Below are 56,096 nucleotides of genomic sequence, written 5' to 3'. Positions count from 1 at the left end.
CGAGCTGATCAGTGTCGACTCGGCGCTGGTCTACCGTGGCCTGGACATTGGTTCGGCCAAACCTTCCAAAGAGATTCTGGCGGCCTACCCGCACCGGCTCATCGATATCCGCGACCCGGCTGAAAGCTACTCGGCCGCGCAATTTCGCGCTGACGCCCTGGAAGCGATGGCCGATATCACCGCGCGCGGCAAGATTCCGCTGCTGGTCGGCGGCACCATGCTTTATTACAAGGCGCTGATCGAAGGCTTGGCGGACATGCCGGCGGCCGATGCCGCCGTGCGCGCAGAGCTCGAAGCCCAGGCCGAGGCGCTGGGCCTGGCCGAGTTGCACCGGCAACTGGCAGAGGTTGACCCGGAGTCGGCAGCGCGCATTCACCCCAACGACCCGCAGCGGCTGATCCGGGCGCTGGAAGTTTACCGGGTGAGCGGCGAGAGCATGACAGCCCATCGCCAGCGTCAATTCGCGGAAAGTAGCGGCGCAGACGCAGGCGCTGGCGGGCATTTGCCCTATACTGTCGCGAGTTTGGCGATTGCGCCTGCAGATCGTCACATTTTGCATAAGCGAATTGCGTTACGATTTTCACAGATGCTGGAACAGGGCTTCGTCGACGAGGTCCGATCGCTGCGAGCCAGAAGTGACTTGCACGCCGGGCTGCCGTCTATACGGGCAGTGGGTTATCGACAGGTCTGGGACTACCTCGACGGCAAGCTGACTGAGAATGAGATGCGCGAACGCGGTATCATTGCCACTCGACAGCTGGCCAAGCGGCAGTTCACCTGGTTGCGTGGCTGGCCCGATGTGCACTGGCTTGACAGCCTGGCCTGCGACAATCTGTCCCGCACCTTGAAATACCTTGGGGCCGTCTCCATATTGAGCTGAGTCCCTGCTGATAGCCGTCTATTCTTGCGAAGGGGCGGCCTGACTTATCAATTTTTCTGATTTTCTATTTATTTATCCTTACAGGAGTGCGGCATATGTCAAAAGGGCATTCGCTACAAGACCCTTACTTGAATCAACTGAGAAAGGAAAAGGTCCCGGTATCGATCTATCTGGTCAACGGGATCAAGCTGCAGGGCTCGATCGAATCCTTCGACCAGTTCGTGGTACTGCTGAAGAACACCGTCAGCCAGATGGTCTACAAGCACGCCATTTCGACCGTGGTTCCGGCCCGTCCGGTCCGCCTGCCAAGCCCGACCGACGGCGAGCACGGCGACAGCGAGCCAGGCAACGCCTGATAGGAGCCTGCATTGTTCTTTGAGCGCCACGGTGGTGGTGAGCGGGCGCTGCTCGTTCACTTGGAAGGTCAGAACCCTGAGGCGCGCGAAGACCCGCAGGAGTTTCAGGAACTGGCACTGTCGGCCGGAGCCGACATCGTCTCGTTGGCCACGGTAGCCAGGCATCAGCCTACGGCCAAATACCTGATTGGCAGCGGCAAGGTCGAGGAATTGCGCGACCTGGTCAAAGCCGAGCAGGTAGACCTGGTGATTTTCAATCACACCCTCACGCCCAGTCAGGAACGCAACCTCGAGCGCGTCTTCGAGTGTCGCGTGCTCGACCGTACCGGGCTGATCCTCGACATCTTCGCCCAGCGGGCGCGTACCCATGAAGGCAAGCTGCAGGTCGAACTGGCCCAGCTCGACCACATGAGCACGCGGCTGGTGCGCGGCTGGACCCACCTTGAGCGGCAGAAGGGTGGCATCGGCTTGCGTGGCCCGGGTGAAACCCAGCTGGAAACCGACCGCCGTCTGCTGCGGGTACGCATTCGCCAGATCAAGGGGCGCCTGGAGAAGGTGCGCAGCCAGCGCGAGCAGGCCCGTCGTGGCCGCAAGCGCGCGGATATCCCCTCGGTTTCGTTGGTGGGCTACACCAACGCCGGCAAGTCCACACTGTTCAATGCCCTGACCGAATCCGAGGTGTACGCGGCCGACCAGCTGTTCGCCACGCTCGACCCGACCTTGCGCCGGCTCGAACTGGCCGACCTGGGGCCGATCGTGCTGGCAGACACCGTGGGCTTCATTCGCCACCTGCCGCACAAGCTGGTCGAGGCATTTCGGGCTACGCTCGAAGAATCGAGCAACTCGGACCTGCTGCTGCATGTGATCGACGCCCATGAGCCAGAGCGTATGGAGCAGATCGAGCAAGTGCTGGCCGTGTTGGGCGAGATCGGTGCCGAAGGCTTGCCGATCCTCGAGGTCTATAACAAACTCGACCTGCTCGAAGATGTCGAGCCGCAGATTCAGCGCGATGCCGATGGCAAGCCGCAGCGGGTCTGGGTGTCGGCACGAGATGGACGTGGCCTGGAGCTGGTCGGCCAGGCGATTGCCGAGTTGCTGGGGGATGATCTGTTTGTCGGTACCCTGTGTCTGGAGCAGCGTTTTGCACGCTTGCGCGCGCAATTCTTTGCCCTGGGTGCCGTGCAGAGTGAAGAGCATGACGAAGAAGGGCGCAGCCTGCTGAGTGTTCGCCTGCCCAGGGTCGAGTTGAATCGCCTGGTCAGTCGTGAAGGCATGGAGCCGCAAGTGTTTGTCGAGCAACACACTTTGCAATAAATGCCCGGTGAGGTCGCCGGGCAGCAGTGGCAGGCATTCTGTAGCATTGGACGGCGCGCCGTGGGCGCGTCTTTGCTTTATCAGATGGAGAGCGCTATGGCTTGGAACGAGCCGGGTGGCAACTCGAACAATCAGGATCCCTGGGGCGGCCGTCGCGGTGGCGGCGGTGGCGGCGGTGGTGGCGACAAGAAGGGTCCGCCGGATCTGGACGAGGCCTTCCGCAAGCTGCAGGACAGCCTGAACGGCATGTTCGGCAGTGGCAAGAAACGTGGCGGCGGTGACCGCAATGTCGGCAAGGGTGGCGGCTATGGTCTGCTGGGCATCGGCCTGGCGGTGCTTGCTGCAATCTGGCTGTACAGCGCCGTGTACGTGGTCGACGAGCAGGAGCAGGCCGTGGTGCTGCGCTTCGGCAAGTACTATGAGACGGTCGGTCCCGGCCTGAACATCTACTTCCCGCCAATCGATCGCAAGTACATGGAAAACGTCACGCGCGAGCGTGCCTACACCAAGCAGGGGCAGATGCTCACCGAAGACGAGAACATCGTCGAGGTGCCGCTGACCGTCCAGTACAAGATCAGTAACCTGCAGGACTTCGTGCTCAACGTCGACCAGCCTGAGGTCAGCCTGCAGCATGCGACCGACAGCGCCCTGCGCCACGTGGTGGGTTCCACCTCGATGGACCAGGTGCTGACCGAGGGCCGTGAGCAGATGGCCGTGGATATCCGCGAGCGCCTGCAGCGCTTCCTCGACAACTACCGCACCGGTATCACCGTCACCCAGGTCAACGTACAGAGCGCGGCAGCCCCGCGTGAAGTGCAGGAAGCCTTCGACGACGTGATCCGCGCCCGCGAAGACGAGCAGCGTGCCCGCAACCAGGCCGAGTCCTACGCCAACGGCGTGGTGCCGGAAGCCCGCGGTCAGGCCCAGCGCATCATCGAGGACGCCAACGGTTACCGCGACGAAGTCATCGCCCGCGCCAAGGGTGAGGCCGACCGCTTCACCAAACTGGTCGGCGAGTACCGCAAGGCCCCTGACGTGACCCGTCAGCGCCTGTACCTGGAGACCATGCAAGAGGTCTACAGCAATACCAGCAAGGTCCTGGTCACGGCCAAGGACGGGCAGAACAACCTGCTCTACCTGCCGCTGGACAAGATGGTCGAAGGCAGCCGCAACGCTTCCGCGCCAAGCACCAGCGTCAGCCCGTCGGTCAACGATGCGGCCACGCGTGCCGCGCAGGATCTGCAACAGCAACAGCAGCCACTGCGCACTAGGGAGAGCCGCTGATGAGCAACCGATCGCTGATCGCCCTGATCGCCGCCGTGGTTCTGGCCATTGTGGCCTGGAACAGCTTCTACATCGTGTCCCAGACCGAGCGTGCGGTACTGCTGCGCTTCGGTAAGGTGGTCCAGGCGGATGTCCAGCCGGGCCTGCACGTGAAGATTCCGTACGTGAACCAGGTACGCAAGTTCGACGCACGCCTGATGACCCTCGACGCCCCGACCCAGCGGTTCCTGACCCTGGAGAAGAAGGCGGTGATGGTCGACGCCTACGCCAAGTGGCGCGTCAAGGACGCCGAGCGCTTCTACACCGCCACTTCCGGCATGAAACAGATCGCCGACGAGCGTCTGTCGCGTCGTCTGGAAAGCGGCCTGCGTGACCAGTTCGGTAAACGTACCCTGCACGAGGTGGTTTCCGGTGAACGTGACGCGCTGATGGCTGACATCACCGCATCGCTGAACCGCATGGCCAGCAAGGAGCTGGGTATCGAGGTCGTCGACGTGCGCGTCAAGGCCATCGACCTGCCGAAGGAAGTCAACCGCAGCGTGTTCGACCGCATGAGCACCGAGCGTGAGCGTGAAGCCCGCGAGCACCGCGCCAAAGGTAACGAGTTGGCCGAAGGTATTCGCGCCGATGCCGACCGCCAGCGCCGTGTACTGCTGGCCGAAGCCTACCGCGAAGCGGAAGAAACCCGTGGTGACGGCGACGCTCAGGCGGCCGCCATCTACGCCAAGGCCTACACCCAGGACGCCGATTTCTACGCGTTCTACCGTAGCCTGCAGGCGTACCGCGACAGCTTCTCGAGCAAGAGCGACGTGCTGGTGCTGGACGCGAAGAACGAGTTCTTCCGCTTCCTGGACAAGAGCAAGCCGTGATGCTCAGGCCCTGATTTTCATGCAGCGGCGCCCCGCCTGGCAGCTAAAACACCAGGCGGGGTGCATCCTGAATGAAAAGGGGTGTATGATGAGGCAGCCGGGAAATTTCCCGGCTTTTTTGCGTCTGCAAGGTTGATTGGCAAAGCGCCAGTTGACGGTTTGGTCAGGTCGCAAGGCAATTCGAGGGTATCGGGTACGGTGGCTGCGCTGGGATCAGTGCTGCCCGCTGCTGTGCGCGATACCGGCTTTACTGACGGCTCGCCAGCTGGCAAGCCGCCCGGACCAGAGGGGAAATGGCGTAATGGCAACGGTAGACCGCTGGCTGCTGCCAGATGGCATCGAGGAAGTACTGCCACCTGAGGCTGCGCGCATCGAGATCGCGCGCCGCCAGGTGTTGGACCTGTTCCAGAGTTGGGGCTACGAGCTGGTCGTCACCCCGCATATCGAGTACCTGGAGTCGCTGCTCACCGGCGCCGGCCAGGACCTGGATCAGCGCACCTTCAAGGTGGTCGACCCGCAGTCGGGCCGCCTGATGGGCTTCCGCGCCGACTTCACCCCGCAGGTGGCGCGCATCGACGCCCACACCCTGCGCCGTGAAGGCCCGAGCCGCCTGTGCTATGCCGGCAGCGTGCTGCACGCCCAGCCGCGCGCCCTGTCCACCTCGCGCAGCCCGATTCAGCTGGGTGCCGAGCTGTACGGCGACGCCAGCCCGACCAGCGATGTCGAAGTCATCAGCCTGATGCTCGCCACGCTGCAGCTGACCGACGTTGCCGATGTGCACATGGACCTCGGCCACGTCGGTATCTACCGCGGCCTGGCCCGTGCCGCCGGCCTGTCGGGTGCGGTCGAACAGCAGCTGTTCGACGCCCTGCAGCGCAAATCGGTCGATGAAGTACAGGCACTGACCGCCGACCTGCCGAAGGACCTGGGCAACATGCTGCGCGCCCTGGTCGAACTGTGCGGTGGCCGTGAAGTGCTGGCCGAGGCCCGCGTGCGCCTGGGTCGCGCCCCGGCCAGCGTCCTGGCGGCGCTCGACGATCTGCTGGCGATCGCTGATCGCCTGGCGTCGCGCTACCCGGACCTGCCGCTGTACTTCGACCTCGGCGAGCTGCGCGGTTACAACTATCACACCGGCGTGGTGTTCGCCGTGTTCGTCCCGGGCGAAGGTCAATCGATCGCCCAGGGCGGCCGCTATGACGACATCGGCGCCGACTTTGGCCGGGCCCGCCCGGCCACCGGTTTCTCCACGGATTTGAAGACCCTGGTCACACTGGGGCGAGCGGAGGTCGTATTGCCAACTGGCGGCATCTGGATGCCGGACAGTGGCGACGCGGCCCTCTGGCAGCAGGTCTGCCAGTTGCGCAACGAGGGCCAGCGTGTGGTCCAGGCTCTGCCTGGCCAGCCGTTGAGTGCTGCTCTCGAGGCGGATTGTGATCGGCAATTGATTCAGCAAGACGGGCGCTGGCAGGTTCTGCCGCTGGCCCAGTGAGTTTCTGCGTCGGCAAAGGCCGGCAACCAAGTTTGCGTGAATGAGGACCAATGTAATGGGTAAGAATGTCGTCGTCCTGGGCACCCAGTGGGGTGATGAGGGCAAAGGCAAGATCGTCGATCTGCTGACCGAACATGCTGCCGCCGTAGTGCGCTACCAAGGTGGCCACAACGCGGGCCACACCCTGGTGATCAACGGTGAAAAAACCGTTCTGCACCTGATTCCCTCGGGCATCCTGCGTGAAGGCGTACAGTGCCTGATCGGCAACGGCGTGGTCGTTGCCCCGGACGCCCTGATGCGTGAAATCACCAAGCTGGAAGAGAAGGGCGTACCGGTGCGCGAGCGCCTGCGCATCTCCCCGGCTGCGCCGCTGATCCTGTCGTACCACGTGGCCCTGGACCAGGCCCGTGAGAAAGCCCGTGGCGAAGCCAAGATCGGCACCACCGGCCGTGGCATCGGCCCAGCCTACGAAGACAAGGTTGCACGCCGCGGCCTGCGCGTGGGCGACCTGTTCCACCGCGAGCGTTTCGCTGCCAAGCTGGGTGAGCTGCTGGACTACCACAACTTCCAGCTGGTGAACTACTACAAAGAGCCGGCCATCGACTTCCAGCAGACCCTGGACGAGTGCATGGCCTACGCCGAACAGCTCAAGCCGATGATGCTCGACGTCACCGCTGAGCTGCACAACCTGCGTCGCGCTGGCAAGGACATCATGTTCGAAGGCGCCCAGGGCTCGCTGCTGGACATCGACCACGGTACCTACCCGTACGTCACCAGCTCCAACACCACCGCTGGCGGCATCTCCACCGGTTCCGGCGTTGGCCCGATGTACCTGGACTACATCCTCGGCATCACCAAGGCCTACACCACTCGCGTTGGTTCCGGTCCGTTCCCGACCGAACTGTTCGACGAGACCGGTGCCACCCTGGCCAAGCGTGGCCACGAGTTCGGTTCGACCACTGGCCGTGCCCGCCGTTGCGGCTGGTTCGATGCCGTCATCCTGCGTCGCGCCATCGACGTCAACAGCATCTCGGGCATCTGCCTGACCAAGCTGGACGTGCTGGACGGCCTGGAAACCATCAACATCTGCGTTGGCTACAAGAACGAGAACGGTGCCGTCATCGACGCGCCTTCCGATGCCGACAGCTACATCGGCCTGGAGCCGGTGTACGAAGAGATGCCAGGCTGGAGCGAATCGACCCTGGGCGTGAAAACCCTGGAAGAGCTGCCGCAAGCTGCGCGTGACTACATCAAGCGCATCGAAGAGCTGGTAGGCGCGCCGATCGACATCATTTCGACCGGCCCGGACCGCAACGAGACCATCGTCCTGCGTCATCCGTTCGCCTGATCTGCCCTCCAGGCTGATCTGACGCCGCGGTCCTGAAAAGGATCGCGGCGTTTTCATTTGTGGCGCAGGCCTGGCGACATTGCTAGACCTTGGCGTTTATCCCTGCTGTATACGGCACAACCCTTGCTGTAAGAAGTTTCTGTAGATGCCATCAAAATAGTGGCGCCAGAAAACACGAGGGTTACACCGTGTCTGCCATCCTTTCGCTGTTACGAAGCCGCCTCTTGCGGCCTGTGTTTGTTGCCCTTGGTATCGCTCTTTTGGTGCAGGTGCTGGTTGCCGTTGCGCTGACCCGCAGCACCGTGACGGCCCTGGAGGCCGACCTGGGCGAGCGCCTGGGCAAAGACAGCCGCCAGCTTGCTGGCGAGCTGGAACAGGCCGGGCAGGACGTGCGCGGGGGGCTTGAGAGCCTTTCCAGCAGCACCCGCCAGCGCTTGAGTGCGGGCCTTTCCACGCGGCTGCAGGACGAACAGCAGCAGCTGCGCGCCACCCTGGAGAAAAACCTCAAGGACTCGGCCAACGACATGGCCGAGCTGCTGGCCTCGGTCGCCCCGCGGGCGATCTGGGATAACGATGTGCCGATGCTCTCCGACTTCGCCCGTCGTGCCCAGCGCAACCCCAACGTGCTGTTTGTGATCTATGACGATGCCCAGGGCCAGCACCTGACCCGCTACTTGAACCGGCAGAACCCGATCAACCAGGCTTTGATCGAGAAGGGCCAGGGCGAGCGAGCGCTGGACAAGGTGCTCGACGCCGCGCGTCGCGATCCTTCGGTGTATTTCGTCGAGGCGCCGATCAACCCCAATGGTGCCGAGATCGGCAAAGTCCTCATGGGTGTTTCCACGGCCGGCGTTGATCAGGAACTCAAGGCCCTCGACCAGCGCTTCAGTGCCCTGATCGCCAGTGGCGAGCAACTGGTTGGCGATAGCCTGGGTGCTGCGGCCGCCGACAGTGGCAAGGCCCTGCGCGAGCGCCTGGAAACCGCACAGGCCAGCGCCACCGCGATGCAGGCCAACACTGCACAGACCGTGCGTGATGCGGCCGCCGAGCTGCGTTGGCGGATTGGCCTGGGCCTGGTAGTGGTGGGCCTGGGTGTCCTTCTGGTGGTGGCTTTGGTGCTGGGTCGCCGCGTGCTCAGCAAGCTGCGACTGCTGATTACCGCGCTCAACGACCTGGCCGCCGGCGAAGGTGACCTGACCAAACGCGTGACCCTCGACAGCCGCGACGAGATCGGCGACATGGCGTCGGCGGTCAACCGCTTTGTCGACAAGCTGCAGCCCATCGTCCGCGAGGCCGGCGAGGTGGCCCAGCGTACCGGCGTCGAGATCGGCACCATGGCCCAGCGCAACGCCGGTGCCGATGCCGCAGCGGCGTTGCAGCGTGACGAAGTGGCCGCCAGCCTGCGCGACCTGTCGAGCATGGCTGACGAGGCCCAGGCCGAAAGCCACGCCATGCAGGCGGCGTTGCAGCAGGTAGTGGACATTCGCCAGGCAACCGACGAGAACAGCCGTTCCTCGACGCAGCTGGCGAGCCTGATCGAGAACCTGGCCGGCCAGGTCGAGACAGGCTCACAGGTGATCGAGCGATTGGCCAAGCAGAGCGAACAGATTGAAGTGGTGCTGACCGTCATCCATGGCATTGCCGAGCAGACCAACCTGCTGGCCCTTAATGCTGCAATCGAAGCTGCGCGCGCTGGTGAGACGGGTCGCGGGTTTGCCGTAGTGGCCGATGAGGTACGCGCGCTGGCGAGCAAGACGCAAAGCTCCACCGGCGACATTCAAGCGCACATCGCCGCCCTGCAGAAAGGTGCCAAGGAGGCGGTGGCGACCATCAGCCAGGCCGGGCTCAAGGCCAGTGAAGGGCTGTTGGTGCTGCGTGATAACGAGCGTCGCCAGCAGTCGGTGCAGGCCGCCGTGGAGCAGGTGCACGCGGCCATCGGCCTGGCGACCCGCGCTGCCGAGCAGCAAGCCCATGGCGCACAAGCGGTGCGGGGGCGGGTGGAGAACATCCATGCCCAGGCCGAGCGCTCTGCCGAAGTGGTGATGCAGACCACGGCCAGCAGCAAGGTGCTGGATGACCTCGCGGCGCAGCTACGCGCCAGCTTGGGCCAGTTCCGGGCGTAAGTTGGGGCAACGGCCTTGTCCATTTGCTGAGCCCTGGCGCGGACTCTGTGGGAGCGGGCTTGCCCGCGAACACGGGCGAAGCCCGTGCCATCCAACTTGCGCTGTTGTTATGCTGTGAGCGACACATGACAAATGGAGTTGCTCATGTCCGCCCAATTGGTCGCTGCCCAGGCCGACCTCGATTTTCTCCACAGTGCCAGCATACAGCTCACTGCCCCGATGACCGCCCTGCAAGCCTACTGCGCCATGATCTCGGATGTCCCAGGCTGGCTGGCCAGGGCCTTCCGCATTCGTGACTTCATCTCGCGTCGTTTCAATGTCGCCGATATCCACGGCTTCTCTCCCCGCGATCCAGCGCATGTACCAGCTGTCGGCGAACACCTGGACTTCTTCACCGTCGAGGCCATCAGCGACCAGCAACTGGTGCTGACTTCGCGTGATACGCACCTGGCGGTGATGGTCTGCATGGATGTGGAAGGGCAGCGCTTGAAAGTGACCACGTCGGTGCGGTGTTTCAACGCCTTTGGCCGGCTGTACATGCTGCCGGTAGGGCTGGCCCATGGGCCTATCGTGAAGCGCATGCTGCGCAATATCGAAAGCAGTGGCCCAGGCCGCCAGGCGGCCTGAGCCTTGGACTCATGCCTTGTTCAGGTACATCCGCGTAGTCAGCAGATATACAGGCAAACCCGACACCACAATCAGCAGCGCCGCATAAGGCGCCGCCGCCGCAAACTCGACGTTGGCGGTATGCGCCCAGACCTCGGTGGCCAGAGTGGTCATGCCTGTCGGGCTGAGCAGCAGGGTAGCGGTCAGCTCCTTCATGGCATCAAGGAACACCAGCGCAAACGCCGCCGCCAGCGCCGGGAATATGATCGGCAAGGTCACCCGGCAGAACGCCGCAAAACTGCTGGCGCCCAAGGTGCGGGCTGCTTCTTCGAGTGTCGGCGAGGCCTTGTTCAGTGCGGTACGCACCGGCGCCTGGGCCAGAGGCAGGAACAGCAGCGCATAGGCCAGCAACAACAGCGCGGTAGTCTGGTAAAGCGCCGGCACATAGTGCAGCGAGAACACTACCAGGGTCAGCGCGATCACCAGGCCGGGCAGGGCGTGCAACAGGTACGGCAGGCGCTCGGCCCAGATCGCCAGGCGGCCTTTGTAGCGCACCACCAGGAAGCTGACCGGCAGGGCCAGCAGCACGCAGAAGCCTGCGCCACCCAGCGACACCGACAGCGAAGTCAGCAGTGCTTTACTGATCGCCGCCACCGGGAAGGCCGCCGACGAACCCACGCTCAGCCAGTAACCCAGCATCGCCAGTGGAATGCCGCTGCCGAGAATCGCCAGGCCCAGGCAGAACAGCTGCGCCAACGGCATCCAGCCACGCAGGCGCACCGGCTGCCCGCGACGTGCCACGCCCTGGCCGATGCGCACGTGACGGGCCTTGCCGCGCACGCGCAGTTCCAGCCATAGCATCAGCAGGCACAGCGCGAGCAGCACCGCCGAGAGCATCGCCGCATTGGCGTTGCTGAACTCCAGTTCGAATTGCTGGTAGATCGCCGTGGTGAAGGTCTGCAGTCCAAGGATCGACAGTGCGCCGAACTCGACCAGCATGTGCAGGGCGATCAGCAGCGCGCCGCCCAGCATCGACGGCCACAGCAGAGGCAGAGTGATCTTGCGGAACACGCCCCAGCGGCTGTAACCCAGGGTGCGTGCCGACTCTTCAAGCGACGTGTCGAGGTTGCGCAGGGTCGCCGCAACCGGCAGGAACACCAGTGGGTACTTGGACAGTGCCATCACCAGGATCGCCCCGCCGAGGCCTTCGAAATCCGAACTCAGCGACACCCAGGTGAAGCTGCTGACGAATGACGGCACCGCAAATGGCAGGCATAGCACCACGCCCCACGGCCGGCGGCCGGGCAGGTTGCTGCGCTCAAGCAGCCAGGCCAGGGCCAGGCCGACCACCATGCACGCCAGCGTCACCCCGGCCATCAGCATCAGGGTGTTGCGCATCAGCCCCCAGACGAACGGGCGCCAGAGCAGGTGCAGCGCTTCGCGCCAGCCGGCCTCCCAGGCTTTCATGGCGACGTACAGTAACGGCAGCAAGCTCATCGCCACCAGGAACAGCACAGGCAGCAGCACCCAGATCGAGGGGCGCTTGCGGCGCGGTACGAAACGTACCTGCGCCGGCTCGGACAGGGCGGCGGTCATCAGAGCAGGCCGACCTCGCGTTCAAGCTCCAGCGCTTCCTCGGCATTGCCCAGGTCGGCTGGCGAGATCTTCGGCGGGCGCAGCTCTTCGAACGGTTTCAGGCCACGGTCGGAGACCATGCCCTTGTGCAGCGGGTACTCGGCGGTGGTCTGGGTGATCACGCGCTGGCCTTCTTCGCTGGCCATCCAGTTAAGCAGGGCCTGGGCCTCCTTCGGGTGCTTGCTGGCCTTGACCGCAGCAGCGCCAGAGATGGTGACCAGGTTGCCGGCGTCGCCGTCGGCCAGGTAATACAGCTTGGAATCGAGTTTGCCGCGCTCGCGCTCCAGGGCATACCAGTAATAGTTGTTGACCAGTACGGCGGCGACTTCGCCTTTTTCCACAGCCTTGAGGGCGACCATGTTGTTGGTATAGGTCTTGCCGAAGGCTTTCAGGCCGGTCAGCCATTCTTCGGTGGCTTCACGCCCGTGCATCTTCAGGATGGCCACGGCCTGTTCCTGGAAGGCGCCGCTGGTGGGCACGTAGCCAACGCGGCCTTCCCACTCGGGGTCGGCGAAGTCCATCACGGTGGTCGGCAGGTCTTTCTCATCGACCTTCTTCGGGTTGTACACCACCACGCGTGTACGGGCGGTCACGCCCATCCAGGTGCCGTTGGCGCCGACGTATTCCTTGGGCAGCATGTTCAGCGTGGTGTCATCGATCTTCGCCAGCAGGCCCAGCTCGCCGAGGTTGTTCAGCGGCGGGGACTCTTCGGTATAGATGATGTCGGCCGGCGAGCGGTCGCCTTCTTCGATGATCTGGCTGGCCAGCTGGTTGCTGCTGCCCTTGCGGATATTGATGTGGATACCGGTCTTGGCCTCGTAGGCCTTGGCGATGGCTTCGCCGATTTCCTTGTGCTGGCCGTTGTACATGGTCAGCGTGACCGGTTCGTCTGCCAGGGCGGCCGGAGCGCCGATCACCAGGCTCAGAACTGCGGCGGCCAGGGTGCGCATCAGCGGTTGCGGGCGAATCGTCATGCGGGTACTTCCTCGCTTACGGCTACATATTCGGAAACAATGGTAAACGAAATCGTTTCTCAAGTGGCCGGGTGACGAGAAATTCATCGGCAGACAAACGTGTAATGCCGGGGCTGCGAGGGGAGAAGGGAGGGGGGATGCAAAAATCGCAGGCAAGAAAAAACCCACTAGCAAGCTAGTGGGTTTTTGTATGGTGCCCAGGAGAAGACTCGAACTTCCACGACCTTGCGGTCACTGATACCTGAAACCAGCGCGTCTACCAATTCCGCCACCTGGGCACACATTCGAGATAAAAGATGCTTTACAGCGCCGCTCATCTCTACTACAACTTCGGGCTTGTCCGTCGTTGTGGTGCGCACTATACGGACGGTCCGGGGGGCTGTAAACCCCCCAAGCGAAAAAAATTTCAAAAAATTCAACTTGTTGATTCCGAAGGCCTATTGCCCCTCTCTATACACGGCAGCGGGGGCTGTCCAAGGCTGACATTTCCGGTTTCAATACGCACATGCCAGAATTCCTATCTATATACCCCAAGGTGAACCCCTTCTGATGGCCGATTGGCAATCCCTCGATCCCGAGGCCGCTCGCGAAGCGGAAAAATACGACAACCCCATTCCCAGCCGTGAGCTGATCCTGCAGCGCCTCGCCGACCGTGGCGAACCGGCCGCGCGCGAGGAGCTGGCGGCAGAGTTCGGTCTTTATGAAGAAGACCAGATCGAAGCCCTGCGCCGCCGCCTGCGCGCCATGGAGCGTGACGGCCAGCTTATCTATACCCGGCGCGGCACTTATGCCCCGGTAGACAAGCTGGACCTGATCTGTGGCCGTGTCTCCGGCCACCGCGACGGCTTCGGCTTCCTTATCCCGGATGACGGCAGCGAAGACCTGTTCCTCAGCCCGTCGCAGATGCGCCTGGTATTCGACGGCGACCGCGGCCTGGCCCGGGTCTCGGGTGTCGACCGCCGTGGCCGCCGCGAGGGCGTGCTGGTCGAAGTCATCTCCCGCGCCCATGAAAGCGTGGTCGGCCGCTACTTCGAAGAAGGCGGTATCGGCTACGTGACCCCGGACAACCCGAAGATCCAGCAGGAAGTGCTGGTGACTGCCGGGCGTAACGGTGGCGCCAAGATCGGCCAGTTCGTCGAGATCAAGATCACCCACTGGCCTACCCCGCGCTTCCAGCCGCAGGGTGATGTGGTCGAGGTGATCGGCAACTACATGGCGCCGGGCATGGAAATCGACGTTGCCCTGCGCAGCTACGACATTCCGCACGTCTGGCCCAACGATGTGGTCAAGGAAGCGCGCAAGTTCCGCTCCGAAGTCGAAGAGAAGGACAAAGAGAAGCGCATCGACCTGCGCCACCTGCCGTTCGTCACCATCGACGGCGAAGACGCCCGCGACTTCGATGACGCCGTCTACTGCGAACCACTGGGCAAGCTGCGCATGTTCTCTGGCGGCTGGCGCCTGTATGTGGCAATCGCCGACGTCTCCAGCTACGTACGCCTGGGCTCGGCCCTGGACAACGAAGCCCAGCAACGCGGCAACTCGGTGTACTTCCCCGAGCGCGTGGTGCCGATGCTCCCCGAAGAGCTGTCCAACGGCCTGTGCTCGCTGAACCCGCATGTCGATCGCCTGGCCATGGTCTGTGAAATGACCATGAACAAAGCCGGCCAGATGGTCGACTATCAGTTCTACGAAGGCGTTATCCACTCCCATGCCCGCCTGACCTACAACAAGGTCAGCAGCATGCTCGAGCATGCCCGTACCCGTGAGGGCAAGGCGCTGCGCGAGGAGTACAAGGAGGTCGTGCCGGACCTGAAGAACCTGTACAACCTGTACAAGGTGCTGGTGGATGCCCGTCACACCCGCGGTGCCATCGACTTCGAGACCCAGGAAACCCGCATCATCTTCGGTGACGAGCGCAAGATCGCGGAAATCCGCCCGACCGTGCGCAACGATGCCCACAAGCTGATCGAAGAGTGCATGCTGGCGGCCAACGTCGCCACCGCTGCGTTCCTGCAGAAGCACGAAGTGCCAGCCCTTTACCGCGTGCACGACGGCCCGCCGCCGGAGCGCCTGGAAAAGCTGCGCGCCTTCCTCGGCGAGCTGGGCCTGACCCTGCACAAGGGCAAGGACCCGTCGCCCAAGGACTACCAGGCCCTGCTGGCGAGCATCGCCGGGCGCCCGGACTTCCACCTGATCCAGACGGTGATGCTGCGCTCGCTGAGCCAGGCGGTGTACAGCACCGACAACAACGGCCACTTCGGCCTGAACTACGAGGCGTACACCCACTTCACCTCGCCGATCCGCCGTTACCCGGACCTGCTGGTGCACCGCGCCATCCGCAGCATCATCCGTTCCAAGGTCGACACCCCGCACGTCAAGCGTGCTGGCGCCATGAGCATCCCCAAGGCCCGTATCTACCCGTACGACGTGAATGCCCTCGACCAGCTCGGCGAGCAGTGCTCGATGACCGAGCGCCGTGCCGACGAAGCCACTCGTGACGTGGTCAACTGGCTCAAGTGCGAGTTCATGAAGGATCGCGTGGGCGAGACCTTCCCGGGTGTGATCACTGCGGTCACCGGTTTCGGCCTGTTCGTCGAGCTGACCGACATCTACGTGGAAGGCCTGGTGCACGTCAGTGCGCTGCCGGGCGACTACTACCACTTCGACCCGGTGCACCACCGCCTGTCGGGCGAGCGTACCGGGCGCAGCTTCCGCCTGGGCGACACCATCGAGGTCAAGGTCATGCGCGTCGACCTCGACGAGCGCAAGATCGACTTCGAAGTCTCCGAGCAGCAGCTCAATGCGCCGATTGGCCGCAAGGGGCGTGGTGCTGCTGCGCCAGCCGCCGAAAAGTCCGGGAAGTCCGAGCCAGCGGTCGAAGCCAAGGCCACGCCTAAGCCGCGCAGCCGCAAGAGCGAGACTGCTGAAGCGTACTTCCCGAAAGACGCGGTGCAGCGCAACGCCGAAGTGCGCAAGAGCCGTGAAATGAAAAAGGCGCTGATGAGCGAGGCGCGCACCAGCGGCCACGCCAGCAGCAAGTCGGACAAGGGCGGCAAGCCATCCGGCAAGCCGACCAAGCACCGTAAAGGCCCGCCGAAGTCCGGCGCACCACGCAAGAGCAAGAGCAAGTCATGAGTCAGCTGGAAAAGATCTACGGCGTGCACGCCGTGCAGGCACTGCTGCAGCACCATCCGAAGCGGGTCAAGCAGATCTGGCTGTCGGAAGGGCGCAGCGAGCCGCGCATCCAGACGTTGCTGGAACTGGCCGCGGAAAACCGCGTGCCGGTCGGCCAGGCCGAGCGCCGTGAGCTGGATGCCTGGGTCGAGGGCGTGCACCAGGGCGTGGTCGCCGAGGTGAGCCCGAGCCAGGTGTGGGGCGAGTTGATGCTCGAGGAGCTGCTCGAGCGCAGCGAAACCCCGCCGCTGATCCTGGTGCTGGACGGCGTGACCGACCCGCACAACCTTGGCGCTTGCCTGCGCACCGCCGATGCGGCTGGTGCCACGGCGGTGATCGTGCCCAAGGACAAGTCGGCCACCTTGACACCGGTAGTGCGCAAGGTGGCCTGCGGCGCGGCGGAGGTGATTCCGCTGGTGGCCGTGACCAACCTGGCGCGCACGCTGGAGAAACTGCAGCAGCGTGGCCTGTGGGTGGTGGGTACCGCTGGCGAGGCTGAACAGGAGATCTACCAGCAGGACCTGACCGGCCCGCTGGTGATGATCATGGGCGCGGAAGGCAAGGGCATGCGCCGGCTGACCCGCGAGCATTGCGACTTCCTGGTGAAGTTGCCGATGAGCGGTAGCGTGAGCAGCCTGAACGTGTCGGTGGCGACGGGCGTGTGCCTGTTCGAGGCTGTGCGCCAGCGTCAGGCCAAGCGCTGATCGCGTAAACCTGTTCTGGCCTCTTCGCGGGCATGCCCGCTCCCACTGGATTACCTCCTGCCCTGAGGGCAGCCGGGTACCTGTGGGTGCGGGCGCGCCCGCGAAGGGGACGGCGCAGGAATAAAGTATTTCAGGCTGTTCAAATATTCACCAATCACCTTGCTTGTGCGCCCCGCCTTCTCTACAATTGCGCCCCTTGCCGAGCTGGCAGGCGCCTATGTGCCTCCCCTCCGTGCAAGACATACAGTGTCATTCACTCCTTGTCTGACCAGATACGCTGGCAGACTACTAACCCGTAAGGAGCATTCATGCGTCATTACGAAATCATCTTCCTGGTTCACCCGGACCAGAGCGAGCAAGTCGGCGGCATGGTTGAGCGTTACACCAAGCTGATCGAAGAAGATGGCGGCAAGATCCACCGCCTGGAAGACTGGGGCCGTCGTCAACTGGCCTACGCAATCAACAATGTTCACAAGGCTCACTACGTGATGCTGAACGTTGAGTGCACCGGCAAGGCCCTGGCCGAGCTGGAAGACAACTTCCGCTACAACGATGCCGTTATCCGTAACCTCGTCATCCGTCGCGACGAAGCCGTAACCGGCCAGTCCGAGATGCTGAAGGCTGAAGAAAACCGCAGCGAGCGCCGTGAGCGTCGTGAGCGTCCTGAGCATGCTGAATCCGCCGACGGCGACGACAGCAATGACAGCGACTCCAGCGATAACGCTGACGAGTAATCCACGGACCTTTAGAGGAGCCTATTAAATGGCACGTTTCTTCCGTCGTCGTAAATTCTGCCGCTTCACTGCTGAAGACGTGAAAGAGATCGACTTCAAAGATCTCAACACCCTGAAAGCTTACGTATCCGAAACCGGCAAGATCGTTCCAAGCCGTATCACCGGTACCAAAGCTCGTTATCAGCGTCAGCTGGCTACCGCTATCAAGCGCGCCCGCTTCCTGGCCCTGCTGCCCTACACCGACAGCCACGGCCGCTGAGACCGGGTCGTCGACAAGCAGTAAGGGATTAGCATGCGAGCGTTAGCAAGTTTCATCATGCGCGGTCGTGTGCAGGCCACCCTGGTGGTGGTCATCAGCGCGGTACTGCCGCTGCTGTTCTGGTTGAGTGCCGCTGCCGGCAGCCTTGTGCTGCTGCGGCGTGGGTTCAAGGATGCTTCAACGGTCATCGCCGGCGGCCTGCTGGCCGGGCTGGCCGTGTGGTTCATGGGCGATCCGATCACCTTCCTGGTGATTGCCGGTGCCCTGGGCCTGGCCGCGCTGTTGCGCGCCGAGCATCCCTGGAGCCGTGTGCTGGTCGCCAGTGCCGTGTTCGCCGTGGTTTTCAGCCTCGTGCTCGACATGGCCCTGGCGCAGACCTTCGATGTGCTGGCCAAGGCGTTTGCCGAAGCCATGCCGAAAATCGAAGGCGAGCCGGTGCTCTCCGGTGAGCTGATCCGCCCTGTGCTGGTCGCTTCCACAGCAGTGACGGTGCAATTGTTCAGCGTGTTGGCCCTGGTGCTGGCGCGTTATTGGCAGGCAGCGTTGTACAACCCTGGAGGCTTCGGTCGCGAATTTCGCGAACTGAAGTTGCCGAAACAGACCATGGCGGTCTTGGTGGCAGTGATGGTGGTGGCTCCGTTTATCGGGTCGCAGTTCATCATCCTGGCATCGGCGTCGAGCCTGGTACTGGTGCTGGCTGGCATCGCCTTGATGCACGGCCTCGTGGCACAGGGGCGACTGGCCGGTTTCTGGCTGGTGGGCATGTACGTGACGTTGCCGCTGATCATGCAGCTGATCTACCCGTTGCTGATGGTCCTGGCCATTGTCGACAGCCTGATTGATTTTCGCGGTCGCAAGTCCCCTCCGGGGAAAGACTCCGCGAACGGTGAAGGTTAAAAGTTAAGAGGTTTTACCAAATGGAACTGATCCTGCTGGAAAAAGTCGCTAACCTGGGCAACCTGGGCGACAAAGTTAAAGTTAAGGCTGGTTACGGCCGTAACTTCCTGCTGCCATTCGGCAAGGCCACCGTTGCCAACGCCGCCAACCTGGCTGCGTTCGAAGAGCGTCGCGCCGAGCTGGAAAAAGCAGCTGCTGACCGTAAAGCTTCGGCTGAAAGCCGTGCTGCCCAACTGGCCGAGCTGGAAGTGACCATCACTGCCACCGCTGGCGACGAAGGCAAGCTGTTCGGTTCGATCGGCACCCACGACATCGCTGACGCCCTGACCGCCTCCGGCGTTGAAGTGGCCAAAGCTGAAGTTCGTCTGCCGAACGGCACCATCCGTCAGGTTGGCGAATACGACGTAGCCGTGCACCTGCACAGCGACGTTGAAGCCACCGTACGTGTGGTCGTCGTAGCTGCCTAAGCTGCGCTGACTGGTGGTCCCTCACGGGATAGCCGGTTAACATCGGGCACGGTCCTGTTCATTCAGGCCGTGCCCTTTGTCTTTTTCATCCTCCAGAATTCTTTCGTGGCCATGAACGAGATCACCAACTCCGAACAGCTCGACCTGCAAACCGCTGCCCTGAAGGTGCCGCCGCATTCCATCGAGGCCGAACAGGCCGTGCTCGGTGGCCTGATGCTGGACAACAACGCCTGGGAGCGGGTGCTGGACCAGGTGTCGGATGGCGATTTCTACCGGCATGACCACCGCCTGATCTTCCGTGCCGTGCACAAGTTGGCCGACGCCAACCAGCCATTCGACGTGGTGACCCTGCACGAGCAGCTGGACAAGGAAGGCGTCTCTTCGCAGGTCGGCGGCCTGGCTTACCTGGCCGAATTGGCCAAGAACACCCCGTCGGTGGCCAACATCAAGGCCTACGCCGCGATCATTCGCGAACGGGCCACGCTGCGCCAACTGATCAGCATCAGCACCGACATCGCCGACAACGCCTTCAACCCGCAAGGGCGTGGCGCTGCAGAAATCCTCGACGATGCCGAACGGCAGATCTTCCAGATTGCCGAGGCGCGGCCGAAAACTGGCGGCCCGGTGGGCGTCAACGAACTGTTGACCATGGCCATCGACCGCATCGACACGCTGTTCAACTCCGACAGCGACATCACCGGTGTGTCCACCGGCTTCACCGACCTGGACGAGAAGACCAGCGGCCTGCAGGCAGCCGACCTGATCATCGTCGCCGGCCGTCCGTCGATGGGTAAGACCACCTTCGCCATGAATCTGGTGGAAAACGCCGTGCTGCGCAGCGAAAAGGCGGTGCTGGTGTTCTCCCTCGAGATGCCAGGTGAATCGCTGATCATGCGTATGCTTTCGTCGCTGGGTCGCATCGACCAGACCAAGGTGCGTTCCGGTCAGCTGGACGACGATGACTGGCCGCGCCTGACCTCGGCAGTCAACCTGCTCAACGACCGCAAGCTGTTCATCGACGATACCGCCGGCATCAGCCCTTCGGAAATGCGTGCGCGTACCCGCCGTCTGGCCCGTGAGCACGGTGAAATCGGCATGATCATGGTCGACTACCTGCAGCTGATGCAGATTCCAGGGTCGGCCGGTGACAACCGGACCAACGAGATTTCCGAGATCTCCCGATCCCTCAAGGCCCTGGCCAAGGAATTCAACTGCCCGGTAATCGCCCTGTCGCAGCTGAACCGTTCCCTGGAGCAGCGACCGAACAAACGCCCGGTGAACTCCGACTTGCGTGAATCCGGTGCAATCGAGCAGGACGCCGACGTGATCATGTTCGTGTACCGCGACGAGGTGTACCACCCCGAGACCGAGCACAAGGGCGTAGCCGAAATCATCATCGGTAAACAGCGTAACGGCCCCATCGGCTTCGTGCGCCTGGCGTTCATCGGCAAATACACCCGCTTCGAGAACCTCGCGCCGGGCATGTACAACTTCGACGACGACGAATAAGCCACTGGCCTCACATGAATCCGACAACCACCGTCGGATTTGATCAAAATTTGTGCTATATTCCGCGCCCGCGATTTCCCTGCACACCAGAACCGGTCACTGACATGCAAGCAGCCAAACCACTCTACGACTATCCCAAGTACTGGGCCGAATGCTTCGGGCCAGCACCATTCCTGCCGATGAGCAGGGAGGAGATGGATCAGCTCGGCTGGGATTCCTGCGACATCATCATCGTGACCGGGGATGCCTACGTCGACCACGCGTCGTTCGGCATGGCCATCATCGGCCGCCTGCTGGAAGCTCAGGGCTTCCGCGTGGGCATCATCGCCCAGCCGAACTGGCAGTCCAAAGACGACTTCATGAAGCTCGGCGAGCCGAACCTGTTCTTTGGCGTCGCGGCCGGCAACATGGACTCGATGATCAACCGCTACACCGCGGACAAGAAGATCCGTTCCGACGACGCCTACACCCCGGGTGGCCTGGCGGGCAAGCGCCCGGACCGTGCCAGCCTGGTGTACAGCCAGCGCTGCAAGGAAGCCTACAAGCATGTACCGATCGTGCTGGGCGGCATCGAGGCCTCGCTGCGCCGCATTGCCCACTATGACTACTGGCAGGACAAGGTCCGCCATTCGATCCTGATCGACGCCAGCGCCGACATCTTGCTGTACGGCAACGCCGAACGGGCCATCGTTGAAGTGGCCCAGCGCCTGTCGCAGGGTGAAAGCATCGAGCAGATCACCGACGTGCGCGGCACTGCCTTCGTGCGCCGTGACACGCCGCAGGGCTGGTACGAGATCGACTCTACCCGTATCGACCGCCCGGGCCGCGTCGACAAGATCATCAACCCGTACGTGAACACCCAGGACACCCAGGCCTGCGCCATCGAGCAGGCCAAGGGCGACCAGGAAGACCCGAACGAAGCCAAGGTGGTGCAGATCCTCGACAGCCCGAGCGTGACTCGGGAAAAGTCGGTGATCCGCCTGCCGTCGTTCGAGAAAGTGCGTAACGACCCGGTGCTCTATGCCCACGCCAACCGCGTGCTGCACCTGGAGACCAACCCGGGCAACGCCCGTGCCCTGGTGCAGAAACACGGTGAAGTGGATGTGTGGTTCAACCCGCCACCCATTCCCATGACCACCGAGGAAATGGACTACGTGTTCGGCATGCCCTACGCGCGTATTCCGCACCCGGCCTATGGCAAGGAGCGCATCCCGGCCTACGAGATGATCCGTTTCTCGGTGAACATCATGCGTGGCTGCTTCGGTGGCTGCACCTTCTGCTCGATCACCGAGCATGAAGGCCGCATCATCCAGAACCGCTCCCACGAGTCGATCCTGCACGAAATCGAAGAGATGCGTGACAAGGTGCCGGGCTTCACCGGCGTGGTCTCCGACCTTGGCGGACCGACCGCCAACATGTACCGCATCGCCTGCAAGAGCCATGACATCGAGAAGCACTGCCGCAAACCGTCGTGCGTGTTCCCGGGCATCTGCGAAAACCTCAACACCGACCACAGCTCGCTGATCGAGCTGTACCGCAAGGCCCGTGCCTTGCCGGGCGTGAAGAAGATCCTGATCGCCTCGGGCCTGCGCTACGACCTGGCGGTGGAATCGCCGGAGTACGTCAAGGAGCTGGTCACCCACCACGTTGGCGGCTACCTGAAGATTGCCCCGGAGCACACCGAGCGTGGCCCACTGGACAAGATGATGAAGCCGGGCATCGGTACCTACGACCGCTTCAAGCGCATGTTCGAGAAGTTCTCGAAAGAGGCGGGCAAGGAGCAGTACCTGATCCCGTACTTCATCGCCGCGCACCCGGGCACCACCGACGAAGACATGATGAACCTGGCCCTGTGGCTCAAGGGCAACGGCTTCCGCGCCGACCAGGTGCAGGCGTTCTACCCGTCGCCAATGGCGTCGGCGACGGCCATGTACCACTCGGGCAAGAACCCGCTGCGCAAGGTCACGTACAAGAGCGAAGGGGTGGAGATCGTCAAGAGCGAGGAGCAGCGCCGCCTGCACAAGGCGTTCCTGCGTTATCACGATCCGAAGGGCTGGCCGATGCTGCGTGAAGCGCTGCAGCGCATGGGCCGTGCCGACCTGATCGGGCCGGGCAAGCACCAACTGATCCCGCTGCACCAGCCGCAGACCGACACGTACCAGAGCGCGCGCCGCAAGAACTCGACCCCGGCCGGCAGCCACAAGGTGGGCAAGGACCAGAAGATCCTTACCCAGCACACCGGCCTGCCGCCGCGTGGCAGCGATGGCAGCAAGCCGTGGGACAAGCGCGAGAAGGCCAAGGCCGAGGCGTTCGCCCGCAACCAGCAGGCGGCCAAGGAACGCAAGGAAGCAGCCAAGGGTGGTGGCGGCAAGGGCAAGAAGCCGCGCCAGCCAGTAATCCCGCGCTGACCTTGAAAGCTGCATAGAACCCTGTGGGAGCGGGCGTGCCCGCGAATGCGATGGTGGATTCACTGCCGCATTCGCGGGCACGCCCGCTCCCACAGGTTAGGTGTTCGGCCTACAGATCGAGATCAGTCAGGCTTCTTGTCGACCCACTTCGGCAACACTGGCGACTCGAACCGCTCCATCCCGTCCAGCAGCTCATCTGCCTGCTGCGCCAGCAGCAACATGGCCCGATGCTGCGGCCGCACGAAGCCTTCTTCGACGATATGGTCGAGGAACCCGCCCAGCTTCTCGTAGAAACCATTCACATCGAGCAGCCCCAGCGGCTTGGCGTGATAGCCCAGTTGCCCCCAGGTCCACACCTCGAACAGCTCTTCCAGCGTGCCCAGGCCACCCGGCAGGGCAATGAAGGCATCGCTCAGCTCGGCCATGCGCGCCTTGCGCGCATGCATGCCGTCGACCACTTCCAGCCGGCTCAGGCCTTTATGGCCGATCTCGGCATTCATCAGGCTTTCGGGAATAATCCCGATCACTTCACCGCCGGCCGCCATGGCCGCATCGGCGACGGTGCCCATCAGGCCCACCGCACCTCCGCCATAAACCAGGGTCAGGCCGCGACGGGCAATGGCCTGGCCAAGCGCAACGGCCGCTTCACGGTAGGCGGGGTTGGCGCCGATACTGGCGCCACAGAACACACAAACGGAACGTACAGACATCGTGCTTCTCCAGTCATATCGCTGACAGGGTAAAGCGAATAGTCTGACGTCTCCAATGTCGGTTTCACTCAGGACGGGAGAATTCGCAGCTGGCACCCGTGGCCCCCTGGGCGTAGGCGGCGAGCAGGCTGTTCATGAAACTTGAAAGGGACATTGCGATTGCTCCTAAATGAGAGGTTGTCCCATCGTCTATTAAAAGGGCATGATGTGCCCTTAGATTGGTTGTATACAATCCATTGAACAATTCAACTGTCTGGCCACTTGACACCCCCTTGACCCATATCAGCAGGGGGCTGAACGGTTTCAGGCAGTCTCGCGATTGATAAAACCCTGCCAAGGAGATTCATGATGTTTGCGAAAGCTGTAGCGGTATCCCTGCTGACCCTCGCCAGCGCCTCTGTCTTCGCAGCCGAGTGCTCGGTGACCGTCGACTCGACCGACCAGATGTCGTTCAACACCAAGGACATCGTCGTTGACAAGAGCTGCAAGGAATTCACCGTCAACCTGACCCACTCCGGCAACCTGCCGAAGAACGTCATGGGCCACAACGTGGTCATCAGCAAGGAAGCTGACATGCAGCCGATCGCTAACGACGGCCTGGCCGCAGGGATCGAGAAGAACTACCTGAAGGCCGGTGATGAGCGCATCATCGCCCACACCAAGATCATTGGTGCCGGCGAGACAGACAAGTTGACGTTCGATGTATCCAAGCTGGCAGCTGATCAGAAGTACGGTTTCTTCTGCTCGTTCCCTGGCCACATCTCGATGATGAAAGGCACTGTCACGCTCAAGTAAGCATGCAGTGAAAACCGGGGCCGCTTAGCGGCCCCGGTCGTTTTCACGGGGCGAACGGCAGTTCGCGCTTGTGCTGGGTCTTGCGGTAGGTGGCGACGATGATGTCGAACGCTTCCCTGTCCACTGGCAACCCATGCAGGAAGGCATCGATCTGCTGGTAAGTCACGCCATGCGAGGCCTCGTCAGGCTTACCGGGTTCCAGGTCTTCCAGGTCCGCCGTCGGCACCTTCTCCACCAGCGATTCCGGCGCACCAAAGCTGCGCGCAATCGCCCGCACCTGGTTCTTCACCAGTCCGCTCAGCGGCGCCAGGTCGCAGGCACCATCCCCGAACTTGGTAAAGAAGCCCATCACCGCCTCGGCGGCGTGGTCGGTGCCGATCACCAGGCCCGCGCGGGCACCGGCGATGGTGTACTGGGCAACCATGCGGGTGCGTGCCTTGACGTTGCCGACGACGAAGTCCACCAAGGTCGGCGAGCCATTCTTCAGCTCCACCACTTCCGCTGCCAGTGCGCGCACGGCCGGAGCGATGTCGACGGTGTGCACCTCATCGGCCTTGATCACCTCCAGGCAAGCCTGGGCGTCGTGCTCGTCATGCTGAACCTGGTACGGCAGGCGCACGGCGATGAAGGTGTAGGCCTGGTCGCCGGTGTCGGCGCGCAGCTCGTTGACAGCGCGCTGGGCGAGCAGGGCGGCGGTCAGCGAATCGACGCCGCCGCTGATGCCCAGTACCAGGGTCTTGAGCCGGGCATTGGCCAGGCAGTCCTTGATGAACGCCACGCGCCGGGCGACTTCGGCCTCGAGCGCAGCGGCGTCGGCGAACGGCGGCTGTACCTTCAGCGCCTGGGCAATCTCTTGCTGAACCGCTTGCATGGGTTACTCCTTGCTGGGGACTTTGAATACGTGACGCATGTAGGCGACGAAGTTCTCGTCGCGGCACTGGGTCTTGGCGGCTTCGTCGGAGATCTTCGCCACTGGCGAGCCGTTGCAGTCGGTCATTTTAAGCACGATGTTCATCGGCGCCACACCAGGGATGTCGCAGGTGAGGTTGGTGCCGATGCCAAAACTGACGTTGATGCGACCGCGCAGGGCACGGAAGATCTCCAGCGAGCGGGTCAGGTTGAGGCCATCGGAGAACACCAGGGTCTTGGTCATCGGGTCGATTCCCAGCTTCTGGTAATGGGCGATGGCCTTTTCCGCCCAGGCCACCGGCTCGCCCGAGTCATGGCGCAGGCCGTCGAACAGCTTGGCGAAGTACAAGTCGAAATCGTTGAGGAAGGCATCCATGGTGATGCAGTCGGTCAGGGCGATGCCGAGCAGGCCGCGGTACTCGCGAACCCAGCAGTCCAGTGCGGCGATCTGGCTGTCGATCAGGCGCGGGCCGAGCTGCTGGTGGGCCATGATCCATTCGTGGGCCATGGTGCCCAGTGGCTTGATATCCAGTTTCCATGCCAGGTCGACGTTGCTGGTGCCGACGAAACGGCCCGGGAAGTCGTCGCGCAGTACCCGCACCACGTCTTCTTGCACGCGGCTGGAAAAGCGCCGGCGGGTACCGAAATCGGCGACCTGGAGGTCGGCCAGTTCGTCGTCGCTGGCGTGGGCGCGCAGCCAGTCGAACTTGCGGTACAGCTGATCACGGGCCTCGGCCAGGCGCATGCGCGGGTGCAGGTGGCGGTTGCGCACTTCGCTGATGATGGCCAGCAGCGGCACTTCGAACAGGATCACGTGCAGCCAGGGACCTTTCAGGCGCAGGAACAGCTGGTCGTTCTCGATGCCGATGCGCACATAGCGCAGGTTGAAGCGGAACAGGCGCAGAAAGCGCAGAAAGTCGGGCTTGAGAAAGCTGATGCGTTCGAGAAAGGCCGGCTGGCCATCATCCAGGGTCAGGTCGCTGAGCAGTTCGAGCTGATGGCGAATCTCGCCAAGGTAGGGGCGCAGGTCCTCGCCGTTGCGGCAGCGGAATTCCCATTCGACGTCGGCGTCTGGGTAGTTGTGTAGCACGCCCTGCATCATGGTGAGCTTGTAGAAGTCGGTGTCGAGCAGGTTGTGCACGATGCGCTCGGCGAATGCGCTCTCGCTCATCAAAAGGGGCTCCAGAAGCGGCGAATGGAGGACATTGTGCCAGTCTTTTCGGTCTTGTTGTGTCTGGGCCGGCCTCTTCGCGGGCAGGCCCACGCCCACAGAGGCCGCGTAATGGCCAAATCAGGTGTTTTTCCGTGCACCAGCTAGCCTTGAAACAGTGCTGCCTGTAGCAGTCGCGCACCAGCGGTGTGCACTTCGGTGACGTCCACTGTTACAGGGCGGTTGCACGTAAACACTTGCCAGGGTTGCAATGATGGCACTCGACGGTTGCTCCTTGTCTGTACGTGTGGTGGCGCCTGCCGCGTGGCAGACGGTTGCACGCTCAATAAAGAAAAGGCCGTCGGTCGCCAGGGGGCGACCTTTGCAGTGTGTTTTCCCGGAAGACAAAACCGATGGCACGGCCCTTGCTCTGAGCACAGGGCTGAGAAGTTGTAGTGCCACACTAAAAAAACTCTAGGAGCACCACCTCATGTCGCAGACGTTTTACAAGAAAGGTTTCCTGGCTCTTGCCGTAGCTACGGCACTGGGTGTTTCTTCGTATGTTCAGGCCGACGTCAAGATCGGCGTCGCGGGTCCCATGACCGGGGCCAACGCAGCGTTTGGCGAGCAGTACATGAAAGGTGCGCAGGCAGCGGCCGACAAGATCAACGCCGCTGGCGGCGTGAATGGCGAGAAGATCGTCCTGGTGAAAGGCGATGACGCCTGCGAACCGAAGCAGGCCGTGGCCGTGGCCAACCGCCTGGTCGACCAGGACAAGGTGATCGGCGTGGTCGGTCACTTCTGTTCCTCCAACACCATCCCGGCCTCCGAGGTGTATGACGAAGCCGGCGTGATCGCCATTACCCCGGGCTCCACCAACCCGCAGGTCACCGAGCGCGGCCTGAACGCCATGTTCCGCATGTGCGGCCGTGACGACCAGCAGGGCATCGTCGCAGGCAACTACATCGTCGACGTGCTCAAGGGCAAGAAGGTCGCGGTGCTGCACGACAAGGACACCTACGGCCAGGGCCTGGCCGATGCGACCAAGGCGCAGCTGGAGAAGCGTGGCGTCAAGCCGGTGCTGTACGAAGGCCTGACCCGTGGCGAGAAGGACTTCAGCGCCGTGGTCACCAAGATCCGTGCCGCCGGTGCCGACGTGGTCTACTTCGGTGGCCTGCACCCGGAAGCCGGCCCGCTGGTGCGCCAGCTGCGCGAGCAGGGCCTGAAGGACGTCAAGTTCATGTCCGATGACGGCATCGTCACCGACGAACTAGTGGCCACCGCCGGCGGCGCGCAGTACGTCGATGGCGTGTACATGACCTTCGGCGCCGACCCGCGCCTGCTGCCGGAAAGCAAGGCGGTGGTCGAGGAGTTCCGCAAGGCCGGTACCGAGCCTGAAGGCTACACCCTGTATGCCTACGCCTCGGTCCAGGCCCTGGCTGCCGGCTTCAACGGCGCCAAGTCGAACAAGGGCGAAGACGCCGCCAAGTGGCTCAAGGCCAACCCGGTCGAAACCGTCATGGGCAAGAAGGAGTGGGACAGCAAGGGCGACCTGAAAGTCTCCGACTACGTGGTCTACCAGTGGGATGCCCAAGGCAAGTACCACCAGCTGGAAAAACAAAAATAATAACGGCAGCTGGCCCGGACGCCCGTCCGGGCCATTGCCCCTGCGGTACCTGTCCTTATTCGGAGACGTGCACGGTTCTGCGCTGCTGGGGCCGCTTCACCCGTGGCTTGTGGTAGTCAGCGTTCGTGCAGTCTCGCTCAGGTGAGATTGCGTTATGGATGGTATTTTCCTGCAGCAACTGGTCAACGGCCTGACCCTCGGGTCGGTCTATGGCCTGATCGCCATCGGCTACACAATGGTCTATGGCATCATCGGCATGATCAACTTCGCGCACGGCGAGGTGTACATGATCTCCGCGTACCTCGCGGCGATCAGCCTGGCATTGCTGGCTTACTTCGGTATCGAGTCGTTCCCCCTGCTGATGCTGGGCACGCTGTTGTTCACCATCGTCGTCACGGGCGTGTATGGCTTCACCATCGAGCGCATCGCCTACAAACCCCTGCGTAACTCCACCCGCCTGGCACCGCTGATCAGTGCCATCGGCATCTCGCTGATCCTGCAGAACTACGCACAGATCAGCCAGGGCGCCCGCCAGCAAGGCGTGCCGACCCTGCTCGAAGGCGCCATGCGTATCGACGTAGGCACCGGCTTCGTGCAACTGACCTACACCAAGATCTTCATCCTGGTGGCAGCCTTCGTCGGCATGGGCCTGCTCACCTATGTGATCAAGTACACCAAGCTCGGCCGCATGTGCCGCGCTACCCAGCAAGACCGCAAGATGGCCTCGATCCTTGGCATCAACACCGACCGGGTGATTTCCTACGTGTTCGTCATCGGTGCGGTGATGGCCGCGCTGGCCGGCGTGCTGATCACCCTCAACTACGGCACCTTCGACTTCTATGCCGGCTTCATCATCGGCATCAAGGCGTTCACCGCCGCGGTCCTGGGCGGCATCGGTTCGCTGCCAGGCGCCATGCTCGGCGGGATCATCCTGGGGATTTCCGAGTCGCTGTTCTCTGGCCTGATCAACTCCGACTACAAGGACGTGTTCAGCTTCTCGCTGCTGGTGATGATCCTTATCTTCCGCCCACAAGGCCTGCTGGGTCGCCCGCTCGTGGCTAAGGTGTGAACATGTCGATTGCCAAGATTGCTTCTGCCTCTGAAACCAAAGGTTTCGACATCAAGCGCAGCTTGCTCGAGACCATCGTCGCCGGCCTGCTGGCGCTCATCGTCTTTGGCCCGATCGTCGGTGTGGTGCTCGACGGCTACACCTTCAACGCCGAACCACGCCGGGTGGCGTGGCTGGTCGGCGGGGTGATGCTCGGGCGCTTCCTGCTCAGCCTCTACGTGCAGACCGCCGCCGGGCGGCGCATGCTCGAAGGCTTCGACAGCGGCGGGTCGGGCGTGCACGTCAATGCGCCGGACTACAAGTCGCGGTTGCGCTACATCATCCCGGCGCTGGTGGTGATCGCCATCATCTTCCCGGTATTCGCCAACAAGTACCTGCTGACCGTGGTCATCCTCGGCCTGATCTACGTACTGCTGGGCCTGGGCCTGAACATCGTGGTCGGCCTCGCCGGCTTGCTCGACCTGGGCTACGTGGCGTTCTACGCCATCGGTGCCTACGGCCTGGCGCTGGGCTACCAGTACCTCGGCCTGGGCTTCTGGAGCGTGCTGCCGCTGGCGGCCATCGCCGCAGCGCTGGCGGGGTGCATCCTCGGCTTCCCGGTCTTGCGAATGCACGGTGACTACCTGGCGATCGTGACCCTGGGCTTCGGTGAGATCATCCGCCTGGTGCTGAACAACTGGTTGTCGTTCACTGGCGGCCCGAACGGCATGCCGGCGCCGTCGCCGACCTTCTTCGGCCTGGAGTTCGGCCGCAGGGCCAAGGACGGTGGGGTGCCGATCCACGAGTTCCTCGGCATCGACTACAACGCCAACCTCAAGTTCGTGTTCATCTACGCCGTGCTGTTCATCGTCGTGCTGGCGGTGCTGTACATCAAGCACCGGCTGACCCGCATGCCGGTCGGCCGCGCTTGGGAAGCGCTGCGCGAAGACGAGATCGCCTGCCGCTCGATGGGCCTGAACCACGTGCTGGTCAAGCTCTCGGCCTTCACCCTCGGTGCTTCCACCGCAGGCCTGGCCGGGGTGTTCTTTGCCACCTACCAGGGCTTCGTCAACCCGTCGTCGTTCACCTTCTTCGAGTCGGCGCTGATCCTCGCCATCGTCGTGCTTGGTGGTATGGGCTCGACCGTCGGCGTGGTGATCGCGGCGTTCGTGCTGACCGTGGCGCCGGAGCTGCTGCGCAGCTTCTCGGAATACCGTGTGCTGCTGTTCGGTGTGCTGATGGTGCTGATGATGATCTGGCGACCGCGTGGGCTGATCCGCATCAGCCGTACCGGTGTGACCCCGCGTAAAGGAGTGGCGCCATGAGCGACGAAATCATTCTCTCGGTCGACAACCTGATGATGCAGTTCGGCGGCATCAAGGCGCTCAGCGACGTCAGCCTGAAGGTCAAGCGCAACCAGATCTTCGCCCTGATCGGCCCCAACGGCGCCGGCAAGACCACCGTGTTCAACTGCCTGACCGGCTTCTACAAGGCCAGTGGCGGGCGCATCGAGCTGAACGTGCGTGGCAGCCACACCAATGTCATCCAGCTGCTTGGCGAGCGCTTCCAGGCGGCGGATTTCGTGTCGCCTGCGCGCTTTGCCAACCGTCTGTACTACAAGATGTTCGGCGGCACCCACCTGGTCAACCGCGCAGGCCTGGCACGGACCTTCCAGAACATTCGCCTGTTCAAGGAAATGTCGGTGGTGGAAAACCTGCTGGTGGCCCAGCACATGTGGGTCAACCGCAACCTGCTGGCCGGGGTGCTCAACACCAAGGCCTACCGCAAGGCCGAGAGCGACGCTTTGGACCACGCGTTCTACTGGCTGGAAGTGGTCGACCTGGTCGACTGCGCCAACCGCCTGGCGGGCGAGCTGTCCTACGGCCAGCAGCGCCGCCTGGAAATCGCCCGGGCCATGTGCACGCGGCCGAAGATCATCTGCCTGGACGAGCCGGCTGCCGGTCTCAACCCGCAGGAGACCGAGGCCCTGAGCCGCATGATCCGAGTGCTGCGTGACGAGCACGACATCACCGTGGTGCTGATCGAACACGACATGGGCATGGTCATGAGCATTTCCGACCATATCGTCGTGCTCGACCACGGCAACGTGATCGCCGAAGGCGCGCCGCAGGAAATCCGCCACAACCCGACGGTGATCGCCGCCTACCTGGGTGCCGACGAAGAGGAACTGGTATGAGTGCACCCATTCTTGAACTGAAGGAACTGGACGTGTTCTACGGGCCGATCCAGGCGCTGAAAAAGGTGTCGATGCACATCAACGAAGGCGAGACGGTCAGCCTGATCGGCGCCAACGGTGCCGGCAAGTCGACCCTGTTGATGTCGATCTTCGGCCAGCCGCGGGCGGCGTCTGGGCATATCGTCTACCGGGGCACCGACATCACCCGCAAGTCGTCGCACTACATCGCCTCCAACGGCATCGCCCAGTCACCGGAAGGGCGCCGGGTGTTCCCCGACATGACCGTCGAGGAGAACCTGATGATGGGGACCATTCCCATCGGCGACAAATACGCCACTGAAGACATGCAGCGCATGTTCGAGCTGTTCCCGCGCCTGAAGGAGCGGCGCAACCAGCGGGCCATGACCATGTCCGGTGGCGAGCAGCAGATGCTGGCCATTGCCCGGGCGCTGATGAGCCGGCCGAAGCTGTTGCTGCTGGACGAGCCATCGCTGGGGCTGGCGCCGATCGTGGTCAAGCAGATCTTCGCGACCCTGCGCGAACTGGCCAAGAGCGGGATGACCATCTTCCTGGTGGAGCAGAACGCCAACCATGCGCTGAAGTTGTCGGACCGGGCTTATGTGATGGTCAACGGGCAGATACGCATGAGCGGGACGGGGCAGGAGCTGCTGGTCAACGAAGAGGTGCGCAACGCCTATCTTGGCGGGCATTGAGTTGCATCCCGGGGGTTGCCAGGCAGCCCCCGGTTCAAATGTGGACAACTTGTCGCATATCTTTCTCGACCCACTCGACAATCCCCTCGCAAGCCCTTGTTTCCACAGGTTGAATCTTTTCCACGATTAATGTGGAGCCGCCTGTGGAAAACATGGTGGCATCTCGCTCTATCCCTTTATTTGCAAGGCCTGCAAGGGTCTGGTCATAAATTGATCAGATGCCCTTTGTGCATGATTCCACACGTATTTTTTGCACAGGCCAAGCCCCGGGAAAGGTGCTTCAATATCTGTGGATAAGTCTGTGGGAAAGCCTTGGACAGACCGCTGCAGGCGGCATGCTTGAAAGCGTTGCGCCATCACCGAAAAGATATCCACCGACCACGGAACGCTGAAAGGGTTCCGCGCAGTGGACAAGTTGCCCCCAATCCGTGGGGAAAGCCTTGTGGATAACATGCGCATAGCTGGCGGCGAGCCCTCTGCCACAAGGCTTTGGGGCATATGAACAAAAAATGAACAGCGGCCCGGACGGCTTGCTGCCAGCGCCCGGCGCGGGCATGCTGCAAAGCTGTCGATGACCACCTACCGTGAGGAACAGAGCATGACATCCACCGTATTCATCACTGGCGCGACGTCCGGTTTTGGCGAGGCCACCGCCCGCCGCTTCGCCGAAGCCGGCTGGAAGCTGGTACTCACCGGCCGTCGCAAGGACCGCCTGGATGCCCTGTGCGCCGAACTGTCGGCCAAGACCGAAGTGCACGGCCTGGTTATCGACGTGCGTGACCGCAAGGCCATGGAGCAGGCCATCGCCAGCCTGCCGGCCGGCTTCGAGAAAATTCGCGGCCTGGTCAACAATGCCGGCCTGGCATTGGGCGTGGATGCGGCGCAGAACTGCAGCCTGGATGATTGGGAGACCATGGTCGACACCAACATCAAAGGCCTGATGTACACCACCCGGCTGCTGCTGCCACGCCTGATCGCCCACGGCCGTGGCGCGTCGATCCTCAACGTGGGTTCGGTGGCGGGCAACTACCCGTACCCCGGCAGCAACGTGTATGGCGGCACCAAGGCCTTTGTCGGCCAGTTCTCGCTGAGCCTGCGCTGCGACCTGCGTGGTACCGGCGTGCGGGTAAGCAACATCGAGCCGGGCCTGTGCGAGAGCGAGTTCTCACTGGTGCGCTTCGGCGGTGACCAGGCCAAGTACGATGCCACCTACGCCGGTGCCGAGCCGATCCAGCCGCAGGACATCGCCGAGACCATCTTCTGGATCCTCAACCAGCCGGCGCACATCAACATCAACAGCCTCGAGCTGATGCCGGTGAGCCAGGACTGGGCAGGGTTCTCGATCGACCGTTCGGCCAAGGGTTGATCCGAGGCTCTGCCACCGACCAGTGGGAGCGGCCTTGTGTCGCGAAAGGGCTGCGCAGCAGCCCCGGGGTTTCAGCGCAAATGCACAAATTGCTGGGGCTGCTTTGCAGCCCTTTCGCGACACAAGGCCGCTCCCACAGGGGAGGTTTCAGGCCAGGCGCTGCAGACCTTCCAGGCAAGTAGCCAGGTGGTAGGGCGTAGTCGAAGGCATGTCATGCCGGCTCACCGCCCCTTCACCATCGCGGCACTCATACCAGCCACCTGCATGCAGGAACTGCTGTTCCATTGCCTTCAGCTGGACCAGCAGCTTCGCTTCATTCCCCGAGCGCAACACCAGTGCCCGCAGGTATTCCGCCTGTGCCCAGATTCGCTGGGTAGCATCGAGCACGTTGCCTTCCACATCGAGCATGGCCAGCACTGCCGCATTGTTCACCCCGCACAACTCGGCATAGCCGAAGGCCCGCTCGATGGAGGCATGCAGCGCGGTCCCGCGCAGCAGCGGCGAGGTTTCCAGCAGGTAGAACCATTCGAACTGATGCCCCGGCTCGAACCAGTTATCCACAGCGCCCCGTGGTTTCTCCAGCATCAGCCCATGCTGTGCTTCGATGAAATGTTCTTGCAGGGCTGTGCATAACTGCAGCAGAGATTCCTGCACGTGCTCGTCCTCGCGTACCGCCAGTACTTGCAGGAAAGCCTCGGCCAGGTGCATCTGCGGGTTCTGCAGCGGGCCGCTGCCGAGGTCGGCCCAGTCTTCGCCGAGGCTGGCTTCATACAGGCCATCATCCCGCGCGAATTGCTCGTCGACCACTTCCAGGGCGGCATTGAGGGTGGCTTCCACCAGCCCTTCGCCGACCTTGCCCCAGTAGTGCGCGCACGCGAATACGATGAAGGCGTGGGTGTAGAGGTCCTTGCGCCGGTCCAGCGGTTTGCCCTCGGCGTCGATGCTGTAGAACCAGCCGCCATGCTCGGCATCGTGGAAGTGTTTCTGCAGCGAACGGAACAGCGCCGCCGCCCGCTCGGCCGCGCCCGGTTGTTCGATACGGCTGCTGAACAGGTAAAGCTGGCGAGCACAGGCCATGGCCCGGTAGCGCTGCACTGGCAACGGGCGGTGCTGGGCGTCCAGGGCCTCGTAGGGCAGGGCCATGTCGGCGTTCCAGCCCGGCCCTTGCCACAGCGGCACGATGCGTTCGGCGAAGTGCTGGTTGAAGCGGGCCAGTTCGGGCAGGGTGGGGCGGGGGTTGGGCATGTCGGCGCTCGTCGCTTTCGGGCAGGGCGCCATGGTAGCAGAACTAGGGTTGTGGGTTGCCCAGGCCTTGCCAGTGGCGCGCGCCGACGAAGATGAAGCGCAGTTGCTGGGTGATCTTTTCCTGGGCGCTCAGCACCTGTGGATAACCCGGCTCCGGGCTGTCGATCAGTTCCGGCAGGGTGGCGAACACGGTTTTCACCACCAGGTCGGCCATCACCGCCAGCGCGGCGTTGTCCAGATGCTGCCAGCGCTTCATCCGCGCCAGGTCGGTAGCCAGGTCGTCGCTGATGTCCTGGCGCAGGCGGGCGATGGCCTGGCGCACGGCTTGCGAGCCGCCGTACTGCTCGCGGGCGAGGAACAGGAACTGGGCGCGGTGGGCGGCGACCACGTCGAGGAAGATGCGTACCGAAGCATCGGTGATGCCGCCGAGCTCGAATTCGTTGTGCCGTACCAGTCGGATGGTCTGGCGGAACGTGGCGTCGACTTCGGCCACCAGGGCCAGGCCCAGGGCGTCCATGTCGGAAAAGTGCCGATAGAAGCCGGTAGGCACGATGCCTGCCGCCTTGGCCACTTCGCGCAGGCTCACGCTGCCAAAGCCACGGCCGCTCTCCATGAGCTGGCAGGCGGCATCCAGCAGGGCCTGGCGGGTCTGTAGCTTCTGTTCGGCGCGCGGCAGCATGGGGCGGGCTTCTGTGACGGTGAGGCTGGGCACTCTAGATAAAAAAACGAAGCCCGGTCAATGGACCGGGCTGGGAGGGGAGCAAGCCGTGTGACAAAGGTTGTTCTTTTCGGCCATGGCGATCAGCTCACGTGGCTGATTGCAACCAGGCGATCCGAGCCACCTTCAGCTACGCGGCCACTGCGTTCGATCAGGCGGTCCGAGCCACCTTCGGCAACACGGCCAGAGCGTTCGATCAGGCGATCCGAGCCACCTTCGGCAACACGGCCAGAGCGTTCGATCAGACGGTCCGAGCCACCTTCGGCAACACGGCCAGAGCGTTCGATCAGACGGTCCGAGCCACCTTCGGCAACACGGCCAGAACGTTCGATCAGGCGATCCGAGCCACCTTCGGCAACACGGCCAGAACGTTCGATCAAGCGATCCGAACCACCCTCGGCAACTGTTTTGAGCGGTTGGGCGATTTCAGCAGCGCTGGAGCGCGATTCGGCGGTCAGGTGCTGGTCAGCAGCTGGCAAGGCGAAGGCGTTGGCAGCAAGGATCGACAGGGTCAGGGTCAGCAGGGTGCGTTTCATGGTTCGGTGCTCCTCTCGGGGGCTGGAAAGTGGGTACGAAGCCAATGCTACGCCCGGTGACGCCAGAGAGAAGTTCATACGGGTAATGGTAACAATCGACGGTATTGATAGCGTCCGCTGAACGCTCTATCCCAGCTGTTTCAGGGTGTGGTGCGGCTATTTGCCAGTAATGATTCGAGGCGCTGGAAGACCCAGCCCAAGACCAAAAGTTGAGCAAGAAACCCGAAAAAAACTCGCTATCATGGCCGTCTCCGATAAAACCCAGCGGGTTTTCATCAGTCCGAGATATTGAGTGCCATCGTTACGCCTGCTTTGTGCCATGCCGTCAGGAGAATCACGCAATGACGCGTCCCGCCAGAATCCTCGTCTGGACCTTAACCACCCTGTTGACCCTGCTGGCGATCCTGGTGGTGATCATCGCCACCTTCGACTGGAACCGCGTCAAGCCGCTGCTCAACGAGAAGGTTTCCGAGGCCCTGCATCGGCCATTCGCAATCAATGGCAACCTCGCCGTGCGCTGGCGCAGCGAGCCGGAAGAAGGCGGCTGGCGCGCCTGGGTGCCGTGGCCGCACTTCATTGCCGAAGACCTGACCCTGGGCAACCCTGACTGGCTCAAAGAGCCGCAGATGGTCGGCCTGGAGCGCGTGGAGTTCCGCCTGGCGCCGCTGCCGCTGGTGTTCCAGCAGATCAGCATCCCGCGCATCGACCTGACCAAACCCACCGCCAGCCTCACGCGCCTGGCCGATGGCCGCGCCAACTGGACCTTCGACTTCGGGCCCAAGGACGAGAACGAGGAACCGTCCAAGTGGCAGCTGGACATCGGTGCCATCGGCTTCGACCAGGGCAATGTCAGCTTCGATGACCAGACCTTGAAAACCAGCATGAAGGTGCAGATCAACCCCTTGGGTAAACCGATCCCCTTCAGTGAAATCGTCGGCAAGGCCAGCGCCGACAAGGTTGGAGGCGCCCAGGATTATGCGTTCGGGCTCAAGGCCGAGGGCCGCTACAAGGGCCAGCCGGTGTCCGGTACTGGCAAAATCGGCGGCCTGCTGGCGTTGCAAGACGCCAGCCAGCCGTTCCCGTTGCAGGCCGACGTGCACATCGCCGATACCCATGTGGTGCTCGCCGGTACCCTGACCGACCCACGTAACCTCGGCGCGCTGGACCTGCGCCTGCGCCTGTCCGGTGCCAGCCTGGGCAACCTCTACCCGTTGACCGGCGTAACGCTGCCCGACACCCCGGCCTATTCCACCGACGGCCGGCTCAGCGCCAACCTGCATGCAGCCGAAGGCGCGACCTTCAATTACCAGGGCTTCAACGGCAAGATCGGTGACAGCGACATCCATGGCGACCTGGCCTTCGTCGCCAGCCAGCCACGGCCCAAGCTCTCCGGCAACCTGGTCTCCAACCAGCTGCTGTTCAAGGACCTGGCCCCGCTGATCGGCGCCGACTCCAATGCCGAGCAGAAAGCCCGCGGTGGTGCCAGCAAGCAGCCGGCCGACAAGGTGCTGCCGGTAGAAGAGTTCCGCACCGAACGCTGGCGGGCCATGGACGCCGACGTCACCTTTGCCGGCAAGCGCATCGTGCACAGTGAAAAGCTGCCCTTCAACGACCTGTCCGCCCACGTGATCCTCGACGACGGCCTGCTGCGCCTGGAGCCCCTGCGCTTTGGCGTGGCCGGTGGCAGCCTGGCCTCCAACATCCGCCTGGACGGCCGCAACGTACCGCTGCAGGGTCACGCCCAACTGACGGCGCGTGGCTTCAAGCTCAAGCAGCTGTTCCCCAGCTTCGCGCCGATGCAGACCAGCTTCGGCGAGCTCAACGGCGATGCCGACCTCAGTGGCCGCGGCAACTCGGTTGCGGCGTTGCTGGGCACAGCCAATGGCAACCTGCGCCTGTTGATCAACGATGGCGCCATCAGCCGCAGCCTGATGGAGATCGCCGGGCTCAATGTCGGCAACTATGTGGTTGGCAAGCTGTTCGGCGACGAAGATGTGAAGATCAACTGCGCGGCGGCGGATGTCGGGATCAAGGACGGGCTGGCGACCACGCGGTTGTTCATCTTCGATACCGAGAACGCGATCATCTACATCAATGGCACGGCCAACTTTGCCACTGAGCAGCTGGACTTGAAGGTCACCCCGGAATCCAAGGGGTTGCGGTTGTTCTCGCTGCGTTCGCCGCTGTATGTGCGCGGGCCGTTTGCCAAGCCGAGTGCCGGGGTGCAGGCGGTGCCGCTGGCGCTGCGCGGGGCGGGGATGGTTGCTTTAGGCGTGGTTGCCGGGCCGGCTGCCGGGTTGCTGGCGCTGGTGGCGCCCAGCAGCGGTGATGAGCCCAACCAGTGCACGCCGTTGCTGCAACAGATGAAAGCCGGCAAGGCGCCGGCTGCGGTGAAAAAGCAGAAATAGCTGGGGGCCGCCTAGCGGCCCATTCGCGGGACAAGCCCGCTCCTACAGGGATATACGATCACTTGTAGGAGCGGGCTTGTCCCGCGAATGGGGCGCAAAGCGCCCCCGGCAATTACAGCCCCTGAAGCAGATCGGACATGTCGTCCGCGTGCTCTTCCTCTTGGGCCAGGATGTCCTCGAAGATCCGCCGCGTGGTCGGGTCTTTATCGCCAATGTACTGAATGATCTCGCGATAACTGTCGATCGCAATCCGCTCCGCCACCAGATCCTCCAGCACCATCTCCTTCAGCGAGCTGCCGGCCACATACTGTGCATGGGAATTCTTGCTGAGGTTGTCGGGATTGAAGTCCGGCTCGCCGCCCAACTGCACGATGCGCTCGGCCAGCTTGTCGGCATGCTCGGCCTCCTGGTTCGCATGTTCGAGGAACTCACTGGCCGCCACACTGGCCTTGATGCCGCTGGCCATGAAGTAGTGGCGCTTGTAGCGCAACACGCAGACCAGCTCGGTAGCCAGCGACTCGTTGAGCAGGCGCAGGATTTCCTGGCGGTCGGCGTGGTACCCCTCGGTCACCGCGCCTTGCTCGACGTGCTGGCGGGCACGCTCGCGCAGGGTTTGCACATCGGTCAGTTCAACGTTGCTCATGATTGTCTCCAAACAGATCAGGACGGTGGATCAAAGGTGGACGGGAGGCTCAGGCGCCTTGGGCAGCTTTGCTGTCCTCTTCTCGTTGCTTGCAGGTCTTGAAGCCCTTGGCATCGACATGGCCGGTGGCGTCGAAGCGCACGTAGTACGGCTGCTGGTGGCCGTCGCGGTTGAGGATGTAGTCGTTGCAGGTACCCCCGTGCGGCAGGTCGATCACGTTCGACGGGCTGCCGCCGATGGCGATGACCTTCTGCATGGTCATGCCGTTTTCCACCTGCTTGACCAGCGGTTCGTCGCGGTAGGTGACATGGTCCACCGGGTTTTCCGGGTGGCTGCTGCAGGCGGCCAGCGCGGCGCTTGCCAGAAGGACTGCCAGGGTCTGCTTGTACATGGTCCCGCTCCTTGCAAAGGGTCTGTTCTGGTTTGGAACCGCACGGCGCGTCGGGAGTTCGATTGCGATGGTCATCGAAGCGGCGCTAGTGTTGGCCGATCGTCCACGGAAAGGGGCTCAAGCCATGCAGCAGGAGTTGGCCACGCGATACCCGTTGGTGCTGGTGCCGGGCATGCTCGGCTTTGTCCGGGTGCTGCTCTATCCGTACTGGTTCGGCATCGTGCCGGCGTTGCGCAAGGGCGGCGCGCAGGTGTTCCCGGTGCAGGTCTCGCCGCTGCATTCCAACGAGGTACGTGGCGAGCAGTTGCTGGCGATCATCGAAGACATCTGCCAGCGCACGGGGGCGGCCAAGGTCAACCTCATCGGCCACAGCCAGGGGGCGCTGAACGCACGTTATGCGGCGGCCAAGCGGCCGGATCGGGTGGCTTCGGTCACTTCGGTGGCGGGGCCCAACCATGGCTCGGAGCTGGCCGATCACCTTGAGCTCACGGCGCCAGGTGATTCACCCCAGGGGCGCATCCTCAAGGCCATCCTGCATGGCCTGGCGGTGTTGCTGGTCTGGCTGGAAACCGGCTGGCGGCGCGACCCGCTGCCGATCGACGTGCATGCTTCGCACCAGGCCCTGACCAGCGCCGGCGTGACCCTGTTCAACCAGGCTTATCCACAAGGGCTGCCGGAGACCTGGGGCGGCGAGGGGGCGTATGAGGTGAACGGCGTGCGCTACTACTCCTGGTCCGGCACCTTGCAGCCGGGGTTGACCGACCAGGGGCGCAACCGCTTCGACGGCAGCAACCGCTTCTGCCGGCTGTTCGCGCGCAGTTTCGTCAGGGAAAAGGGCCATTGCGACGGCATGGTCGGGCGTTTCAGCTCGCACCTGGGGCAGGTGATCGGCGATGACTACCCGCTCGATCACCTGGATATCGTCAACCAGTCGCTGGGCGCCGTAGGCAAGGGCGCCGAGCCGCTGCGACTGTTCTCCGAACATGCGGCACGGCTCAAGGCCGCCGGGCTCTAGCGGCGTACCGGGGTGGTCCAGCGCTCGGCCAGAATGACCCCGACCAAGGTCAGCAAACCACCGATCAGGTGATAGCTGGCCAGTCGTTCGTCGAGGACCCCCGCGGCGATCAGTGCGGTCACCACCGGCAGCAGGTTGAAAAACAATGTGGTACGGCTTGGCCCCAGGCGATGCACGGCCTGCATCCACACCAGTGGCGCGATCATCGAGGCGAGCACGCAGGCATACAGCACCAGGCCGATGTTGTGGCCGTTCAGGCCGGTCTTGTCCGAAAGCAGGAACAGCGGTAGCAACACCAGGATGGCGACCAGCACTTGCAGGTACAGCAGCTGCAACGGTGGCAGGCGCAATTGCCATTTCTTCAGCAGGAAGCTGTACAGCGCGTAGGCCAGGGTCGCTACCAGCATCAGCAGGTCGCCGCTGTTCAAGCCGTGTTCCAGCAAGGTGCCGGGCTGGCCGGCGGAGACCACTTCGAGCACGCCGACAAACGACACCACAGCGCCTGCCAGGGCCCCGTAGCTCAGGCGCTGGCCCAGCCAGGCGATGGACAGGGCCAGTGACATCAGCGGCATCAGCGAGAGGATGATGCCCATGTTGGTGGCGCTGGTGATGCCGGCGGCGAAGTACGCCAGGCTCTGGTACACGGCCATGCCCAGCACGCCGAGGATGGCCACCTTGCCCAGGTGCGGGCGGATGGCCGCACGGTTGCGCCACACGGCGGGCAGCAGGAACGGGGTGAACAGCGCGCCGGCCAGCAGCCAGCGGTAGAAGCCGATTTCGGCAGGGTAGATGGCGCCGGCCGACATCTTGGTGACCACGGTATTACCGGCCCAGATGAGGATGGCGACAAGAGGGAAGAGGTAGTTCATGGAGCGGTTACTCGTATGGCTTGGCTGGGGCTGGAAGGCAGGCCCTCATGGAGGCTTATTATCGGTTGTCTGTTCATAAGCCTATACTTCCATCCAGACAACCTGCCCCACGAAGCAGACAGCATGCCGCGCAAATACCTCGACATCCCACAGTTCGCCCAACTCCCGGCTCCGGTGTACTTCCGCCATGACGAGTTCGGCGCCGACACCCACAGTGCTCCCCATCGGCATGCCTGGGGCCAGCTCAACTACACCGCCCACGGGGTGATGCACCTGGATGTCGCCGGCCAGCGCTTCCTCTCGCCACCCCACTATGCGGTGTGGGTCCCTCCAAGTACCGAGCATGGCTGCTATAACCCCCAGGCCATCGTCTATCGTTCGGTCTATCTCGACCGCAGCCTTTGCGCTGCGCTGCCGTCGCAGCCGTGCAGCCTGATCATCAGCGACATCCTCAAGGCCATCCTCGGTGACTTCGCCCGCCGTGACCTGCGGGTGGCACAGGATGAACGCGACCAGCGCCTGGTGCAGGTATTGCTCGACCAACTGCACCAGGCGCCGACCCAGACCTGCTACTTGCCCTTCACCCACAATGAGGGCCTGCGCAAGGTGCTGGATGCCCTCACCGCCGAACCCGGCGACAACCGGCCGTTGGCCGACTGGGCTGTACGGGTGCATGTCAGCGAGCGCACCTTGGCCCGTCAGTTCTTGCGTGAACTGGGCATCAGCTTCGGTGAATGGCGCCTGCGCTTGCGTTTTCTGCGCGCCATCGAGGCCCTGGAGGCCGGGCTGCCGATCCAGTCGATTGCCTTTGACCTGGGCTACAGCAGCGCTTCGGCATTCATCGCCATGTTCCAGCGCCAGGCCCGCTGTACGCCGGAGCAGTACCGGCGGCAGGCCCGGCATGGAGTGTAAGAATTCTTGTCTACACTCAGCCTGACCCCGTGCATCGGGCGCGGAGACAAGGAGACCACTCCATGAAGATGTTGCACGTGCCACTGCTGGCGCTGGCTGTGCTGTTCAGCGCGCAAGGATTTGCCGCCAACACGGCACAACAGGAAAAGATGAAAACCTGCAACGCCGACGCCACGACCAAGGCTCTCAAGGGCGATGAACGCAAGGCGTTCATGAGCACCTGCCTGAAAAAGGACGTGCCGCAGTCTCAGCAAGACAAGATGAAGACCTGCAACGCCGACGCCACCACCAAGGCGCTCAAGGGAGACGAGCGCAAGGCATACATGAGCGACTGCCTGAAGAAGAAGTGACCTGCGCCTATGCCTGTGCCCCGAAGGCTGGCAGACTGCGGGCATTCCCGCCGTCTGCCGTCGAGGCTGTATGACTTTCACCCCCCGTCAGATCACCCTGGCCAGCCTGATCATCGTCATGGCCGGGCTGCTGCTGGCTCTACCCCTGAAATTGCTGCCCAGCCTGCTGGCCGGGCTGCTGGTGTTCGAGCTGGTGAACATGCTCACCCCGCGCCTGCAACCGCTGATCGCCGGGCAGCGTGCGCGCTGGTTGGCGGTGGCGCTGCTGGGAGTACTGGTGGTCAGCGTGCTGACCCTGCTGATAGCCGGTGCCTTCAGTTTCTTGCTGCACGAAGCCGAGAACCCCGGTGCCTCGCTGGACAAGTTCATGACCTTGGTCGAACGCGCTCGCAGCCAGCTGCCGCCGTTCATCGAAGCCTACCTGCCGGCCAGCGCGGCGGAGTTCAAGGTGGCCATCGGTGACTGGATCAAGAGCCACCTGAGCGACCTGCAGCTGGTGGGCAAGGGCATGGCGCACATGTTCGTGACGCTGCTGATCGGCATGATCCTCGGTGCCATCATCGCCCTGCAGCGCATCCCCGACATTTCCCGGCGCAAGCCCCTGGCTGCGGCCCTGTTCGAGCGCTTGAACCTGCTGGTGCAGGCGTTCCGCAACATCGTCTTCGCGCAGATCAAGATCTCGATGCTCAACACGGCGTTCACCGGCATTTTCCTTGCCGTGGTGATGCCGTTGTTCGGCGTGCACCTGCCGCTGACCAAGACGCTGATCGTGTTGACCTTCCTGCTTGGGCTGCTGCCGGTGATCGGCAACCTGATGTCCAACACCCTGATCACCATCGTTGGCATGTCATTGTCGATCTGGGTGGCGGCGGCGGCGCTGGGTTACCTGATCGTGATCCACAAGGTCGAGTACTTCCTCAACGCCAAGATCGTCGGTGGGCAGATCAGCGCCAAGGCCTGGGAGCTGTTGCTGGCGATGCTGGTGTTCGAGGCGGCGTTCGGCTTGCCGGGGGTGGTGGCGGGGCCGGTCTATTACGCCTACCTGAAGAGTGAGCTGAAGCGGGCGGAGCTGGTCTGACAGATTGCTGGGGCTGCAAAGCAGCCCCAAAATGGCTCAGGCTACGCCGTAGCGCTTGCGCGCCTCGATGGCCAAACCGCTACCGATGCTGCCAAAGATGTTGCCTTCCACATGCCGCGCATTCGGCAGCATCGCCGACACGCTGTTGCGCAGTGCCGGAATCCCGCTCGAACCGCCGGTGAAGAACACCGTATCGACCTGACCCGCGCTCACACCAGCCTTGGTCAGCAACTCGGTGACACTGCCGCGCACCCGCTCCAGCAGCCCTTCGATGGCCTCCTCGAACAGCGCCCGTGTCAGGTCCACACCCAGCTCGCGTTCGACACGGCTGAGGTCGACGCGGCGGCTGACCTGCTCGGTCAGCTCGATCTTGCTGGCTTCCACTTCCATCGCCAGCCAGTGCCCGGCGCGCTCTTCGATCAGCTTGAACAGGCGATCGATGCCCAGCGTGTCTTCGATGTCGTAGCGCATGCTGCCCAGCGCCAGCTGCGACTTCTGCGAGTACAGGGCGTTGATGGTGTGCCAGGTCGCCAGGTTCAGGTGGTAGCTGGTGGGCATCAGTGCGCCGCTCTTCATCCGGCAGCCGTAGCCGAACAGTGGCATCACGCCCTGCAGGCTCAGCTGCTTGTCGAAGTCGGTACCGCCGATGTGCACGCCGCCTGTGGCGAGGATGTCGCTCTGACGCTCGGCCACCAAGTGGCGCTCGGGCGACAGGCGGATCAGGGTAAAGTCCGAAGTACCACCGCCGATATCGACGATGAGCACCAGCTCTTCACGGCTGATGCCCGACTCGTAGTCGAACGCCGCGGCAATCGGCTCGTACTGGAACGATACGTCCTTGAAGCCGATCTTGCGCGCCACCTCGGCCAGGGTGTCTTCGGCCTCCTGGTCGGCGGCCGGGTCTTCATCGACGAAGAACACCGGGCGGCCCAGCACCACCTGCTCGAATTCACGACCGGCGGCAGCCTCGGCGCGCTTTTTCAGCTCACCGATGAACATGCCCAGCAGGTCCTTGAACGGCAAGGCGCTGCCCAGCACGCTGGTGTCGTGCTTGATCAGCTTGGAGCCCAGCAGGCTCTTCAGCGAGCGCATCAGGCGGCCTTCGTAGCCTTCCAGGTACTCGTGCAGCGCCAGGCGGCCATACACCGGGCGACGCTCTTCGATGTTGAAGAACACCACCGACGGCAGGGTGATCTTGCCGTCTTCCAGGGCGATCAGCGACTCCACACCGGGGCGGTGCCAACCGACCGTGGAGTTGGAGGTGCCGAAGTCGATGCCCAGGGCGCGGGCCGGCGATACGTCAGACATGGGAAAAAGCTTCCGGAGGCAAAACGGCCGCGCAGTTTATGCCAGTTGGCTACAGAATCAAGACCGATCGTCTGCCTTGAGGCAACCCCAAGCGAACCTTGAAAGGCTATGCTTGACCCCTATCTTCAGATGCAACACGAAAATTCACATTGGTGATCCAAAGATGGACTTCAAAGACTATTACAAGATACTCGGCGTAGAGCCCACGGCGGACGACAAGGCGATCAAGGCCGCGTACCGCAAGCTGGCGCGCAAGTATCACCCTGACGTCAGCAAGGAGCGTGACGCCGAGGACAAATTCAAGGAGGCCAACGAGGCCTACGAGGTGCTCGGTGACGCGCAGAAACGCGCCGAATTCGACGAAATCCGCAAGTACGGCGGCCAGCATGGCCGGCCGTTCCAGGCGCCACCGGGCTGGCAGAGCCGTGGCGGCGCGGGTGGCGCTGGCGGTGGCTTCGAGGGCGGCGACTTCTCCGACTTCTTCAGCTCGATCTTCGGTGCCCGTGGCGGCAACCCGTTCGGTGGTGGCGGCCGGCAACAACAACGCAGTGCCGGCAGGCGAGGGCAGGACGTGGAACTGGAACTGGCGATCTTCCTGGAAGAAACCCTGAGCAAGGAATCCAAGCAGATCAGCTTCCAGGTGCCGCAGACCAACGCGGCCGGCCAGCGCACCGGGTTCACCACCAAGACCCTGAACGTGAAGATCCCTGCCGGGGTTACCGACGGCGAGCGCATCCGCCTCAAGGGCCAGGGCGCCCCAGGCGTTGGCGGTGGTGCCAATGGCGACCTGTTCCTGACCGTGCGCATGGCACCGCACCCGCTGTTCGATGTCGAAGGCCATGACTTGATCATCACCGTGCCGCTGGCGCCGTGGGAGGCTGCCCTGGGCACCAAGGTGGCGGTGCCGACCCTGACCGGCAAGATCAACCTGACCATCCGCCCCGACAGCCAGAGCGGCCAGCGCCTGCGCGTGCCGGGCATGGGCCTGGCCAACAAGAACGGTGAGCGCGGCAACCTCTACGCGCAGCTGAAAGTGGTGATGCCGCCGGCTTCCGACGCTGCAACCCGTGAACTGTGGACCCAGCTTTCCGAGAAGGCGGCGTTCGACCCGAGGACACAATGGAGTAAGTGATCATGAGCAGCACCCTGATCGTTCAACTGGACATGCGTACCCTGTGTCAGGAAGCCGACATCACGGCTGACTACGTGATCGAAATCGTCGAGCACGGCATTGTCGAACCTTCGGGGCGAACGCCGGAGGACTGGTTGTTCGACGATCAGGCGCCGCTGTTGGCCAAGCGCGCGGCGAAGCTGCATCAGGAGCTGGAACTGGAGTGGGAAGGGGTGGCGCTGGCGCTGGAGCTGCTGCAGGAAGTGCAGCAGCTGCGCAGCGAGAACAGCATGCTGAAGCAGCGGCTAGGCAGGTTCACCCAGATGTGAGGTTTGCAGGTCTGGCCTCTTCGCGGGCATGCCCGCTCCCACAGGTACTGCACGGCTCTCAGGCCTTGTGCGGTCCCTGTGGGAGCGGGCGAGCCCGCGAAGAGGCCAGCACAGCCAACATCAATCTCAGCTTGGTTCGGCACCTGGGTTCAGCACCAGCTGCATGAAGGTCAAATCCAGCCAGCGGCCGAACTTTACCCCCACCTGCGGCATCTGCCCGGTCACCACGAAGCCCAGTCGCTCATGCAGGCGCACCGAGGCGGCATTACCGCTCTCGATGGCCGCGACCATCACATGCTTGCCACACCCACGCGCCCGCTCGATCAGCGCCGCCATCAGCACCGGCCCCAGGCCCTTGCCACGCTGGTCGCCGCGCACATACACCGAATGTTCCACGGTCAGGCGGAAACCTTCGAACGGCCGCCAATCGCCGAACGACGCATAACCCAGCACACCGGTTTCATCCATGGCCACCAGGATCGGATAGCCCTGCTGCGCCCGTGCTTCGAACCAGGCCTGGCGGTTGGCCAGGTCCACCGGGGTTTCGTTCCAGATCGCCGTGGTGTTGCGTACGGCGTCGTTGTAGATGTCGAGGATGCCCGGCACGTCGGTAGGCAGGGCGTCGCGGATTTCGTAACTCATGACAGCGTCTCGCAGGGTCGTTGATTGCAGATTAAATGGTTACCAGGCCGCGCACACCTTCGGCTTGCATGTTTTCGCCGCGGCCGCGCTGGATGATCTCGCCACGGGCCATGACCAGATACTGGTCGGCCAGTTCTTCGGCGAAGTCGTAGAACTGCTCGACCAGCAGGATCGCCATGTCGCCACGCTCGGCCAGGCGGCGGATCACCGCGCCGATCTCCTTGATCACCGAGGGCTGGATGCCTTCGGTCGGTTCATCGAGGATCAGCAACCGCGGGCGGCTGGCCAGGGCGCGGCCGATGGCCAGTTGTTGCTGCTGGCCGCCGGACAGGTCGCCGCCACGGCGTTGCTTCATCTGCTCCAGCACGGGGAACAGTTCGAAGATGAACGCAGGTACTTCGCGTGCCTCGCGGGCGGGGAAGCGCGACAGGCCCATCAGCAGGTTTTCCTCGACGGTCAGGCGCGGGAAAATCTCCCGGCCCTGGGGCACGTAGGCGATCCCGGCGTGGACGCGCTGCTGGGGCTTGAGTGCGGTGATTGGTTTGCCTTCCCACTCGATATTGCCCTCCCGGGCCGGCACCAGGCCCATCAGGCAGCGCAGCAGGGTGGTCTTGCCCACCCCATTGCGGCCCAACAGGCAGGTGACTTCGCCGACCTTGGCTTCGAAGGACAGGCCCCGGAGGATGTGGCTGCCGCCGTAGTACTGGTGCAGGGTGTCGATTTTCAGCATGTCTTGTCCTTGGTATTGATCAGCGACCCAGGTAAACCTCGACCACCCGTTCATCCGCCTGCACCTGTTCCAGCGACCCTTCCGCCAGCACGCTGCCCTGGTGCAGCACGGTCACATGGTCGGCGATGCTGCCGACGAAGCCCATGTCATGTTCCACCACCATCAGCGAGTGCTTGCCGGCCAGGCCCTTGAACAGCTCGGCGGTGAACTCGGTCTCGGCATCGGTCATGCCCGCCACCGGCTCGTCGAGCAACAACAGTTGTGGCTCCTGCACCAGCAGCATGCCGATCTCGAGGAACTGCTTCTGCCCGTGCGACAGCAGGCCGGCCTGGCGCTGGGCCAGGGGCAGCAGGCGCAGGGTGGTCAGTACTTCCTCGATGCGCTGGCGCTGTTCGCCGTTCAAGCGAGCAGCCAGGCTGGCCCACACCGACTTGTCGGTCTTCAACGCCAGCTCCAGGTTCTCGAACACGGTCAGTGCCTCGAACACCGTGGGCTTCTGGAACTTGCGGCCGATGCCGGCCTGGGCGATCTGGTACTCGCTCATGCGGGTCAGGTCGAGGGTGTCGCCGAAGAAGGCGCTGCCCGTGTCGGGGCGGGTCTTGCCGGTGATCACGTCCATCATCGTGGTCTTGCCGGCGCCGTTGGGGCCGATGATGCAGCGCAGTTCGCCGACGCCGATGTACAGGTTCAGTGCGTTGAGCGCCTTGAAGCCGTCGAAGCTGACGCTGATGTCCTCAAGGCTCAGCACAGTGCCGTGGCGGGTGTCGAGGCCGGCCTTGCGGCTGTGGCCCAGGCCAATGGCGTCGCGGCCAGCGCCGAGGGTGTCGAACACCGGCTCAAGCATAAATTCCGGGTGTACCGGGGGCACGCCTCTCATGGCTGGCTCCTTTTCTTCAACAGGCCGACCACGCCCTTGGGCAGGTACAGGGTCACGAGGATGAACAGCGCACCGAGGAAGAACAGCCAGAACTCCGGGAAGGCCACGGTGAACCAGCTCTTCATGCCATTGACCAGGCCGGCACCGAGCAGCGGGCCGATCAGCGTGCCACGCCCGCCCAGGGCCACCCACACGGCGGCTTCGATGGAATTGGTCGGCGACATTTCGCTGGGGTTGATGATGCCTACCTGCGGCACGTACAGCGCACCGGCCAGGCCGCACAGCACGGCGCTGAGCACCCACACCAGCAGTTTGAAACCGCGCGGGTCGTAGCCGCAGAACATCAGGCGGTTTTCAGCATCGCGCACGGCGGTGAGCAGGCGGCCGAACTTGCTCTGGGTCAGGCGCCAGCACAGGTACAGGCTGGCCAGCAGCAGGCCGACGGTGAGCAGAAACAGCACCGCGCGGGTGCCCTGGGCGGCGATGTCGAAGCCGAGGAGGGTGCGGAAGCTGGTGAAGCCGTTGTTGCCGCCGAAACCCGTTTCGTTGCGGAAGAACAGCAACATGCCGGCGAAGGTCAGGGCCTGGGTCATGATCGAGAAGTACACGCCCTTGATTCGCGAGCGGAAGGCGAACCAGCCGAACACCAGCGCCAGCAGCCCGGGCGCCAGTACCACCAGGCACAGGGCCCAGGCGAAGTGCTGGGTGCCGGCCCAGTACCAGGGCAGCTCGTTCCACGACAGGAAGGTCATGAACCCGGGCAGGCCGTCGCCTGCCGCCTGGCGCATGAGGTACATGCCCATGGCGTAGCCGCCCAGGGCGAAGAACAGGCCGTGGCCCAGCGACAGCAGCCCGGCATAGCCCCAGACCAGGTCCAGGGCCAGGGCGACGATGGCGTAGCAGAGGATCTTGCCGACCAGGGTGAGGGTGTAGGCCGAGACCTGCAGGGCGTGATCCGCCGGTAGTAGCGACAGCAGCGGCAGGGCCACCAGCAGCAGGACGACAACCGCGCCGATGGCCAGCGACAGCCGTGGCCCGGCCTTTTGCGTAGCGGTGACAAGCAGTGGCTGGTTCATCAGTCGATTACCCGTCCCTTGAGGGCGAACAGGCCTTGCGGGCGCTTCTGGATGAACAGAATGATCAACGCAAGGATGAGGATCTTGCCGAGCACCGCACCGATCTGCGGCTCCAGCAGTTTGTTGGCTATCCCTAGGCCGAACGCGGCCCAGAGGCTGCCGGCCAGTTGCCCGACACCGCCGAGCACCACCACCAGGAACGAGTCGATGATGTAGCTCTGGCCCAGGTCCGGGCCGACGTTGCCGACCTGGCTCAGGGCCACGCCGCCCAGGCCGGCGATGCCTGAGCCGAGGCCGAAGGCGAGCATGTCGACGCGCCCGGTGGAAACACCGCAGCAGGCGGCCATGTTGCGGTTCTGGGTGACGGCGCGCACGTTCAGGCCCAGCCGTGTGCGGTTGAGCAGCAGCCAGGTGAGCAGCACCACGGCGAGGGCGAAGCCGATGATCACCAGGCGGTTGTACGGCAGCACCAGGTTGGGCAGCAGCTGAATGCCGCCGGACAGCCAGGCCGGGTTGCTGACTTCGACGTTCTGCGCGCCGAACAGCAGGCGGACGGCCTGGATCAGGATCAGGCTGATGCCCCAGGTGGCCAGCAGCGTTTCCAGCGGGCGCCCGTAGAGATGGCGGATCACCGTGCGCTCCAGGGCCATGCCGACCCCGGCGCTGACCGCGAAGGCCACCGGCAGGGCGATCAGCGGGTAGAACTCGATGGCCCCGGGGGCGTAGCGTTGCAGCAGCACCTGGACCATGTAGGTGCTGTAGGCGCCGAGCATGAGCATCTCGCCGTGGGCCATGTTGATCACCCCGAGCAGGCCGAAGGTGATCGCCAGGCCCAGCGCGGCCAGCAGCAGGATCGAGCCCAGCGACAGGCCGCTGAAGGCCTGGCCGAGCAGTTCGCCGACCAGCAGCTTGCGCTTGACCTGGGCCAGGCTGGTTTCGGCGGCGGTGCGCACCCCCGGGTCGCTTTCCGCGCCCGGTTGCAGCAGGGCTTCGAGACGGGTGCGGGCCAGCGGGTCGCCGGTTTCGCCGAGCAGGCGCACCGCCGCCAGCCGCACGGCCGGCTCGCTGGCGCCCAGTTGCAGGTTGGCCAGGGCCAGGCCGAGAGCGGCGTGCACGGCGGGGTCCACTTCAAGGGCGAAGCGCCGGTCGAGGAAGGCCATCTGCGCCGGTTGCGCGCTTTTTTGCAGTTGTTGGGCGGCAGCCAGGCGTGTGGCGTTGTCGTCGCTGAGCAGCTGGTGGCTGGCCAGGGCGTTGTCGATCAGGCCGCGCAGGCGGTTGTTCAGACGTACCTTGCGCGTGTCATCGGCGGCGATGCGGCCCTGGCGCAGGTTGTCCAGCAGCGGCAGGCGCGCGGCATCGGGTTGTGCCGCCCAGCCCTCGAGCAGTCGGGCCTGCTCGGCGGGCTTGGCGGTTAGGAAGAATTCGCCCTCGCTGGCCTGGGTTGCCAGGGGGAGAAGCAGGAACAGGGTGAGCAGCAGTCTGAGCATGCGGGTAATCCTGAAAATCGGCGGTGGATTCTTCGCGGGCATGCCCGCTCCCACAGGTACTGTGCAGGTCTTGAACACTGCATGGCCCCTGTGGGAGCGGGCGAGCCCGCGAATGGGCTGCAGAGCAGCCCCAGTGCACTCAGTTACCTTTCACCGCATAGTCCGGGCGCTTGTCATTGCCCGGAATGAACGGACTCCACGGCTGCGCCCGCAATGGCTGCTCGGTCTCCCAGACCACGCTGAACTGCCCGTCATCCTGGATCTCGCCGATCATCACCGGCTTGTGCAGGTGGTGGTTGCTCTTGTCCATGGTCAGGGTGAAGCCCGACGGGGCCTTGAAGGTCTGCCCGGCCAGCGCCTCGCGGACCTTGTCGACGTCGGTGGACTTGGCCTTCTCGGCGGCCTGGGCCCACATGTGGATGCCCACGTAGGTGGCTTCCATCGGGTCGTTGGTCACGGCTTTGTCGGCACCCGGCAGGCCCTTGGCCTTGGCATAGGCCTTCCAGTCGGCGACGAACTTCTGGTTGACCGGGTTATCCACCGACTCGAAGTAGTTCCATGCGGCCAAGTGGCCCACCAGCGGCTTGGTATCGATGCCGCGCAACTCTTCTTCACCCACCGAGAACGCCACCACCGGCACGTCGGTGGCCTTCAGGCCCTGGTTGGCCAGTTCCTTGTAGAACGGTACGTTGGAATCGCCGTTGACGGTGGAGATGACTGCCGTCTTGCCGCCGGCGGAGAACTTCTTGATGTTGGCGACGATGGTCTGGTAATCGGCGTGGCCGAACGGCGTGTAGACCTCTTCGATGTCCTTGTCGGCCACACCCTTGCTGTGCAGGAAGGCGCGCAGGATCTTGTTGGTGGTGCGCGGGTAGACGTAGTCGGTGCCTAGCAGGAAGAAGCGCTTGGCGCTGCCGCCATCCTCGCTCATCAGGTATTCCACGGCCGGAATGGCCTGCTGGTTGGGCGCGGCGCCGGTGTAGAACACGTTCGGCGACATCTCTTCACCCTCGTACTGCACCGGGTAGAACAGCAGGCCGTTGAGTTCTTCGAACACTGGCAATACCGACTTGCGCGACACCGAAGTCCAGCAGCCGAACACCACCGCGACCTTGTCCTGGGTCAGCAGCTGGCGACTCTTTTCAGCGAACAGCGGCCAGTTGGAAGCCGGGTCGACCACCACCGGTTCGAGCAGCTTGCCGTTCACACCGCCCTTGGCGTTGATCTCGTCGATGGTCATCAGCGCCATGTCCTTGAGCGAGGTCTCGGAGATCGCCATGGTCCCGGACAGCGAATGCAGGATGCCGACCTTGATGGTCTCGGCGGCCTGGATACTCCAGCTCAGGCCCATCGCCGCAAGCGATGCACTGAGGGTAAAGGCCTTGATCAGACTGCGACGCTTCATGTGCTCTCTCCATGTTGTCGGTATTGTTTTGGCAGCTGCATGAAGTGCTCAGCAAGGGCCGTGCCGACAGCTGGCGAAAGCGCTGTTTCGGTGCTGGAGAAACACTTTGAGGTGTGGCGGTGCACCACGCTGGGTAGGGCTGGCGACAGTCGTGCTTCGCAATGGTGCCTGGGACCAACACTGGCGCGCAGGACCTGGTAATTCTGCCAGTAGCGGTATCTCGTGATTTTGCAAAAACTCGGTCCTGTCCATTTCCGAGATTGCGGCCATGAAATACAAGCTTGTGCTACCCCTGATATTGTTGGTTGCGACGATTACCAGTGGCTGCAACAGCAAGCAGGCGACCACAGCGGCTTCGCCGACAACGCCCACTGCCTACGACACTGTGTTAGGTGACAGTCGCTTTGAACGTATTCGGCTCGACCCCGACCTGAATGGTTACAGGGTGGAGAGCGGCAACCTGGTGGGGCCAAGTGGTGTCACCGGGGCCATGGTGGTTGTAAAGGGGCCCGACAACGCGCTTACCGCCTTCATTGATAGCGATGCGAAGCGTGGCATGTTGCAGACAGATGCTGCGGGTAAGAGCACATTCGTCCCCGATATCGATCTGCCTTTTCTGCCAGACGACGCTATAGCGCAACGACAGCAATCAGGCGCCTCCGGTGGCGGGTCTACATCGCAGGCAGTTAACTACATCGATGCGCTGGTGGGCTTCACCACCAAGGCATTGGCAGCCAGAGAGGTCGACCCGAAAGCCTTTGCATTGGGGCAGTTGGAATGGGTCAATCTGAGCCTGCGAAATTCACTTGTCACTAATATCGAACTGCGACTTGCCGGGATCCGTATCTCGGAAGATGACATACCGGTCACTACGGCTGGGCTGGCAACGTGGCAGAGGGAGTTGAATGCTCAGCGCTCGCACTATTTGCACGATATCAATGTCGGGTTTTCCGTGGGAGGGGATGCAGCGGGCTGGGCCTATCGGCCAGGCAATTCGAGTGTCAACTCGATCCAGGGGACCTCTCCCTTCAAGCATGAGATGGGGCATAACGTTGGCGGCGGTCATTGCTATCCGAACGCGGGTGATAACTACAAGCATGGCTACAACGCGGGAGGCGGATTCACCACGAACCTCTGCGGCAATAGCAGGCCCTATTACTCAACGCCCGAGGTCCGGGTCGATGGCAAGGTCATCGGTGATGCCCGGACTGCCGACATGGCCAGGCTCTGGCGTGAGCAAGCCGGCCGGCTGAGCGGCTACAGCCCTGAGTTCGACGGTGTGCGGCTGATCTATGTCTCCAACCAACCAGAGACGAGCGCGGTGGTCGCTTCCGTTTCAGGGCGCCCCAGAATTGGAGTAGTGGCACTCTCCAGCGAAGTCGGGCCGACGTCATTGACCTATGGCGGCCCAGGCATGACCACCTTGACCGTCAAACTGATGGGGGAAGATGAGGTAGCTCGATCTGTCAATCTGAGGGCTATGCGGCAGATGTCGAACTGCCCGCGGACGACCATGAACAGCACTGTTGTATGCCACCCCGATGCTGATGGTGGTCCGGTGAAACTGATCATTGGTTACAGTGTGCTGGATAATTCCGAGCTACCACGGGGGTGGTACAACGGTACGTTGACCCTTGAAGCCCGCAATGACACCGATCCGAACTGGACAGCACCCATCCTCGTGAGCCTGGCAGTGCTTCGCTGACTGCGGTAGAACAGGGGCCTTGCTTGATCAAGGCCCCGGTCAGGTCATCGGTGCCCGGAGGTGCTTGATGAATGGCGTACGGCCGTACGCGGATGGCGTTTGCTACGCACGAACTGGTAGGTCACCGCCAGCAGCAGGAACCAGATCGGCGTCACCACCAGTGCCGAGCGGGTGTCCGCTTCCAGGCTCAGCAACACCAGGATGAAGGCGAAGAACGCCAGGCACACGTAGCACATGAAGCGCCCGCCCGGCATCTTGTAGGTCGACGCCTGGTGCAGCGCATCGCGGTGCTTGCGGTACTTCAGGTACGACAGCAGGATCAGCGTCCAGACGAACATGAACAGCACCGCCGACACCGTGGTCACCAGGGTGAACGCCTCGATCACGTTCGGCACCAAGTAGATCAGCACCGCGCCCAGCAGCAGGCAGGCGCAGGAGAAGTACAGGCCGTTGGCCGGCACCGAGCGGCTCGACAGTTTCTCGAACGCCTTGGGCGCATCGCCTTCCTGGGACAGGCCGTAGAGCATGCGGCTGGTGGAGAACACGCCGCTGTTGGCCGAAGAGGCCGCCGAGGTCAGCACCACGAAGTTGATGATGCTCGCCGCTGCCGGCAGGCCGGCCAGCACGAACAGTTCCACGAACGGGCTCTTGCCCGGTACCACGTCACGCCATGGGGTCACCGCCATGATCGCGATCAGCGCCAGCACGTAGAACACGATGATCCGCACCGGGATCGAGTTGATCGCCCGCGGCAGGGTGCGCTCGGGGTTCTTCGCTTCAGCGGCGGTGGTGCCCACCAGCTCGATGCCGACAAACGCGAACACGGCGATCTGGAAGCCGGCGAAGAAGCCCATCAGGCCATTGGGGAACATGCCGCCGTCATTCCACAGGTTGGCCAGTTGCGCGGTGCGCCCGCTCGGCGAAGTGAAGCCGGTGATGACCATGTACAGGCCGGTGGCGACCAGGCCGAGAATGGCGACGATCTTGATCAGGGCGAACCAGAACTCCAGTTCACCGAACATCTTCACCGTTACCAGGTTCAGCGACAGTAACAGGCCTACGCAAGTGAGCGCCGGTATCCACTGTGGCAGGTCGGGGAACCAGAACTGCGTGTAGGCGGCAATCGCGACCACGTCGGCGATACCGGTGACCACCCAGCAGAACCAGTAGGTCCAGCCGGTGAAGTAGCCAGCCCAGGGGCCGAGCAGGTCGGCGGAGAAGTCGATGAACGACTTGTAGTTGAGGTTCGACAGCAGCAGTTCGCCCATGGCGCGCATGACGAAGAACAGCATGAAGCCGATGATCATGTAGACGAAGATGATCGACGGCCCCGCCAGGCTGATGGTCTTGCCCGAGCCCATGAACAGGCCGGTGCCGATGGCGCCGCCGATGGCGATCAGCTGGATGTGGCGGTTGGTCAGGTTGCGCTGCAGATGTTGCTCATCTGGCGTGTTGGGAGAAGTTTGCGTCATCAAGCTGCATTCCCTTGGAAGGTCGGTCTTCTTGTCGGAGGTAGCCGGTTAGGCTAACACGCTCGTGCCAGATCGGGGCGCGACAGATCGACTCGACTTTTGGGTAGCAGATGTTCTCCTGTGCTGGCCTCTTCGCGGGCACGCCCGCTCCCACAGGGACAGCACAGGACTCGAAACCTGTGGTGTACCTGTGGGAGCGGGCGTGCCCGCGAAGAGGCCGGTGCAGGTTGAAGCGTGATCAGGC

51 protein-coding genes and 1 tRNA gene (1 of these 52 running past the window's edge) are annotated in these 56,096 nt (G+C 63.2%); 32 read left to right on the top strand and 20 right to left on the bottom strand.

Translation table 11 applies throughout. The features are described from left to right. From miaA to J7573_RS08885, 9 genes are all read left to right on the top strand, one after another. On the top strand, nt 1-880 hold the 3' portion of the coding sequence (gene miaA, locus J7573_RS08925) for a tRNA (adenosine(37)-N6)-dimethylallyltransferase MiaA (protein WP_152958520.1). 92 nt of this gene lie to the left of the window's left edge; the window shows 880 of its 972 coding nt (coding positions 93-972); the start codon falls outside the window, past its left edge; its stop codon occupies nt 878-880. 95 nt (nt 881-975) lie between these two features. Further along, nucleotides 976-1,236, top strand: coding sequence for an RNA chaperone Hfq (gene hfq, locus J7573_RS08920; protein ID WP_060510654.1), 261 nt, complete (start codon nt 976-978; stop codon nt 1,234-1,236). A 12-nt stretch (nt 1,237-1,248) separates the two neighbouring features. Beyond that, the gene (gene hflX / locus J7573_RS08915; RefSeq protein WP_027920749.1) at nt 1,249-2,550 is read left to right on the top strand and encodes a ribosome rescue GTPase HflX; all 1,302 of its coding nucleotides are present in this window, start codon (nt 1,249-1,251) and stop codon (nt 2,548-2,550) included. 96 nt (nt 2,551-2,646) lie between these two features. Further along, a complete protein-coding gene (gene hflK / locus J7573_RS08910; protein WP_294333114.1) occupies nt 2,647-3,834 on the top strand; it encodes an FtsH protease activity modulator HflK in 1,188 nt (395 codons plus the stop codon). Next, a complete protein-coding gene (gene hflC, locus J7573_RS08905) occupies nt 3,834-4,703 on the top strand; it encodes a protease modulator HflC (RefSeq protein ID WP_294333112.1) in 870 nt (289 codons plus the stop codon). Before hflK ends, hflC begins: the two co-directional genes overlap by 1 nt. A gap of 301 nt (nt 4,704-5,004) precedes the next feature. Next, complete coding sequence (locus tag J7573_RS08900) at nt 5,005-6,192, top strand: ATP phosphoribosyltransferase regulatory subunit (RefSeq protein ID WP_103445891.1); 1,188 nt, start codon at nt 5,005-5,007, stop codon at nt 6,190-6,192. Nucleotides 6,193-6,247: 55 nt separating this feature from the next. Then, complete coding sequence (locus J7573_RS08895) at nt 6,248-7,540, top strand: adenylosuccinate synthase (protein WP_003249542.1); 1,293 nt, start codon at nt 6,248-6,250, stop codon at nt 7,538-7,540. Nucleotides 7,541-7,728: 188 nt separating this feature from the next. After that, a complete protein-coding gene (locus J7573_RS08890; RefSeq protein ID WP_294333096.1) occupies nt 7,729-9,663 on the top strand; it encodes a methyl-accepting chemotaxis protein in 1,935 nt (644 codons plus the stop codon). A 144-nt stretch (nt 9,664-9,807) separates the two neighbouring features. After that, nucleotides 9,808-10,290 carry a DUF2867 domain-containing protein gene (locus J7573_RS08885; protein WP_294333093.1) on the top strand — a complete coding sequence of 161 codons (483 nt, stop codon included), beginning with the start codon at nt 9,808-9,810 and terminating at the stop codon, nt 10,288-10,290. A gap of 9 nt (nt 10,291-10,299) precedes the next feature. Here the strand turns inward: J7573_RS08885 and J7573_RS08880 are convergent, their stop codons facing one another. The 3 genes from J7573_RS08880 to J7573_RS08870 all read right to left on the bottom strand — a co-directional run bounded on the left by J7573_RS08880 (nt 10,300) and on the right by J7573_RS08870 (nt 13,156). Further along, nucleotides 10,300-11,865: an iron ABC transporter permease gene (locus tag J7573_RS08880; RefSeq protein WP_294333090.1), complete on the bottom strand. Its 1,566-nt coding sequence runs from the start codon at nt 11,863-11,865 to the stop codon at nt 10,300-10,302. Then, a complete protein-coding gene (locus J7573_RS08875) occupies nt 11,865-12,878 on the bottom strand; it encodes an extracellular solute-binding protein (RefSeq protein ID WP_294333083.1) in 1,014 nt (337 codons plus the stop codon). Before J7573_RS08875 ends, J7573_RS08880 begins: the two co-directional genes overlap by 1 nt. 191 nt (nt 12,879-13,069) lie before the next feature. Beyond that, nucleotides 13,070-13,156: transfer RNA gene (locus J7573_RS08870), tRNA-Leu, on the bottom strand. A gap of 271 nt (nt 13,157-13,427) precedes the next feature. Between J7573_RS08870 and rnr the strand changes: the two genes are divergently transcribed. From rnr to J7573_RS08830, 8 genes are all read left to right on the top strand, one after another. Continuing rightward, nucleotides 13,428-16,013: a ribonuclease R gene (gene rnr, locus J7573_RS08865; protein WP_294333080.1), complete on the top strand. Its 2,586-nt coding sequence runs from the start codon at nt 13,428-13,430 to the stop codon at nt 16,011-16,013. After that, the gene (gene rlmB, locus J7573_RS08860; protein WP_294333077.1) at nt 16,010-16,756 is read left to right on the top strand and encodes a 23S rRNA (guanosine(2251)-2'-O)-methyltransferase RlmB; all 747 of its coding nucleotides are present in this window, start codon (nt 16,010-16,012) and stop codon (nt 16,754-16,756) included. Before rnr ends, rlmB begins: the two co-directional genes overlap by 4 nt. A 308-nt stretch (nt 16,757-17,064) precedes the next feature. Next, nucleotides 17,065-17,490 carry a 30S ribosomal protein S6 gene (rpsF, locus tag J7573_RS08855; RefSeq protein ID WP_013974420.1) on the top strand — a complete coding sequence of 142 codons (426 nt, stop codon included), beginning with the start codon at nt 17,065-17,067 and terminating at the stop codon, nt 17,488-17,490. A 28-nt stretch (nt 17,491-17,518) separates the two neighbouring features. Then, nucleotides 17,519-17,749 carry a 30S ribosomal protein S18 gene (rpsR, locus tag J7573_RS08850; RefSeq protein WP_003249563.1) on the top strand — a complete coding sequence of 77 codons (231 nt, stop codon included), beginning with the start codon at nt 17,519-17,521 and terminating at the stop codon, nt 17,747-17,749. A 33-nt stretch (nt 17,750-17,782) separates the two neighbouring features. Beyond that, the gene (locus J7573_RS08845; RefSeq protein ID WP_060485666.1) at nt 17,783-18,646 is read left to right on the top strand and encodes a hypothetical protein; all 864 of its coding nucleotides are present in this window, start codon (nt 17,783-17,785) and stop codon (nt 18,644-18,646) included. A 20-nt stretch (nt 18,647-18,666) separates the two neighbouring features. Beyond that, a complete protein-coding gene (gene rplI, locus J7573_RS08840; protein WP_008101037.1) occupies nt 18,667-19,113 on the top strand; it encodes a 50S ribosomal protein L9 in 447 nt (148 codons plus the stop codon). A 111-nt stretch (nt 19,114-19,224) separates the two neighbouring features. Next, nucleotides 19,225-20,622, top strand: a complete 1,398-nt coding sequence (gene dnaB / locus J7573_RS08835; RefSeq protein ID WP_103446235.1) for a replicative DNA helicase — start codon at nt 19,225-19,227, stop codon at nt 20,620-20,622. Nucleotides 20,623-20,726: 104 nt separating this feature from the next. After that, nucleotides 20,727-23,030: a YgiQ family radical SAM protein gene (locus tag J7573_RS08830; protein WP_159412315.1), complete on the top strand. Its 2,304-nt coding sequence runs from the start codon at nt 20,727-20,729 to the stop codon at nt 23,028-23,030. 122 nt (nt 23,031-23,152) lie between these two features. Here J7573_RS08830 and J7573_RS08825 read toward each other — a convergent pair whose 3' ends face one another. After that, nucleotides 23,153-23,740 carry a TIGR00730 family Rossman fold protein gene (locus J7573_RS08825; protein WP_294332704.1) on the bottom strand — a complete coding sequence of 196 codons (588 nt, stop codon included), beginning with the start codon at nt 23,738-23,740 and terminating at the stop codon, nt 23,153-23,155. A 348-nt stretch (nt 23,741-24,088) separates the two neighbouring features. On the opposite strand from J7573_RS08825, the gene azu reads away from it, so the two are divergent. Next, nucleotides 24,089-24,535 carry an azurin gene (azu, locus tag J7573_RS08820; protein ID WP_294332702.1) on the top strand — a complete coding sequence of 149 codons (447 nt, stop codon included), beginning with the start codon at nt 24,089-24,091 and terminating at the stop codon, nt 24,533-24,535. A gap of 43 nt (nt 24,536-24,578) precedes the next feature. Here azu and nadE read toward each other — a convergent pair whose 3' ends face one another. Together nadE and pncB are read right to left on the bottom strand one after the other, a co-directional pair. Beyond that, a complete protein-coding gene (gene nadE / locus J7573_RS08815; protein WP_294332700.1) occupies nt 24,579-25,406 on the bottom strand; it encodes an ammonia-dependent NAD(+) synthetase in 828 nt (275 codons plus the stop codon). Between the two features lie 3 nt (nt 25,407-25,409). Further along, nucleotides 25,410-26,615, bottom strand: coding sequence for a nicotinate phosphoribosyltransferase (pncB, locus tag J7573_RS08810; protein WP_294332698.1), 1,206 nt, complete (start codon nt 26,613-26,615; stop codon nt 25,410-25,412). A 469-nt stretch (nt 26,616-27,084) separates the two neighbouring features. On the opposite strand from pncB, the gene J7573_RS08805 reads away from it, so the two are divergent. The 6 genes from J7573_RS08805 (at nt 27,085) to J7573_RS08780 (ending at nt 33,545) form a co-directional block, all read left to right on the top strand. Beyond that, entirely contained in the window at nt 27,085-28,221 is a 1,137-nt protein-coding gene (locus tag J7573_RS08805) for an ABC transporter substrate-binding protein (protein WP_294332694.1), read from the top strand. A gap of 154 nt (nt 28,222-28,375) precedes the next feature. After that, nucleotides 28,376-29,290 (top strand): branched-chain amino acid ABC transporter permease, encoded by a 915-nt coding sequence (locus J7573_RS08800; protein WP_060510621.1) that lies wholly within the window; start codon nt 28,376-28,378, stop codon nt 29,288-29,290. Between the two features lie 2 nt (nt 29,291-29,292). Continuing rightward, entirely contained in the window at nt 29,293-30,594 is a 1,302-nt protein-coding gene (gene livM, locus J7573_RS08795) for a high-affinity branched-chain amino acid ABC transporter permease LivM (protein ID WP_152956978.1), read from the top strand. After that, on the top strand, nt 30,591-31,466 hold the full coding sequence (locus J7573_RS08790; RefSeq protein WP_085676784.1) for an ATP-binding cassette domain-containing protein: 876 nt from the start codon (nt 30,591-30,593) through the stop codon (nt 31,464-31,466). The genes livM and J7573_RS08790 overlap by 4 nt, the downstream gene beginning before the upstream one ends. Beyond that, on the top strand, nt 31,463-32,179 hold the full coding sequence (locus J7573_RS08785) for an ABC transporter ATP-binding protein (RefSeq protein WP_103445872.1): 717 nt from the start codon (nt 31,463-31,465) through the stop codon (nt 32,177-32,179). The genes J7573_RS08790 and J7573_RS08785 overlap by 4 nt, the downstream gene beginning before the upstream one ends. Nucleotides 32,180-32,777: 598 nt before the next feature. Continuing rightward, the gene (locus J7573_RS08780; protein WP_294332680.1) at nt 32,778-33,545 is read left to right on the top strand and encodes an SDR family oxidoreductase; all 768 of its coding nucleotides are present in this window, start codon (nt 32,778-32,780) and stop codon (nt 33,543-33,545) included. A gap of 147 nt (nt 33,546-33,692) precedes the next feature. On the opposite strand, the gene J7573_RS08775 is transcribed toward J7573_RS08780, so the two are convergent. The 3 genes from J7573_RS08775 to J7573_RS08765 form a co-directional block, all read right to left on the bottom strand. Further along, nucleotides 33,693-34,790, bottom strand: a complete 1,098-nt coding sequence (locus J7573_RS08775; protein WP_294332677.1) for an AGE family epimerase/isomerase — start codon at nt 34,788-34,790, stop codon at nt 33,693-33,695. A gap of 43 nt (nt 34,791-34,833) precedes the next feature. Then, a complete protein-coding gene (locus J7573_RS08770; protein WP_152956971.1) occupies nt 34,834-35,469 on the bottom strand; it encodes a TetR family transcriptional regulator in 636 nt (211 codons plus the stop codon). Between the two features lie 122 nt (nt 35,470-35,591). Beyond that, the gene (locus J7573_RS08765) at nt 35,592-36,044 is read right to left on the bottom strand and encodes a phage infection protein (RefSeq protein ID WP_294332670.1); all 453 of its coding nucleotides are present in this window, start codon (nt 36,042-36,044) and stop codon (nt 35,592-35,594) included. A gap of 341 nt (nt 36,045-36,385) precedes the next feature. Between J7573_RS08765 and J7573_RS08760 the strand changes: the two genes are divergently transcribed. Beyond that, nucleotides 36,386-38,452, top strand: a complete 2,067-nt coding sequence (locus J7573_RS08760; protein ID WP_294332667.1) for an AsmA family protein — start codon at nt 36,386-36,388, stop codon at nt 38,450-38,452. A 112-nt stretch (nt 38,453-38,564) separates the two neighbouring features. Here J7573_RS08760 and J7573_RS08755 read toward each other — a convergent pair whose 3' ends face one another. Both J7573_RS08755 and osmE read right to left on the bottom strand, forming a co-directional pair. Then, nucleotides 38,565-39,095 carry a ferritin-like domain-containing protein gene (locus J7573_RS08755; protein WP_054887836.1) on the bottom strand — a complete coding sequence of 177 codons (531 nt, stop codon included), beginning with the start codon at nt 39,093-39,095 and terminating at the stop codon, nt 38,565-38,567. A gap of 49 nt (nt 39,096-39,144) precedes the next feature. Beyond that, the gene (osmE, locus tag J7573_RS08750) at nt 39,145-39,486 is read right to left on the bottom strand and encodes an osmotically-inducible lipoprotein OsmE (protein WP_294332662.1); all 342 of its coding nucleotides are present in this window, start codon (nt 39,484-39,486) and stop codon (nt 39,145-39,147) included. A gap of 124 nt (nt 39,487-39,610) precedes the next feature. Between osmE and J7573_RS08745 the strand changes: the two genes are divergently transcribed. After that, a complete protein-coding gene (locus J7573_RS08745) occupies nt 39,611-40,501 on the top strand; it encodes a triacylglycerol lipase (protein ID WP_294332659.1) in 891 nt (296 codons plus the stop codon). On the opposite strand, the gene J7573_RS08740 is transcribed toward J7573_RS08745, so the two are convergent. After that, nucleotides 40,498-41,370, bottom strand: a complete 873-nt coding sequence (locus tag J7573_RS08740) for a DMT family transporter (protein ID WP_294332655.1) — start codon at nt 41,368-41,370, stop codon at nt 40,498-40,500. The genes J7573_RS08745 and J7573_RS08740 overlap by 4 nt on opposite strands. A gap of 123 nt (nt 41,371-41,493) precedes the next feature. On the opposite strand from J7573_RS08740, the gene J7573_RS08735 reads away from it, so the two are divergent. The 3 genes from J7573_RS08735 to J7573_RS08725 all read left to right on the top strand — a co-directional run bounded on the left by J7573_RS08735 (nt 41,494) and on the right by J7573_RS08725 (nt 43,710). Next, entirely contained in the window at nt 41,494-42,282 is a 789-nt protein-coding gene (locus J7573_RS08735; RefSeq protein ID WP_294332652.1) for a helix-turn-helix transcriptional regulator, read from the top strand. Nucleotides 42,283-42,344: 62 nt separating this feature from the next. Beyond that, nucleotides 42,345-42,632, top strand: a complete 288-nt coding sequence (locus J7573_RS08730; protein ID WP_110633580.1) for a PsiF family protein — start codon at nt 42,345-42,347, stop codon at nt 42,630-42,632. A gap of 70 nt (nt 42,633-42,702) precedes the next feature. After that, nucleotides 42,703-43,710 (top strand): hypothetical protein, encoded by a 1,008-nt coding sequence (locus J7573_RS08725; RefSeq protein WP_054887833.1) that lies wholly within the window; start codon nt 42,703-42,705, stop codon nt 43,708-43,710. A 36-nt stretch (nt 43,711-43,746) separates the two neighbouring features. Here the strand turns inward: J7573_RS08725 and J7573_RS08720 are convergent, their stop codons facing one another. Next, on the bottom strand, nt 43,747-45,018 hold the full coding sequence (locus J7573_RS08720) for an Hsp70 family protein (protein ID WP_294332633.1): 1,272 nt from the start codon (nt 45,016-45,018) through the stop codon (nt 43,747-43,749). A gap of 163 nt (nt 45,019-45,181) precedes the next feature. Here J7573_RS08720 and cbpA point away from each other — a divergent pair, with 163 nt between their 5' ends. Both cbpA and J7573_RS08710 read left to right on the top strand, forming a co-directional pair. Continuing rightward, nucleotides 45,182-46,150: a curved DNA-binding protein gene (gene cbpA / locus J7573_RS08715; protein WP_294332631.1), complete on the top strand. Its 969-nt coding sequence runs from the start codon at nt 45,182-45,184 to the stop codon at nt 46,148-46,150. Between the two features lie 2 nt (nt 46,151-46,152). Beyond that, entirely contained in the window at nt 46,153-46,458 is a 306-nt protein-coding gene (locus J7573_RS08710) for a chaperone modulator CbpM (RefSeq protein ID WP_110633593.1), read from the top strand. Nucleotides 46,459-46,584: 126 nt separating this feature from the next. Here J7573_RS08710 and J7573_RS08705 read toward each other — a convergent pair whose 3' ends face one another. The 6 genes from J7573_RS08705 to urtA form a co-directional block, all read right to left on the bottom strand. Beyond that, entirely contained in the window at nt 46,585-47,100 is a 516-nt protein-coding gene (locus J7573_RS08705; RefSeq protein ID WP_294332618.1) for a GNAT family N-acetyltransferase, read from the bottom strand. A gap of 31 nt (nt 47,101-47,131) precedes the next feature. Then, nucleotides 47,132-47,830, bottom strand: coding sequence for an urea ABC transporter ATP-binding subunit UrtE (gene urtE / locus J7573_RS08700; protein WP_294332616.1), 699 nt, complete (start codon nt 47,828-47,830; stop codon nt 47,132-47,134). A 19-nt stretch (nt 47,831-47,849) separates the two neighbouring features. Next, nucleotides 47,850-48,707, bottom strand: coding sequence for an urea ABC transporter ATP-binding protein UrtD (urtD, locus tag J7573_RS08695; RefSeq protein WP_294332614.1), 858 nt, complete (start codon nt 48,705-48,707; stop codon nt 47,850-47,852). Next, nucleotides 48,704-49,783, bottom strand: a complete 1,080-nt coding sequence (gene urtC / locus J7573_RS08690; protein ID WP_294332612.1) for an urea ABC transporter permease subunit UrtC — start codon at nt 49,781-49,783, stop codon at nt 48,704-48,706. The genes urtD and urtC overlap by 4 nt, the downstream gene beginning before the upstream one ends. Then, nucleotides 49,783-51,270: an urea ABC transporter permease subunit UrtB gene (gene urtB, locus J7573_RS08685; protein ID WP_294332610.1), complete on the bottom strand. Its 1,488-nt coding sequence runs from the start codon at nt 51,268-51,270 to the stop codon at nt 49,783-49,785. Before urtB ends, urtC begins: the two co-directional genes overlap by 1 nt. A gap of 139 nt (nt 51,271-51,409) precedes the next feature. Beyond that, nucleotides 51,410-52,675, bottom strand: coding sequence for an urea ABC transporter substrate-binding protein (gene urtA, locus J7573_RS08680; RefSeq protein WP_294332608.1), 1,266 nt, complete (start codon nt 52,673-52,675; stop codon nt 51,410-51,412). 268 nt (nt 52,676-52,943) lie between these two features. On the opposite strand from urtA, the gene J7573_RS08675 reads away from it, so the two are divergent. Then, entirely contained in the window at nt 52,944-54,380 is a 1,437-nt protein-coding gene (locus J7573_RS08675) for a hypothetical protein (protein WP_294332606.1), read from the top strand. A gap of 44 nt (nt 54,381-54,424) precedes the next feature. On the opposite strand, the gene cycA is transcribed toward J7573_RS08675, so the two are convergent. Beyond that, nucleotides 54,425-55,852 carry a D-serine/D-alanine/glycine transporter gene (gene cycA, locus J7573_RS08670; RefSeq protein WP_294332604.1) on the bottom strand — a complete coding sequence of 476 codons (1,428 nt, stop codon included), beginning with the start codon at nt 55,850-55,852 and terminating at the stop codon, nt 54,425-54,427. Between the last annotated feature and the right edge of the window lie 244 nt (nt 55,853-56,096).

The sequence above is a fragment of the Pseudomonas sp. genome, from assembly GCF_017744435.1.
Classification (GTDB): Bacteria; Pseudomonadota; Gammaproteobacteria; order Pseudomonadales; family Pseudomonadaceae; genus Aquipseudomonas.
Note: the sequence above shows the minus strand (reverse complement) of the source record. Positions and strands in the feature narration are given on the sequence as shown.

Excerpts from the sequence above, each read along its gene's own strand:
- J7573_RS08885 (WP_294333093.1), top strand. The coding sequence starts at position 9,808 with ATGTCCGCCCAATTGGTCGCTGCCCAGGCCGACCTCGATTTTCTCCAC.
- hfq (WP_060510654.1), top strand. The coding sequence starts at position 976 with ATGTCAAAAGGGCATTCGCTACAAGACCCTTACTTGAATCAACTGAGA.
- J7573_RS08800 (WP_060510621.1), top strand. The coding sequence starts at position 28,376 with ATGGATGGTATTTTCCTGCAGCAACTGGTCAACGGCCTGACCCTCGGG.
- J7573_RS08710 (WP_110633593.1), top strand. The coding sequence starts at position 46,153 with ATGAGCAGCACCCTGATCGTTCAACTGGACATGCGTACCCTGTGTCAG.
- rlmB (WP_294333077.1), top strand. The coding sequence starts at position 16,010 with ATGAGTCAGCTGGAAAAGATCTACGGCGTGCACGCCGTGCAGGCACTG.
- J7573_RS08785 (WP_103445872.1), top strand. The coding sequence starts at position 31,463 with ATGAGTGCACCCATTCTTGAACTGAAGGAACTGGACGTGTTCTACGGG.
- urtC (WP_294332612.1), bottom strand. The coding sequence starts at position 49,783 with ATGAACCAGCCACTGCTTGTCACCGCTACGCAAAAGGCCGGGCCACGG.
- J7573_RS08745 (WP_294332659.1), top strand. The coding sequence starts at position 39,611 with ATGCAGCAGGAGTTGGCCACGCGATACCCGTTGGTGCTGGTGCCGGGC.
- J7573_RS08735 (WP_294332652.1), top strand. The coding sequence starts at position 41,494 with ATGCCGCGCAAATACCTCGACATCCCACAGTTCGCCCAACTCCCGGCT.
- J7573_RS08830 (WP_159412315.1), top strand. The coding sequence starts at position 20,727 with ATGCAAGCAGCCAAACCACTCTACGACTATCCCAAGTACTGGGCCGAA.
- J7573_RS08760 (WP_294332667.1), top strand. The coding sequence starts at position 36,386 with ATGACGCGTCCCGCCAGAATCCTCGTCTGGACCTTAACCACCCTGTTG.
- dnaB (WP_103446235.1), top strand. The coding sequence starts at position 19,225 with ATGAACGAGATCACCAACTCCGAACAGCTCGACCTGCAAACCGCTGCC.
- cycA (WP_294332604.1), bottom strand. The coding sequence starts at position 55,852 with ATGACGCAAACTTCTCCCAACACGCCAGATGAGCAACATCTGCAGCGC.
- J7573_RS08805 (WP_294332694.1), top strand. The coding sequence starts at position 27,085 with ATGTCGCAGACGTTTTACAAGAAAGGTTTCCTGGCTCTTGCCGTAGCT.
- urtD (WP_294332614.1), bottom strand. The coding sequence starts at position 48,707 with ATGAGAGGCGTGCCCCCGGTACACCCGGAATTTATGCTTGAGCCGGTG.
- J7573_RS08775 (WP_294332677.1), bottom strand. The coding sequence starts at position 34,790 with ATGCCCAACCCCCGCCCCACCCTGCCCGAACTGGCCCGCTTCAACCAG.
- osmE (WP_294332662.1), bottom strand. The coding sequence starts at position 39,486 with ATGTACAAGCAGACCCTGGCAGTCCTTCTGGCAAGCGCCGCGCTGGCC.
- hflC (WP_294333112.1), top strand. The coding sequence starts at position 3,834 with ATGAGCAACCGATCGCTGATCGCCCTGATCGCCGCCGTGGTTCTGGCC.
- J7573_RS08765 (WP_294332670.1), bottom strand. The coding sequence starts at position 36,044 with ATGAAACGCACCCTGCTGACCCTGACCCTGTCGATCCTTGCTGCCAAC.
- urtE (WP_294332616.1), bottom strand. The coding sequence starts at position 47,830 with ATGCTGAAAATCGACACCCTGCACCAGTACTACGGCGGCAGCCACATC.
- rpsF (WP_013974420.1), top strand. The coding sequence starts at position 17,065 with ATGCGTCATTACGAAATCATCTTCCTGGTTCACCCGGACCAGAGCGAG.
- J7573_RS08730 (WP_110633580.1), top strand. The coding sequence starts at position 42,345 with ATGAAGATGTTGCACGTGCCACTGCTGGCGCTGGCTGTGCTGTTCAGC.
- urtA (WP_294332608.1), bottom strand. The coding sequence starts at position 52,675 with ATGAAGCGTCGCAGTCTGATCAAGGCCTTTACCCTCAGTGCATCGCTT.
- J7573_RS08770 (WP_152956971.1), bottom strand. The coding sequence starts at position 35,469 with ATGCTGCCGCGCGCCGAACAGAAGCTACAGACCCGCCAGGCCCTGCTG.
- J7573_RS08720 (WP_294332633.1), bottom strand. The coding sequence starts at position 45,018 with ATGTCTGACGTATCGCCGGCCCGCGCCCTGGGCATCGACTTCGGCACC.
- J7573_RS08845 (WP_060485666.1), top strand. The coding sequence starts at position 17,783 with ATGCGAGCGTTAGCAAGTTTCATCATGCGCGGTCGTGTGCAGGCCACC.
- azu (WP_294332702.1), top strand. The coding sequence starts at position 24,089 with ATGTTTGCGAAAGCTGTAGCGGTATCCCTGCTGACCCTCGCCAGCGCC.
- J7573_RS08725 (WP_054887833.1), top strand. The coding sequence starts at position 42,703 with ATGACTTTCACCCCCCGTCAGATCACCCTGGCCAGCCTGATCATCGTC.
- J7573_RS08740 (WP_294332655.1), bottom strand. The coding sequence starts at position 41,370 with ATGAACTACCTCTTCCCTCTTGTCGCCATCCTCATCTGGGCCGGTAAT.
- cbpA (WP_294332631.1), top strand. The coding sequence starts at position 45,182 with ATGGACTTCAAAGACTATTACAAGATACTCGGCGTAGAGCCCACGGCG.
- J7573_RS08675 (WP_294332606.1), top strand. The coding sequence starts at position 52,944 with ATGAAATACAAGCTTGTGCTACCCCTGATATTGTTGGTTGCGACGATT.
- J7573_RS08895 (WP_003249542.1), top strand. The coding sequence starts at position 6,248 with ATGGGTAAGAATGTCGTCGTCCTGGGCACCCAGTGGGGTGATGAGGGC.
- J7573_RS08755 (WP_054887836.1), bottom strand. The coding sequence starts at position 39,095 with ATGAGCAACGTTGAACTGACCGATGTGCAAACCCTGCGCGAGCGTGCC.
- J7573_RS08780 (WP_294332680.1), top strand. The coding sequence starts at position 32,778 with ATGACATCCACCGTATTCATCACTGGCGCGACGTCCGGTTTTGGCGAG.
- pncB (WP_294332698.1), bottom strand. The coding sequence starts at position 26,615 with ATGAGCGAGAGCGCATTCGCCGAGCGCATCGTGCACAACCTGCTCGAC.
- J7573_RS08880 (WP_294333090.1), bottom strand. The coding sequence starts at position 11,865 with ATGACCGCCGCCCTGTCCGAGCCGGCGCAGGTACGTTTCGTACCGCGC.
- J7573_RS08705 (WP_294332618.1), bottom strand. The coding sequence starts at position 47,100 with ATGAGTTACGAAATCCGCGACGCCCTGCCTACCGACGTGCCGGGCATC.
- hflK (WP_294333114.1), top strand. The coding sequence starts at position 2,647 with ATGGCTTGGAACGAGCCGGGTGGCAACTCGAACAATCAGGATCCCTGG.
- J7573_RS08900 (WP_103445891.1), top strand. The coding sequence starts at position 5,005 with ATGGCAACGGTAGACCGCTGGCTGCTGCCAGATGGCATCGAGGAAGTA.
- nadE (WP_294332700.1), bottom strand. The coding sequence starts at position 25,406 with ATGCAAGCGGTTCAGCAAGAGATTGCCCAGGCGCTGAAGGTACAGCCG.
- J7573_RS08875 (WP_294333083.1), bottom strand. The coding sequence starts at position 12,878 with ATGACGATTCGCCCGCAACCGCTGATGCGCACCCTGGCCGCCGCAGTT.
- rnr (WP_294333080.1), top strand. The coding sequence starts at position 13,428 with ATGGCCGATTGGCAATCCCTCGATCCCGAGGCCGCTCGCGAAGCGGAA.
- rpsR (WP_003249563.1), top strand. The coding sequence starts at position 17,519 with ATGGCACGTTTCTTCCGTCGTCGTAAATTCTGCCGCTTCACTGCTGAA.
- J7573_RS08825 (WP_294332704.1), bottom strand. The coding sequence starts at position 23,740 with ATGTCTGTACGTTCCGTTTGTGTGTTCTGTGGCGCCAGTATCGGCGCC.
- J7573_RS08790 (WP_085676784.1), top strand. The coding sequence starts at position 30,591 with ATGAGCGACGAAATCATTCTCTCGGTCGACAACCTGATGATGCAGTTC.
- livM (WP_152956978.1), top strand. The coding sequence starts at position 29,293 with ATGTCGATTGCCAAGATTGCTTCTGCCTCTGAAACCAAAGGTTTCGAC.
- rplI (WP_008101037.1), top strand. The coding sequence starts at position 18,667 with ATGGAACTGATCCTGCTGGAAAAAGTCGCTAACCTGGGCAACCTGGGC.
- urtB (WP_294332610.1), bottom strand. The coding sequence starts at position 51,270 with ATGCTCAGACTGCTGCTCACCCTGTTCCTGCTTCTCCCCCTGGCAACC.